This window comes from Sphingobacterium humi (assembly GCF_009768885.1).
GTDB classification, from domain to species: domain Bacteria; phylum Bacteroidota; class Bacteroidia; order Sphingobacteriales; family Sphingobacteriaceae; genus Sphingobacterium; species Sphingobacterium humi.
Genome location: NZ_WSQA01000002.1, coordinates 346030 through 403700 on the forward strand (window position 1 = coordinate 346030; position 57671 = coordinate 403700).

Below are 57671 nucleotides of genomic sequence, written 5' to 3' on the forward strand. Positions count from 1 at the left end.
TACGCTTAAAGTTTAAGTCGATTACAGCAGATAAATATTTATTTACATCGATGTTATTATTTACGCGAGCCGTTAATCTTTCATAATTCCGATGCACATATAAAGCATCCGTATCATCATAACCTAATGAAAACCGTGTTCTCAAATGCTTCCCTGACCCTGAAACCGCTAACTGATGACTCTGTCTATTTGCTCTTTTCTTTAGCAACACATCTTGCCAATCGGTGATTGGATACTGATTCGGATTCTCCTTATTCAGGTTGATATAGTTATCCACTAAATCTTTAGCATAAATAGGATATTCATTGGCGTTGTTATTATTATCGTTCCAACGCAATTCATTCACCAGTTGCAAATAGCGTTGCGCACCTACATACTCAGGAAGCTCTGTTGGAGTTTCAAAACCAAGGTCGGTGTTATACTCCAGGGATAGTTTCCCATCTACGCCTCTTTTGGAAGTGATCAAAATAACCCCTGCTGCCGCTCTGGAACCGTAAATAGAAGCTGATGCGGCATCCTTTAACACTGTAACATTCTCGATGTCGTTCGGATTTACCTGATCCAGCCCACTAATAGGCACCCCATCAAGAATTACCAGCGGATTTAGCCCACCTTCTGTAATGGTGGTAATCCCGCGTACGCGAATGGTAGCTGCAGCACCCGGCGCATTATTCGTACGGGTGGCCATTACCCCAGGCACGGCACCTTGTAAAGCTTGGGAGAGCTGCGTTGTTTTACGCACGGCGATATCCTTCCCGTCGACGGAAGAAACCGCCCCGGTCAGGTCTTTTTTCTGCACTGTACCATAACCAATGACCACCACTTCATCCAGTTCAGTATCATCAGGTTTTAGGCGAATTAAAATACTGTTAGTTTGGTTTACTTTGGCAACAAAATTCATTACTGAATCGCGCTGGAACCCCATATGGTGCACATAAATATTATATACACCATCCACGGTCAGGTTTTCCAGGTTAAACATCCCCTCGGCATTGGAACCTACGGTTTGTTTTTGCTGGGTTTTCACATTTAGAACTTCCACGGTTGCATTTGGGATGGCCCCACCATCCGTCGAGATTACTTTTCCGGTTGCTTTGGTCTGGGATTGTGCCGAAGCTTGTTGGAAAAGAATCAATAGCCCATAGATTAGTAACGGGTAGATTACTTTACTTTTCATGGTCATAAGATTAATTTATAAAAGGTTTTTGGTTACTGAAATTTGTTATTTAATTTTTATTACATGTTCATTTATCGTAAAAGTGCATCCATTCATTTGACAGAAACTCGTTAAGAAGCTTTCCAGGTTTTCATCCTGAAATAACTCACCCGTAAAGTTTCCATTGATAATCTTCGGGTTTTCAATATCGATGGTGACATTGAAGAGGCGCTCCATAATACTGAATAAGTCAGCATTGGAAACCCCATTGAAATTGACCACTTGGTTCGACCAGGCAATGGAGCTTTTGGTATTCTCGCCCACATTGTTCTCCCGCTCCATCTCCCAAGCGCGTTTATAATTGCTTTTCTCCTTCTTCAGGAGTCTATATGTGAAGTCTTTTTTATTGATAACGATGGTCGACTTTTCCGAAAGGTAAACCTGGTTATCCAAGCGTTTTTCTGCCTCTTCCAACACGATTTTTCCTTCCAATAGTTCCACCAATAAATTATCCTGATCATAGCTGCCCACACTAAAAATGGTACCCAAGGCCCTGGTTTGCACCCCTTCATATACAACCCGGAAAGGACGTTCCTTATCAGGATGCACATAATAGGTGGCCTGCCCAGACATCTGTTGCAGTTCCCGATCAAAAGCAAAATTTGGAAGGTAAGCTATCCGCGACTGCGGCTCCAACTTTACGCGGCTACTATCTGGCAACATATACCATTTACTGTCGGTTCCTAAATTGACCAAAGTCACCCGTAGCTCGGCAGTATTCCGCTCCACATCCTGCATCCCTATTTTATAAAAGGAGAACAGCACAAAAAACAGCACGGAAGCAGCCACAAGCCATTGCTTCCAACCGAACTGAATAGATTTAACTTTTAGGATTTCTTTAAGTTGCGCTTCTTTTTCATACACGGGCATGTGCAGCAACTCATCTTCTGCTAGGTGTTCAAATAATTCCAGCTTATCTAAAGCCTCTTCATGTTGCTCCAGATAATCAGCGACAGCATCACACTCTTTATGAGCGCATTTGTTTGCCATGAATTTTTCTATCACCTCTTTGTTCACAGTTTATAATTTAGGTCGTTTTAAAAGTATATACGTCCGAAAACTCAAAACTACGTACGCCTGGGTAAAAAAAAATTACAAATGCAGCATAATAAAAATTAAGGCTAATATTTTCCGCAGCTGTTGAACCGATTTATAGACATGGGTTTCTACGGTTCGGACGGATACATTTAATTTCTCAGCAATTTCCTTATGGCTATAGCCTTCAATATAGGCCAAATTAAACACCTCTTTGCGCATAGGCGATAACTGATCGATCGCTTGGTTTAAGGAATCTTTCAAATCAGCGGATAGCTCTTCAACCGGAATCTTTTCCTGCTGCTGTAAGCTATCGATCATCTGTCTTTCTTTCGATTCTTTGCGCAGCCAATCAATAAAGACAAGCTTGCCCTTTCGGAAAAGTTGAATTTCTACAGATAGTTCCGGATTGTAACTATCACGATAACGCCAAAACTTAATAAAGGTTTGTTGGGTCAGGTCTTGGGCCTGTTCATAAGATCCTGTTTTTTTATAAAATCCCGTATACAACCGATCATAATAAGTATGAAACAGTTCTCGAAATATACGCTCATCAATCTTTAGATACATAAATCTACTATAACTCGGCCACAGGTTTATTACGTGATCATTCCATGATTACCAGGAAATCGATCATCCAATTTACAGAAATATTAACAAGTAATCTATTAATCTACACAAAATTCCTTTCCTCCTTACAAGAGAATAATTTTCCAAGCTTTTTCTACGGCCCCAGCTGCCAAAAATTCCCGCGCTTTTAGGTACTGATGAACCTGACGGCTGCTTTCATCACCGATAAAGGCATTCATCAATTCTTGAATCTCCGGTTCATATTGAAAGGCATCCACCAAGGCAGGCGATGGCAACGCCCCGTAAGATGCTAATTGCTGTAATTCGGCATCCGTAAAAAAGCCTGCCGCAAGCACGAAGGAAGGTATGTTTTGTGTATCCATAAAAAAAGCTGAACGTTTTAAAGTTCAGCTTTTTTATAGGATAATGCAATTATTTACAGCTTTTCGATAATCTTATTAGCGAACTCACTCGTTTTCAATAAGGTGGCATCATCCATTAAGTTGTAAAAATCTACGGTCACTGTTTTTTCTTTGATGGTTTCGGCCACTGCCGCAACAATAGCGTCGGCAGCTTCTGTCCAACCCAAGTATTCAAACATCATTACGCCGCTCAAAATCACCGAGCATGGGTTCATGCTGTCGGTATTGGCAAAGCGCGGTGCGGTTCCATGCGTAGCTTCAAAAATAGCATGCCCCGTTTTATAGTTGATATTGGCACCCGGCGCAATCCCGATCCCTCCTACCATGGCGGCAAGGGCATCAGATATATAATCGCCATTCAGGTTTAGGGTAGCTACGATATCAAAATCCCTAGGAGCCAATAAAATCTGCTGCAAGAAATTGTCAGCAATCATATCTTTTATAATCAGTTTACCTGCTTGTTCAGCGGCCTTTTGCTCGACATTGGCAGCATCCTGACCTAGCTTGGCCTTTGTTTGCTCCCATTGATTCCAGGTGTATACCTGCTCTTTAAATTCCGTTTCAGCCAATTGGTAGCCCCAATTTTTAAAAGCCCCTTCGGTATATTTCATAATATTGCCCTTGTGCACCAAGGTTACCGACTTGCGGTTTTCGGCCAGTGCAAATTCTATGGCCGCACGGATTAGGCGTTTTGAACCCTCTTCGGATACAAATTTTAAACCCACGCCCGTGGTATTGCTGAAATTATAGTCTACAGCAAGGTCATTCTTCAGGAAGTCCTGCATGCGTTTTGCCTCGGCTGTTCCTGCGGCAAACTCAATACCGGCATAAATATCTTCCGTATTCTCACGGAAAACCACCATATCAACCCATTCCGGATGTTTTACAGGCGAAGGCACGCCCTCATACCATTTGGTAGGTCGTTGGCATACATACAGATCCAATTCCTTGCGTAAGGCTACATTTAAGGAACGGATACCCCCACCAATAGGCGTGGTTAAAGGACCTTTTATCCCCACTAAATATTCCCTAAATACAGATAGTGTTTCTTCAGGCAGCCAATCGCCGGTTTCATTAAAAGCTTTTTCACCGGCCAATACTTCCTTCCAATTTACCTTACGCTTGCCTTGATAGGCCTTGGCAATGGCTGCATCGAACACCCGAACGGAGGCATGCCAAATATCGGGGCCAATTCCATCGCCAATAATAAAAGGTAAAGTAACATGGTCAGGCACTTGCAATTGCCCGGCTTCGTTTATACTGATCTTATCGTTATTCATCCCACTTAATTTTTGTCTTTACTAAACATGTTTCCAATTTCACGGCTGATCTTACGGAAGATCGGTGCGGTTTGGATATCTTCGTATTCGTCAATATGCATATCGGCCACGCGCGATGGGAAGATTAAGATTAAGTTCTGATTCTTGTAATACTTCCCTACCCGTTTTGCCAAGCCATCTAAAGAGTCGCGGTAAGAAACCTCGCCAAAACGCGATGAAACGAAAACCAATAAAGAATCGGCATTACTGAAAGTCGCCAAGCCATAGATGTTATCCCAATCTTCATAAATGGAATAACTTACCGGCACGCTAGACTTCAAGGTATTCAGCATCTCTTCAATGGCTTGCTTCGTGCGGTAATTACATACGTACGTAATCGGCAGCGACAGCTCTTGGGCAAACTTGCACATCTTCTCCATCCAATAGGCGAAGCCTACTTCCGACTCAGCCAATGGAGGAACAAAAATAGTGATGGATTTGTTTGTGATAAAAGGTTTATCGAGGCGACACATGAATAAACTGGCGTCGGTACGGTTCAGGATACTCTCCGTTTTCTCCCCTACAATCTTCTCCACAAAACTACTGGCACTCGGCCATCCCAATATCAAACAGTCGGCAAAGGCATCACGTGCTGCCCGGCCAATACCATTGGCAATATTGAAGTCGATGCTGGTAATTAATTCCACGTCTGTTTCAGAACCGGAAGCATATTTAGCCATTTTATCCAGGTTCTGCCGTGCCAGCATCACATTGCGCTCGGCCTGCTCATCGTTGGGCACCACGCTTAAAATATTCAAGGGATGGGGCGATTTCTTAGATTTAATAAGGGTAGCAAAATCAAGAATAGCCTCCATATTATTCAAGTTAGCAATCGGAATCACAATCTGCTCTTCATGTTCCTCTACATGCTCAATGTGTTCCTGATCCTGATGTCCGGCCATAACGATACGTTTCGACGCATTTTCCGTCACAATGGAGGCAATGATACAACTGATCAGAATCAGTACGATCGTACCGTTCAGCACATGTTCATCAATAATCTGATTGTTATAACCCACCATAATAATGGCAAGGGTGGCTGCGGCATGTGCATTACTTAAACCAAAGATCAGGTTTCGCTCATTCTTCGCATATTTAAACACCAATTGGGTTGCTGTGGCCGCTAAAAACTTACCACTTACCCCCACAAGTGTCAATACACCGGCCACATAGAACACCGTCCAGCCTTCCCCTTTAAAGAAGATGGAAACATCCACAATCATCCCTACGGAAATCAGGAAGAAAGGAATAAAGATGGCATTTCCGATAAATTCAACCCGGTTCATAAGGGCTGAAGAATGCGGTATCAGTTTATTTAGCGCTAAACCGGCAACGAAGGCTCCGATAATGGGCTCCAAGTTAGCCATTTCTGCCAGAAAGGCCGCAAAGAACACCACCGTTAATACAAAGATATAGTGGGCTGTTTTTTCACCTTCAATCTTCTCAAAAAACCATTTGGCGATCTTTGGAATAACACCAAACATAATAAACAGGAAAATAGCGAAGGAAACCCCTAGGGTTACCCAAAACTCATTATTGATATCGCCTTGAGAGGCCCCTTTAATTACCGCCAAAATAATAAGTACGGCTGTATCGGTTAGGATGGTTCCCCCGATGGTAATGGCGACCGCTTCATTCTTGGAAATACCATAACGGTTAACAATGGGATAAGACACCAAGGTATGGGTGGCAAACATACTCGCAATCAGAATACTGGAAAGCAAGCTATAGTCTAGCACATAATAACAAACCGGAAAACCAATGGAAATAGGGATAATAAAGGTAAAGAATCCAAACATCACACTCTTATGTTTGGTCTTTTTAAACTCATTCATATCCAACTCTAAACCAGCAATAAACATGATATAGAGCAAACCAATGGTAGAGAATAAGTCGACGGCCGAATTCTTCTCTAACCAGTTTAATCCATGCGGCCCAATAATCATCCCGGAAATAATCAAACCGATAATCCCAGGCACCTTGATAGGTCGGAGCAAAATGGGTGATAACAGGATAATAAAGAGAACGAGGGAAAAAATAAGGACAGGATTGGTTAACGGTGCTTCAAAGGCATGTGCTAAATGATCTAAAACTTTATTCATAGACAGTTCACTAATTACTAAAACACCCACATAGGAGGTATTTAATTCCAAGGGAAAGATAGCGAAATTCTATATTTTTAAGAAATTAATAAGCCTTGGAAGTCAACTTATTTAAACTGGATAGTCTTTATCGGTGATATCCGGCTGATTAACATCGATGGTATAAACAAGGTAAGTAGGGCAATAAAAACCAAGGCTACGTTTAGCCAAACTACTGTTAACCAGGAAATATCCATCGGCACGAAAGATACGTAGTACACCGAAGGATCTAATTTGAAGAAATGCGTATAGCGTTGAAAAAAATAAAGGCAGATAGCAAGAAAGTTACCTAATAACAAGCCATATCCAATCAAATACAAGGAATTATATAAGAAAACGGTTCTGATTTTGCGGTTTTGCATACCCAAAGCTTTCAGCATCCCAATCATGGAAGATCGCTCCAGAATACTGATTAATAAGGCCGATATCATATTGATGACGGCCACTACCACCATCAGCACAAATATGATATTATCGTTCATATCGAGCATATTCAGCCAATTAAAAATATCAGGCATCTGCTCCACCACATTGGTTGCGTAAAGTTCAATCGGCAATTCATCATTCACCCGTTCGGTGGTTATGGCCAATTGATTGAAATCCTTCACCCGCACTTCATAGCCCCCCACCTCATGCTCCGCCAGGTTATTCAGCTTCCGAATCAGCGATAAGGATCCAATGACATATATTTTGTCCAACTCTTCCGAATTCGTGCTAAAAATGCCGCGAATGACGAATTTACGCTTCCGTACAGGCTCTTGAATAAAATACATGATAAAGCTATCTCCAACCTTCAATTGCAGTCGGTTGGCAATCAAGCTGGATATCAGGAGTTGGTTTTCCGCATTCTCGGCTTTAAAATCTATGGTTTCCCCTTCCACAATGGTTTTAGAAAGGAAGTCTTGATCATAATCTTTATCTATTCCCTTTAGCAATACCCCTTCCACTTCCCCTTTCACATTCATTATCCCTGCCTTGGTGGCAAAAGGATAGACATTCATGATATTGGGATCTTGCTCCAGCTTGGCAATCTCTTGGCTATTTAAGGATATTGGCGTGTTCACATAGGAATCATTGCGGTCATTTTTCAGAATAATGACATCGCCAAAGAAGCCCCTTTGCTTGTCTGTAATTTCGCCTTTAAAGCCCCTCAATATCGCCACCGCCAGGATAATAGCCATAATAGCCAAGGTCAATGCCCCGATAGTTACCCGAACGATAAGTTTGGAAAAGGTCCGTTGCCCCGATAAAGTAATGCGCTTTGCAAGGAAAAATGGAAAATTCAAGCTTAAATTAAATTTGTACCTTCGCAAAGTTATAAAAATTCAACGCAGATTGGTAGTTGAAATCAGATAATCAAGATTTATTATGCGCATTATATTCATGGGAACACCAGATTTCGCAGTAGCTTCATTGAAAGCCCTGTTGGACGCTGGTGAAAATGTGGTCGCTGTGGTAACAGCACCGGACAAACCGGCAGGTCGTGGACAGAAGTTGAACCAGTCTGCCGTAAAGCAATTTGCAGTAGCCAACAACCTACCTGTCTTACAACCCGAGAAGCTTCGTAATCCGGAATTTACTGAACAATTAAAATCCTACCAAGCCGACCTGCAAGTTGTTGTTGCCTTTCGGATGTTGCCTGAAATGGTTTGGGATATGCCTGCAATGGGCACCGTGAATGTACATGCCTCCTTACTGCCTAACTACCGCGGGGCGGCTCCCATCAACCATGCCGTTATGAATGGCGAAAAAATATCGGGGGTCAGCACCTTTCTCTTGCAACATGAAATTGACACCGGAAACATCTTGTTCTCCACGGAGGTGCCTATTGCAGAAACGGACGACGCTGGCAGCCTGCATGACAAATTGATGGAAGAAGGCGCAGCATTAATCGTAAAGACCGTGGCAGCCTTAAAAACAGGCCAAGTAAACCCGATTCCACAAGACAGTATCCTGGATGATGCTGAGGTGAAACATGCACCCAAGATATTTAAAGAAGATTGTTTAATCGATTGGCAGCAACCTTTGGATAAGCTGTACAACTTTATCCGTGGCTTAAGCCCTTACCCCACCGCCTATTGCTTTCTTGCCGGTAAGGTGTTAAAAGTATTTAAAACCGAAAAAGAAGAAAACAACACAACCTATGCTGCAGGCACATGGCTAAGTGATGGAAAAACTTATTTAAAAGTTGCCGTACAGGGGGGCTTCTTACAGTTAGTGGAAGTACAGTTGGAAGGCAAGAAAAGAATGCAGGTTAAAGATTTCTTACGTGGCTATAAGCTACCTGAGGAGGTTATAATTCCTTAAACTCCAATAAGTCAGCCGGCTGACAGTCCAAGGCCTTACAGATGGCATCCAAGGTGCTCAAGCGGATAGCTTTTGCTTTTTGGTTTTTAATAATCGATAAATTAGAAAGGGTTATCCCTACCTTGTCACTTAGTTCATTAAGTGACATTTTCTTTTTAGACATGATTTCGTCCAGATGAATCACAATGGGCATAGTCGACTAGTTTTGATCTTATTGCTAAGAAAAACAATATTAACCGAATATTGTTTTATGAATAAGACAATAAAAAGAGATCAAGCGTAGTTTATATTAACAATATTGTAATATTATTAGTGTAATTGGGGTAAAATGCTTGACTTTGGAATGATTTTTGTAGTTAGTTTTACATCAACTCAACCCCGCTAACTTACTCATTATGAGTTAATAATTTACAATTATATTAGAATAAATTGGATTATATTCGCTAAATTTGCGAACATTTCAGATTAGAAAGGTTTATATTATTAAATGAGACAGCTCAAAATTACGCAATCCATCACCAATCGTGAGTCCCAGTCCTTGGATAAATACTTACATGAAATTGGAAAAGTAGATTTAATTTCAGCAGAAGAAGAAGTTATTCTAGCGCAAAGAATTCGCGAAGGTGATCAAGTAGCATTAGAGAAATTAACCAAAACCAATCTTCGCTTCGTTGTATCTGTTGCTAAACAATATCAGAATCAAGGCCTAACCTTAGGCGACTTGATTAACGAGGGCAATTTAGGCTTAATTAAGGCAGCAAAACGCTTCGACGAAACTAAAGGTTTTAAGTTTATCTCTTACGCTGTTTGGTGGATTCGTCAATCCATCTTGCAAGCTATTGCCGAGCAATCTCGTATCGTTCGTTTACCGTTAAACCAGGTGGGGTCTTTAAGCAAAATCAGCAAGGCCTTCTCAAAACTGGAGCAGGAATATGAGCGTGAACCATCACCGGAAGAATTGGCAGACATCCTTGAAACAACCGTTGACAAGGTTTCTGATACCTTAAGTAATTCTGGTCGTCACGTATCTATGGATGCTCCCTTTGTGCAAGGTGAAGAAAACACCCTCTTGGATGTATTAGAAAACAGCGATCCGGATACCGATAGCTCCTTAATTGATGAGTCTCTATCCGAAGAAATCAAACGCTCCTTAGCGACGCTTACCGAGCGCGAGCGTGAAATTATTGTATTATTCTTCGGCTTAGGTTCCAATCATCAATTATCCTTGGAAGAGATTGGCGAGAAATTCAGCTTAACCCGAGAGCGCGTACGTCAAATTAAAGACAAAGCTTTACAAAGACTACGTCATACCTCGAGAAGCAAAATTCTTAAATCATATTTAGGATAGAACATTTTAGGAAAGAAATAGCAATGCGCAAGTTAACACTTGCGCATTTTTTGTTTTTAGGCAGGGGGGGATTCTTCTGTTACTTTTTTTGTCATCATATTGTCATAACCTTGTCATGGTGAGCGGAGTCGAACCACGAACGACTGGTACGTCAATGTAAACCATCATGCACAAGCAGCTTACTAAAAGCGTAATATAAATGCATGTCATTGGTAACAAATGACATTGTTAATTAGCATGTTAGGCGTTATGGATTGCACTGACGTACCAGTCGTTCGTGGTTCGACTCCGCTCACCATGACAAAAAGATGACAAAAAGATAACAAAACGACACTTACTAAAATTCCCCCGCTCTCTCCCCTTTCTCACACTTTTCTCACACCTTGCTCACCCCTTTCTCACCCCTTTCTCACCCGTATCAATCCCCTTTGCAAAGGGCTGTAAAAGGGCTGAGCAAGGCTCAATAAAAAGCAGTAAATAACACTTAAGCAAAGCTTGATTGCCCCAGGGTTACCGGGGAATTAGAAGGAATCCCAGAAAATACGTAACGAATGCGGTGCTTTTCAGGTGGTTGCCTGCTAGAACAGCCTGAGAAAAGGGCATAAAAAAAGGCTGATCCTTTCTTGCAGAATCAGCCTTTTTATGTTTTTCTCTTTGCTTATTTTTTGTGCAATTGCTCGTATAGATCAATCACTTTTTTCTGTAAATCGATTACTTCCGCTTCGCGTGCTTGTAACCGTTTTTGCAGCTCATTCACTTCATTTTGAATTTGCTTATCTTCTTCCGGATCGGACGTAGATAGCAATTGAACTAAGGATAGCCCAAATAACTTAGAGATTTGGTTTAATCTGGAGAGATTAACATCCGTAATACCTGTTTCGATTTTGGAAAATGCCGGGATGGAAATATCCAACCGTTTGGCAACATCCTCTTGACTCCACCCCTTTTGGTGTCTAAGTAATCTAATTTTTTTTCCTAATGCATTCATGGGTAAAATGTAAAATATTTATTTATTAAGTAATTATCAAATTTAAACAAATAAAGTAAATTTCAAAATGTGCGTATTAAATTTTTAGAAAATTTTAATAAATATCTTAAAAATTTCTTAAAAATTTGTCCGCAAAGCTTGACATATTTACCCCATTGTAATTGTTTGAACTCATAAATAGCAAATTGTACCCGTTTGACTTAAAAGTATCTAAAAAGCCTTCTAACTCAGTCAATTGCGTAATTACACGAAAGGATGGATGATTGAAAGCGAGAGTTAAACTTGCTTGTATATTATCCAAAACTACATTTTTTTCCTTTAAAAGAGAAATATTGACAAATACGACTGCAAAATCGGATTCATTCATACTATTTGCATACTCTTGGATAAAATGAGCGTCCAGACTGTCATATGCATTTAATTCAATAATAGTAACTAAAGCTTGGTTGGGGAATTGCTCCTTTACCGCATGGATACTGGCCCTTAACTTAGAAGGGGTATGAGCGAAATCTTGGTACACCACGCTTCCATTTTGGCTAGCTACAAACTCTAAATATCGGATGGAGCTTTTGAAATCTTGAATGGCATGATAAAATTCGTCCCTTTTAACGCCTAACCATTCGCAAACGGTGAATGCACCGGCAATATTAGAGAGGTTATGTTTACCGAAAACCTTCAATGGAATGCGTTCCTCTCCATGATGCAGGTAGGTCACGCCTTTGTTGATGCTGTATTCCGGAAGCTTATAGCCATGTCTATTGATTTTAATGTCCATGGTTTTCTCTACAACGCTTCTGGTGCGCTCGTCGTCCTTATTATAAATAAGGGTACCTTTGGGCACGATGGTGCGAATAAAGTCCTCAAACTGCTTATAATAAGCCTCTTGATCCATTAGGGCTTTGAAGTGATCCCATTCAATACCGGAGATTAACGCAATGTTAGGTTTATATTCCAGGAATTTTGAATGCTTATCTACGCTGGAGGCATAGTATTCATCACCTTCAATGATGATTAGGTTATTCTCAGGGTTCAATTGCAGCAGTTTATCAAAACCCTCCAACTGTGCCCCTACTAAATAGTCGAATGATTTCCCTAATTTCTTAAGCACATGCATCACCATGCTGGTGATGGTTGTTTTGCCATAGGTGCCGGCAATGACAACCCGCGTTTTTTCGACGCTTTGCTCGTATACAAACTCAGGGAAGGAATAGATTTTTAAGCCAAGTTCCTGGGCCTTGAGCAGCTCAGGGTTTTTATCGACGGCATGCATGCCTAAAATAACGGCATCGATGTCCTCGGTAATTTTGTCCGGAAACCAGCCCAACTCTTTCGGCAGTAGTCCGGCCTCTAATAAGTGAGATTTGGACGGCTCGACGATTTGATCGTCAGAACCACTAACCTGATGCCCTTGTTCGGCTAAGTTGATAGCCAAATTATGCATAATGCTTCCGCCTATGGCAATAAAATGAATTCGCATTTATTGAGCTTTAGTAAACTTGGCCGCACACCAATTATCGAGCGTTTTCTTATCGTTATATTGGAAACCCACAGACTCGGCCTTTTGTTTGAGGATTTCTAAATCTTCTCCGTCATAAAATCCGGAAAGATAGAGCTCCCCTCCTGCTGGCAGGCAGTCGGCGTAAGTAGCCAACTGATCTAAAAGGATGTTTCTGTTGATGTTGGCTAATACCGTATCCACCTGAACACCTTCAATAGCCTCTTTAGATCCTAGTTTCTCCTTAATCTGTTCGCAATGGTTCAATTGGGCATTTTCACGCACGCTTTCCACGCAAATGGGGTCATAATCTACCGCAAGCAACTCCGTCGCGCCTCTTTTTGCGGCAAGAATAGCAAGAATGCCCGTTCCACAGCCCATATCCAATACGCGTTTTCCTTCAAAGTTATTGTCTAAAATAAATGACAACATCATGGAAGTGGTTTGGTGATGGCCCGTGCCGAAAGACATTTTCGGATCGATAATAATCTGATACGGATATTGAGGTTTATCTTCGTGGAAAGTAGCCCGCACATAGCAGGTATCATCCACTAAAATAGGGTTAAAATTACTTTCCCAGAGTTTATTCCAGTTTTGCTCTTCGATATCCTTCACCTCATAATTAAGGTCATAGCCCTGCACCTCCTGCAACAATACGGTCTCCAAGGCTTGAATATCTAAATTGGCAGCAGGGATATACGCATCGAACCCAGTCGGGTTATCTTCGAAGGTATCGAATCCTATTTCTGCCAATTCAGCGATAAGCAAATCCTTTTGCCAATCTTCAAGAGATGAAGACGTAAAAGTAACTGCTGTGTATTTCATTTGTTATGCATTAAATACATTAATAATCTGCAAGAAATCACGCGATTTCAAGGAAGCACCACCAATAAGGCCACCATCGATATCAGGTTGCGAGAATAGGCTTTCCGCATTTGAAGGGTTGGCACTACCGCCATACAAAATGGTTGTATCGTTGGCTACTGCTTCGCCATATTGCTCGGCCAAGGTTTTACGAATGAAGGCATGCACCTCTTGTGCTTGTTCTGGAGAAGCTGTTAAGCCTGTTCCAATAGCCCAAACAGGCTCGTATGCAATCACTACGTTTCTGAACTGCTCTTCGTTTAAGTGAAAAAGCCCTTTGTTCAATTGGCCTTTCAATAGGTTGAAGAAATCACCAGCTTCACGCTCTTCCTTGGTTTCACCAATACAGAAGATCGGTTTTAATTGCTGACCTAAAGCCGCATCAACCTTTGCTGCTAGCAGTTCATCCGTTTCGCCGAAGTAAGCACGGCGCTCGGAGTGTCCTAATATTATGTAGGTTGCTCCGGTAGATTTTACCTGACTTGCTGAAATTTCACCTGTATAAGCACCAGAAGCGGCTTGATGACAGTTTTGAGAGCCAATGGATACATTGGTTACACCGGCACTTAACTTTGCTAACGCAGGCAAGTGGATATAAGGGCTACACACGACAACCTCTTGCTCGCCACGCACCTCATCTTTTACCATGTTTACAATTTCGGAAAACAAGCTTAAGCCCTGCTCGTAGTCCATGTTCATCTTCCAGTTTCCTGCAACAATGTTCTTACGCATAAATTGATATATTAAGTGTTGATTATTCTATCTCTAATTTCTTTTGTTTCCGCAAATATATGGTTAAAAATCGCCATATCGTGCAGGTTATCCGCTGCACCGGCTTGTTTTCTTCGGGCCAACATGCCGAAGAATTCTTCTAGGATATAAGCCTCTTTTTGTTGATCGGTAAGCCAACAAAAGTCTGGAACAAATTTGGGAATAAAATTCGATATTGCAATCTGGGCGGCACAGCCAATGACGGTACCCGTGGTAAAGGAAGAGTTGATAGCAGCCATGGCATAATCGCCCATCATCAGGCCGCACTTTAACAGTCCGGTATCTCGCAGATTCTCTTCTTTATAATCGTAAAGCATAACCGCTTTCCAGTTGTTCTTTAAATTAGAATTGCTGGAGCCAGCACCCAGGTTACAGCCCTCGCCAATAACGGCGCAGCCCAAATAGCCTTCATGGCCCTTGGCACTGTTTCCCCACATCACCGTGTTATTCACCTCACCAGCAATGGTGCTCCCCGGCCCGATACTCACATTCTCATACAAACGAGCGCCGGTTTTTACCCTTGCGTTCGCGCCAATGCCTACATAGCCTTTCAGGAAACTACCTTCTTCTAACTGGGCGTTTTTTCCAATATAAATAGGCCCCTTTAAACTGTTTAAGCTAACACCTTCTAGTTGTGCCCCTTCTTCCACAAAGAGCCAATCGCCATACAACGCATTGCTTGATGACAAGCTTGCCGAACTCCTCCCCTTGGTTAAGAGCTTGAAATCGGCCAGTAACTGTTCCTTATTATACCTGAATATGTCTTCCGGAAAGTGAATGCAGGAAGGGGAAAAAGATAGCTGTATCGGTTTTAATTGTCGGAGCTCCTTTTCCAGCTGATCGGGGTATCGATCTACCCGCGCCGCTAGCCATCGAGAACCATCCATCAACACTTCACCTAGCTTAAGACTATCCAAGGCTTGCAATAACATCTCTGAGGGCAGTAAGCGCGCATCCAGGATCAATATATCCGCTGCGGGTGATGGATGTAAAGGAAAGGAAAGTTGCAGGTATTCAGCTGTATGGTAGGAAACGGGGCAATGGAAAAGTTTATTCCACTTTTCGTTCAACGTACAGAGGCCTACCCGTAGGTTTCCCACAGGGCGGCTTGCGGTGAAAGGAAATAAATGCTTACGCCAATCGGCATTGTCATATAATACGATGGAATGCGGCATATGTTAAATAAAAGTACATAAAAAAACCCCGATAAGCACATGTTATCGGGATTTTCTTAAATTTCTTGGTAGAAATAAACTTATTTCTTGTTGTAACGGCTGCGGAATTTATCAATACGTCCTGCAGTATCAACCAATTTCATTTTACCAGTGTAGAATGGGTGTGAAGTGTGAGAGATCTCTAATTTCACTAATGGATATTCATTGCCATCTTCCCAAGTAATAGTCTCTTTCGTGTCAACACAAGATTTAGTCATGAAAGCGTAGTCGTTAGACATGTCTTTAAATACAACTAATCTGTAGTTTGATGGATGCAAATCTTTTTTCATTTTATCTTTATGATTACTATATATTCAACAATCGAGGTGCAAAGATAATTTATTTTTCCATTAAAAACAAAAAAGTAGAAATTTTCATTCCACAGGATGTTAATAAATTTTCATTGCAAATTTCAGCAGATGCTTGATGACTGCAAAAATTGGAAAATGCTTTGATTTTTGCAAATAAAAGGGGATAAATTCGTGCTTTTTTCCGGGGAACAGTCGATTAAGTAGTTCAAATTTCCTACTTTTGCCTTTCAATATAAGTTCGAAGAAAAATGAGTATCGGATTATCAGAACAAGAACAACAACGCAGACTTAACCTACAAGGATTGATCGATTTAGGGATCAACCCTTTTCCTGCAGAGGAATTTGAAGTAAATGCCACTGCAGAAGACATATTAGCAAACTACGAAAGAGATAAACTCAACTATAAGAACATCCAATTTGCCGGCCGTATCATGAGCCGTCGTGTGATGGGAAGTGCCTCTTTCATGGAGTTGCAAGATTCAACAGGCCGTATCCAGGCTTACGTGAAGCGCGACGACATCTGCCCTACTGAAGATAAAACCCTTTATAATACTGTTTTCAAGAAATTATTGGATATCGGTGATATCGTTGGTATCCGTGGCTATGTTTTTACGACGCAAACCGGAGAAATCAGTATCCACGTGGAGGAACTTAAGGTATTAACGAAGTCTTTACGCCCATTACCGGTGGTTAAAGAAGCGGAAGGGAAAACCTTTGATGCTTTCACCGATCCGGAACAAAGATACCGTATGCGTTATGTTGACTTAATTGTGAACTCGCAAAACAAAGATATTTTCTTAAAACGTACGAAGCTTTTCAATGCCATGCGCGAGTATTTTAATAACGCGGGTTACATGGAAGTGGAAACGCCTATTTTGCAAGCCATCCCTGGTGGTGCGGCAGCACGTCCGTTCACGACCCACCATAACGCCTTAGATATTCCTTTATACTTACGTATCGCGAATGAGCTTTACTTAAAAAGATTAATTGTAGGTGGTTTTGACGGGGTGTATGAGTTCTCGAAAAACTTCCGTAACGAAGGAATGGATCGTACGCATAACCCGGAATTTACAGCCATGGAGATCTATGTAGCATACAAAGACTACCACTGGATGATGGACTTCACCGAGAAGTTATTGGAGCACTGTGCGCAATCGGTAAACGGTACTACAAAAGCTACCTTCGGTGAGCATGAGATTGACTTCCGTGCGCCATACCCTCGCATCAGCATGACCGACGCGATTAAACAGTTTACAGGCTTTGACATTACTGGAAAATCTGAAACGGAACTTCGCGAGGCTGCAAAAGGCATGGGCATTGATGTGAATGAGACTATGGGTAAAGGGAAATTAATTGATGAGATTTTCGGCGAGAAATGTGAAGGCAACTTCATTCAGCCTACTTTCATTACCGACTACCCTATTGAGATGTCGCCATTAACAAAGAAACACCGTGACAATCCGGAATTGACCGAGCGTTTCGAATTAATGGTTTGTGGTAAAGAGATTGCGAATGCCTACTCGGAGTTAAATGACCCGATCGATCAGCGCGAGCGCTTCGAGGATCAGTTGAAACTTTCTGAAAAAGGCGATGATGAAGCGATGTTTATCGACCAAGATTTTCTACGTGCCTTGGAATATGGAATGCCTCCTACCTCTGGTTTAGGAATTGGAATGGACCGTTTAATTATGTTCTTAACCAATAATGCATCCATCCAAGAGGTGTTGTTCTTCCCGCAAATGCGCCCTGAAAAAGCAGCTAAGGTTGCTTCTGTTGCTGACTATGTAGCACAAGGAATTGCAGAGGAATGGGTACCGGTATTGCAAAAAATGGGATTCCATACCATTGAAGCATTAAAAGAAGCGAACCCTAACAAGGTATTTAATGACTTGGGCGGCATGCGTAAGAAAATGAAACTAGATATTAGTATGCCTACTAAAGATGAAGTAATGGCTTGGTTTAACTAAAACCTATACATTCTCCATCCAACGATACAGAACAGCAACAAGGATAGTCTTGTTGCTGTTTTTTTATGGCCTGCCTATCCCCTGCCATGCTAAACATCCCCTAGCCAAACAAATCCATCCTTCTTAAGGTTTATTCATAGTATTTAAGGATTATTTGAAAGGAAAGCATCATGAAATATCTTTTTGCACCACTGCTATGCAGCATCCTATTTGCCTGTGGCGCTTCGAATAGCAGTACTAAAAAACCGAAAATCGAAGGCAATTGGCGATGGATTAAATCGACGGGTGGCTTTGTCGGAAGAACAACAACACCGGAAAGCAGCAATCAGGAAGTGCATCTGCAGATTAGCAAGGATAGCATCTTTACCTATGAAAATGGGGAATTTAAGGGCGCAGTTCCCTACAACCTTCAGCTAGGCAAGGTCATTGAATCGCAGAAGATGGAATGGCAATTTGAATTTGAAGGTCGTCGCACCGCGGTTTATCAGCAAGACAGCCTTCTGATTCTTAAAGAACAATGCTACGACTGTTTCAACAGAACTTTTGTGAAAATGAAAGAATAAAAAAGCCGGTTCTAAAGTTAGAACCGGCTATAAATACCCGCTAATAGCGGTTTATGCTGTATTTAATTGTTGTTATTTTTTCTCTGCAGCTTCTGGCAACAAGATGAATTTGTACAAACGATCTTCTTTGATGTATTTGTTCGCAACGTCTTTCACCGATTTCACCGTCACTTTACTTAAATCTTCTAAGTATTTAGTAACACCAGCTAAATCTTCGCCGTTTTGGCTCGCAGATACCAATTGGCTCATCCAGAATCCGTTTTCTTTCAAGCTAAGCTCCAATTGACGCTTCTCTTCGATTACGAATTTGTCTAAGTCGGTTTGTGATGGACCATTCGCTTTGATTTTCTTGAACTCATCTAAGGTAGAAGCAATCAAAGATTTGTATTTGTCTACACTGGTTCCAAAGGATACACTTAAGCTGTAGCGACCTTTCGGATATTTCGAATAGCCTATACTTGCTCTCGTGCCATAGATACCACTTTCTTCTTCACGCAAGCGCTCTAATAAGCGAGTGGATAATACTTTCTCTAAAGCGTCCATATTCACGTTCTCCGTATCATTAAAGGTGTAATCACCATAGATTGCGATACGTACATTTGCTTTCGCTTCTTTTCCTTTGTACACCACTTTCTCTACCCCTTTTGCAGGTTCGTAAAGATTTAAGTCTTTGGCGACTTCCTTACGTCCAGTCGACGGTAAAGCGGCTAAATAGTTCTCCAAGTAAGGCTTAATTTCCTCTTCAGTGAAAGAACCTACAATAACGAAGGTAAAGTCGGAAGCGTCTGCAAAGCGTTCTTTGTAGATTTCCAAAGCACGTTGTTGGCTAACATTATCTAATTCCGGTTTACCGAATGGTAAGCGACGGATACTGTTTCCATACAAGGTGTTTAAGGCTGCTTTAGAGTAAACGAAGTTCGGATCGTTATCTCTGTTCGCCAACATATCGATCTGCTTGCTTAAAATACCTTGGAATACATCAGTTTCAATTCTAGGCGCTGTGAAATAACCGTAGATTAATTCGAAAGCCGTTTTTAAACCTTCTTTATCTGATCTTCCGGAAAGACCTTCTGTACGCTCGCCAATATATGGAGAAACGTTTGCTTCTTTTCCGGTCATGTATTTCTGCAATTCGATGGTATTTAACTGACCAACACCACTGGAGTTGATTAGGTTACCAGCAAATGTAGCTGACATATAATCCGCATCTGAATATAAGGAGGTACCACCTGGACTGAAGGCATTGATTAAGATTTCATCGTTTTTGAAAGTAGTAGGTTTCAATAAAACCTTCACACCATTGCTTAACACCAATTCTTTAGTGCCGATTTTAGCAATTTCCTTCTCCGATTTAATGGTTCCTTTTACCGGTTCTTTGGCAAGTAATGGCAAATCAGACACTTTATCATCGTATGCAGTTAACTGCTCATTATCGATATCTTTAAACCATTTATCGATGGTAGCTTCGTTCGGTAGATTAGCTTTTTCAGTCTCTGGAGCCAAGATTACCACATCGCGGTTGTTATCTACGTAGTATTTCTCACCAATAGCAACAACTTCTTTCAAGGTTAAAGTTGGCAATAACTGCTTGGTAATTTCATACCTATCTTCATCACTCAAGGCAGGGCCATCTTTTAGGAAGTGATTTAAATAAGTACCTACGTAGCTATCAGACTTACGCTTATCGCGTTCCACATAATTCGTTTCATTTCCTTTGTTTAACGCAACGATAGCCCGTTGGAATTCCGTATCGGTAAATCCGAATCTGTCAACACGGTCTAATTCACGAACTAGGGTTTTAAAACCTTCTTCAAATGCGCCAGGTTTAGAAACGAAGTATGCCGACATATTCTCTAAACCTCCAAAGAAGTCTTCGATATCGATGCCACCTTGAATAAATGGCGGAGTTGCCGATTGGCTTAATTCTCCCAAACGATTGTTGATCATTTGGGTATAAACGTTCTGCATTAAGGCCAAACGATAATCTCCAACGGTATTGATTTTTTGTTCCTTATGCTTGATGATAATCTGACCTACAGTATAGGTCATTTCCGGATCGGTTACCGCGATAAATTGATTCTTATTCAATAAGTCAATTTTGTATTCCGTACGTGCCTTTGGTTTCTCATTAACACGCATATCTGAGAATAAGCGTTTGATCTCGCTCTCAATGTAAGCTGGATCTACATCACCTACCACAATAAGGGATTGTAAATCCGGACGATACCAATCTTTATGAAACTGACGGATTAACTCCGGTTTAAAGCCCATCACCACTTCTTCGGTACCAATAGGCATACGATCTGCGTAGCGGGATCCGTTCACTAAAGTTTTCATAAACTGGTCGCGCATGCGTTGCATTGCGCCACGGCCACCGCGCATTTCTTCCATGATAATTCCGCGTTCTTTATCAATCTCGGAAGTCTCTAACATGGCGTCCTGTGCCCAGTCACGCATTACCTGCAAGCCATTCTTCAATAACTCAGGATCGTCGGAAGGAATCGGCAATTGATAAACAGTTTCATCAAATCCGGTGTAAGCGTTTAAATCAGATCCGAAACGAACCCCTGCTTTTTGCAAGTAGTTTACCAATTCGTTTTTCGGGAAATGCTTCAAGCCGTTGAAGTTCATGTGTTCCAAGAAGTGGGCTAATCCAGCTTGCTCATCATTTTCAACGATAGAGCCTACTTTCACCGCTAAATACATGGTTACCCTTTTCTCAGGTTCCGTATTTTTACGGATGTAATATTGAAAGCCATTTTTCAACTTTCCGGTTTTCACTTCTTGGTCGAAAGGCAATTTGCTGTCCCATTTTAGGGAATCCTTATGCAGGATTTCTTTGGCTTCCGGGTTTAAGGCACTTGACTCATAAGCCGTTGCTATCTCTGTTGTAAAAGGTAGCAAAAAGGCCAGGGCCAGTGGTTTTAATATTTTCATAATCTCAAATAATTTATCTGAATGGTTTTAATTATTTTACCGCCGCCAATCTACGATAATTTCTTTAGTATTAAAACAAGATTAAGCCTTTTTGGGATAATTTAATTATATTTAACATATGGATTGGAACAGCCTCAAAAGAGATTTTAAACGGCATTTACTATTCGAGCGTGGACTGGCCGAAAACAGCATTTCTGCCTATTTGAATGATGTACAAAAGCTGCAAAGTTTTGCTGAATTAAGACTACTAAATCCATCGAATATCAGCACTAAAGACCTCCAGGATTTTCTCCTTTGGGTTAATGAATTTTCAATCTCCTCTTATACCCAAGCCCGCCTCTTATCCGGCATCAAAACCTTCTATCACTTTATGCAATTGGAGCATAATTTGGAAAATAATCCAGCAGAATTATTGGAGTCGCCACGGATAACCCGAAAGATTCCCGCTGTCCTCTCGATAGTAGAAATTGATGCGCTGATAGAAGCTATAGATTTATCTACGCCGGAAGGTATGCGCAACAAGGCCATCTTGGAATTACTATACGGCTGTGGACTACGCGTATCGGAATTGTGCATCCTAAAGCGTTCGAATCTCTTTTTAGATGTGGAATTTATTAAAGTAGAAGGCAAGGGTAATAAGGAACGCTTGATACCCATTGGACAACAAGCTATCCATTTCCTTAAAATATACTTGGAGGAAGTGCGGGTTCATCAGCCCATAAAACCCGGAAAAGAAGACTTTGTGTTCTTAAACCGTCGAGGTAATCCCCTATCTCGCGTGATGATCTTTTTGATTATTAAAGACTTGGCAGCCAAAATAGGACTTGAAAAAGAAGTAAGCCCCCATACCTTTCGACATAGCTTTGCCTCTCACCTGGTCGAAGGCGGAGCCGATTTACGTGCCGTACAAGACATGCTGGGCCATGAAAGCATTACGACCACAGAAATATATACCCATATCGATAAAGAATACCTACAAAGCGTAATCACACAGTTTCATCCACGGTCTTAATGCAACTATGTTTATTTTAGCTTGCAACTAAATTGCATTTACACTATCTTTGTACCGTGATCAACAAGATATGTCAGTACAAAAAGATAATAGCCAGCATTTGGATGGCTGTTTTGCTGCTATCTTTTGGTTTTATGCTTAGCCATAAGCATGATCACGAAAACACCAACAGCTGTTCCCATAGCCATTGTGACGAAGACAACAGATCAGATGACAAGCATCCTGCAGAAAATTGTAGCTATTGTTTTTTATACTATAGCCAAGCAATCGATGCCCTGCCTTCCTTTCATTGGGAAAGCCAACCCGGCGGTTTTAACACTAACTTCATATACCCGACGACTAGATCACACAATGTCGTTGTTAAACGTTACTTTTCTAAAGGACTACGGGCGCCGCCCCTTGACTGGATTTCCTAGGTAATTCATCAATTTCCAGTTCATTCATGTTCAACATTCATGTCAAAATATCTATTGACGGTTGTTTTAGGTCTTTGTGCATTAATTAGTTATGCACAGTCCTCTTCAACGGTTAGTTTAAGGGGGATTATTGCCGACGAACAGCATCGTCCCTTAGAAAAAGCTACGATCCTCTTGCCCGATTTGCAGCTGCAGACTGTATCTGCAGCCGATGGTTCTTTTGTAATCAAGAACTTAAAAAAGCGCGGATCCGTAAAAATCAGTATTACAGCCCTAGGTTTCCAAAGCTATCAAGCTCGAATTGATCTAGCTAAGGATAGCATCTTGCATATCCATTTAAAGGAAGCTGTTCAGCAACTGGAAGGCATTGCGGTGCAAGGTCGCCAACAAGAACAGCTTACAGCTGTGCAACATCGATTAAAAGCGGAACTCGTAGAAGAATCGAAAGGAAAGCTGTTGGCCGATGTATTTGCTAAGCTAGCTGGGGTATCGGTATTGAATACCGGACAAACCATTGCTAAGCCTGTCATAAACGGTTTACATAGCAATCGTATATTACTTCTAAACCAAGGTGTTAAGCTGGAAAGCCAGCAATGGGGAGCAGAACATGCACCTGAAATGGACGCTTTTGCTGCCGAGCAGTTTGAAGTGATTAAAGGGGCACAGGCGGTTCGCTACGGTGCAGACGCCTTAGGTGGTGTACTGATTGCAAATTCTTCAAAAATAGATCCTCAGCAGGTCAGTGGCCGCATAGATTTGATTGGCCAGAGCAATGGACGTGGCGGCTCTGCAAACGTTCAGCTCGAAGGTGGCACATCCCTCCTTCCCTCCTTAGCCTGGCGTCTTCAGGCCTCAGGAAAGAAATTAGGCAATAGTAAAACGACCGATTACTACTTAGGTAATACCGGTGTAGAAGAGCTTAATTTCAGTGGTACCCTACAATATGCTACCGAACGAAGTGCTTGGGATGTGTACTACTCCCGTTATGCGACTGAAATAGGGATCTTTTATGGTGCCCATGTCGGCACGGTAGAAGATATTCTTACCAGGATTGAAGATGGAAAGCCTTTGGAGGAATATGATTTCACTTACAACATAGCTGCTCCTCGGCAATTGGTAAACCATCAATTGGCTAAGCTTAATTACCAGTATCAGCTGGCTGACGCTTGGAAACTGGAAGCCCAGTATAGCTGGCAACAGAATCATCGTCGCGAGTTTGATATGCGCCGTGCGGTTGCCGATGAAGTTCCTATGTCGAATATGAAGCTCCATAGTCAACAATTGGATGTATTGTTAAAAACCAAATTCCATACGCTTGGCTTGAGCAGCCATGTACAGGTGAACAACAACATCAACGGAACAGGCACTACGCCTATAATCCCCAACTATGACAGCTATGGGTTTGGCCTATTCGGAATTCACGAATACCACTGGGATAAAATAGGCTTGGAGGCCGGATGGCGCTATGACTTCAAGCATTTTGATGCCGCTGGCTATCGTTATCAGTACGCTTCCGAAAGCGATGAGTTACCTCAGCAATACCTTATGGAAGATCAGCGTAACTTCCATAACGTCTCAGGCTCTTTAGGTATGCGCTACAGCATCGATCCGCAATGGACATTTAAATCGAATGCAGGGCTAGCCTGGCGCGCGCCTACAGCGAATGAATTGTACAGCGACGGTGTACATCACGGAGCCGGCATTTATGAAATCGGCAATTTAGACTTAAACCCTGAACGTGGCATTAAATGGGTAAATTCAATAGCACACGTGCAAGAAAAGCTAAATTTCAGTCTTGATATCTTCGGACAATACATCTACGATTATATCTATGCCAATCCTAATCCGGATTCTGTGCGTCAAACCATCCGCGGCACTTTCCCTGTATTTAGCTACACACAGGATAATGCACTATTCTATGGTGCTGACCTGAATGTAGCATGGAACGTTTGGCAAGAGCTGAACTATCATCTTGCCGCGAGTATCGTACGTGCAAAAAACCAGAGCCTGGACAGCTATTTACCTTATATTCCTGCTGACCGCTTTGCACACTCGCTACAATGGTCTTTTGACAAGCATGATCGTACTTACGTTAAATTGACCCATGAGTTTGTAGCGCGGCAAAAGCGGTACCAGCAAGGATCGGATTATACTGCTCCCCCAGCAGCATACCAGCTATTGCATGCGCATGCGCGTAAAACTATCGACCTCCAGAAGAAGCAACTTAGCTTCAGCCTGGCGGTGGAAAATATATTAAACACATCCTATAAAGACTATATGGATCGGTTCCGCTACTATGCACATCGTCCGGGACGAAACATCAGTCTTTCCATCAGTTTACTTTTTTAATTAAAAACCATCATGAAAAAAAATATTCTACCCCTATTTACTGTTATCAGCCTTCTAGTTTTTGGATCTTGCTCCAAAGATAACCCTGTTCCCGTTACAGACCAGGAAGAACTAGGCACGGCAGAATTGATCTTTACCGAAGTGAAAGTGGAACCTCACGACGATCATTTCCATTATAACGACTTCGAAGGTGCTGAAAAACAAAGCATCAAATTCACGGGTAAAGACCTTAGTGCTCCTGCTAACGCGCATATGCACCTGCACGTTGGTAAAACCTATCGCTTTGAACTGAAAGCAACAGACTTTGCAGGCCGTCCCGCAGAACAAACTTTTATCGATAGCGAAGAGCAACATTTCGCCTTTTGGTTAAACGCGCCGGCTAGCAGCATGAAAGTAATCTTTGCCGACAAGAAAGCCGATAAAACCAGAGTAAAAGTGGGCACTGTAGGCTATATCAGCGTATTAAAAGAAACTAATGCTTTCGAATTACGCTATATAATGCGCCACCTAAACCCAGGCGTAAAAAGCAAAATTGACCTAGTTAATGATATTCAAAACAAAGATTTTACCAAGTTTGGCGGTGCCAATGATTTGGATCTTAAATTCGAAATGCATTTTGTGGGCGAGGAACATAGCCATTAGTATTTATTAAGTAGTTTAAAAATCAATAGGTTGCTAAAATTAGCAGCCTATTGTTGTGTAATACTCAAAAAATATCTTATTTTTGGCCTGCCGCCTGCGTAGTTCAATGGATAGAATATCAGATTCCGGTTCTGCCGATGTGGGTTCGACTCCCGCCGCGGGCACAAAAAAGCTAAAAGCTCGTTTCTTAATTGAAGCGAGCTTTCTTCGTTCATAGCCCGCTATAGCCATTAAGATTTAGCCAAGTCATTGTACAACGATGTATTGCTAATAGCGTTTGGAAGGAAGCTTTGAAATAAAATGGAGGGGAAATAAAAAAGCCATCCGGATGGATGGCTTTATATTTATGCGTTATCTTGTTGCAAACCTTGTTTGTAGATTGCTTTCTTAACTTGGGTACGACGAGTTACAGATTTTTTCTCGTAAGCCTGACGTGAGCGAAGTTCTCTTAATACACCAGTCTTCTCGAATTTCTTCTTGAAACGCTTTAATGCTCTATCTAGAGATTCTCCTTCTTTTACATTTACAATAATCATAGCTTTTTATATACCTCCCTTCGTTGTGAAATTCTTGGACTGCAAAGGTAAAGAAAGCAATACACTTATGCAAACTATTTGTTAAGTAAATTATATTCTTCCACAATGGCTTCTAGGGGGTGTTCTTTGGTACATAAAGCAGTCTGTATACCCAAGGCTTTGGCCCCTTCCAGATGCTGCGGGCTATCGTCTATAAACAAACTTTCAGCAGGATCCAGATCGTTCTCATTCAGTACGCGCTCGAAGATGGCCAAGTCTGGCTTACGCAAGCCCGCCAGGTGCGAATAATAGGTTTTCTCGAAAAACTGCTCGTTATCTTGTACGCCATATACATCCTGAATATGCTTCATGCAATAGGCATAATGCAATTCGTTGTTATTACTCAATAAAAACAATCGATAGTGTTGCTTTAGCTCCTCCAAAATCTCATGCTTACCTTCCGGAACACCAATCAGCAAGGAGTTCCATGCTGTATCGATTTGCTCGTCCGTAAGCTCTGGTTTATTAGCCCGCTGCCGTACACCCTCTCTAAATTGTGCTGCTGAGATTTCCCCTTTGTCGAAATCGTCAAAAAGAGAATCTTGACCATGATGGCCGAAAAAATCATCTACATTTTTGATACCCAATGCCCTAAAGGATTCACGTACTCTAGCAAAGTCGATCATAAAAATTACATTGCCATAATCTAGAATAATATTTTTAACTTTTTGCATACAAAATTTTGTTTTCTCGGTACAAATATCGATAATTGCATCGTCAAAACGGGAATTATCTTGTTTTAATGGACATCAAAAACCGCGCCTATAGCTCAGTCGGTTAGAGTAGAAGACTCATAATCTTTTGGTCCCTGGTTCGAGCCCAGGTGGGCGCACAGAAAAAAGCCAACTTTCAACAAGTTGGCTTTTTTGATTTTAGGGGCACCATTAGGTAATTTACACTTCAATTTGTCTAATAAACCAACATCAGGAAGACTATTATTTAAGGTCATATAATTTTAACCCATTAATAAACTTAAAGTCACGTACATTATAAGTAAATAGATTCAGATCCGTTTCGAGGGAAGTAGCTGCTATCAAGCCGTCAGGAATTGCTAGTCCATGACTTAAATGGTAACTGTTTAATAATTCTATTGTTCGGATCGTTATTTCAGGAGTCAAAAGAATAGTGTCAAATCTTTTTAATTTCTTTGTAAGCTGTTTGCTATGCTCCTTTACCAAAGTACCTTTAATTAGTTCCATTCTGGTGATAGCTGAAATCAAGATATTTTCTATTCCTATACCTTGTATAATAGCATCCGTTCTCGAATGGCGCGTCTTTTTAGCGTCAAAGAGCTCAATTAGAACATCGGTATCACAGATTACTTTTTGCGCTGCCATGCAGATTTTCTTAAGTTTTTTGCGTCTATATCCTTACCAGTGAAGATCGCATTTATGTCTTTTATATCAATCTTGCCATCCCCTTGTAGAATTTGAATACAATTTATATAATACATTTTATCTTTATGTTTTTTATCAGGGATTGCAATGGTAAAGCCCAAAAACTCGCCCAAAACTGCCAAGACCTTCAACGTTTTTCGATTTTTATATTTTATAACAACTTCGTACATAGCATTCTCTTTCTTTATAGTTAAAGATAATAAATTTTTGAGAGATTACTGCTAGCAGTATTGTTTCACTAACAGGCACTTTATTAAATCCTCCTGCTCCAAATGAAGGATTAAAATCAGCATTAGAACATTACAATACCTTAGATAGATGCCCAACCATGTTTCTACCCCCTAAAAACCACCATCGGATTATTTAAAAATTAATCTGCGCGGATAATTTAACCAGCGGCCCAAGAATAAGACAAACAACTTTCAAATCTATTAACTCCATACCCCTCCTTCCGTCTAGATCCCTTTCTCTCCCCTTTCACTCCCCTTTCAAACCCAATGCACAACCCTTTAAGATTGGGTGGGAAAGAGCGCTAAAAGGGAGGAAATTAAAGCTAGAAAAAATACACATCTATAGAAAGGCCCTATCAATCAAAAAACAATCCCTTTAAATAATGCTCAAGGGCTAATGAGGAAAGCCCCCCATCAACCATCTACTTTTTCAATTTCTGCAAGCGGGCTTTAGCGGTAGGAATTACATCATCGTCATTCGTATAATTTTCGATTACACTTTCCAGCGTTTTTCTGGCCTGCAAGGTATCTCCTTTACGGGCATAGGTATCTGCCAGGAGGATGAAGCTTTTCGCTACCCAATAATCATGGGTATCCATGTTTTCAATAACATCAAAGGCAGATTTCTGCGCTTTGTCGTATTGTTTGCTTTCATATTGCAAGAGCCCTACGCGGTACCTTGCCTCCGCACTCACCGCCGCCTTACTTTTCAGCGCGGCCAAGTTCAGTTCTTTGATGGCCGACTCCACATTTTTTTTCTGTAAAAAGGCTTTGGCGCTATACAAATGCGCAGTTGCTATCTCCTCCTCGGTGGCCTTGGCGTAATTTTTAACCAGCTCCACATAATTTTCCATCTGCTCGAAATCGCCGATCTCGTAATAGCATTTCACCAAATTAGTAACTGCGTAACCATAGTTCTCTTTGAAATCTGAGTTAAGCTCCAATTTTTTGAGGTGAACAATAGCCTCGTTGTATTCCTTCAAGTTTAGGTATAGGGCGGCGACAGTCATTAAAGTTCTACCTGTGTATTCGCTAGTCCAATCGTTCAGAATGATATTCAGGTCGTGCAAGGCTTCCTCGGGATGACCGGTATGGTAATAGCTCACGCCCCGGATAAAGCGCGCATGTTTCTCTTGTCTAGGTTTCGGGAATTTATCAAAATAGGCATTGATGGCTTCTACTGCAGGCCCATATTGTCCCCTAGAAAATAAAGTACGGGCAGCCTGGAATGCCAAGTTATCCTGTTCCCCTTCACTCAGGTTGTTTATATTATTGCTGGTAGCATAGTGAATATAGCTGGTTGCATCACCTTGATCCAGGTAAATATTTTCAATGGACAGCATCGCTTGTGCGGCCTCGCTGGTCGTCGAATAATCCTTTACAATCTTCTGGAAAGTAGCCATTGCCGCCTCATTGTCACTTTTATTATATTGAACCAAACCAATGGTCATCAAAGCCCGTGGCACATAGCTGCTTCGCGGATACTGTTTAATCATCTTTTGCAAGCCTTCGATGGCAACATCGTAATCGCCTTCCGTGAAGTAGATATAGGGGATTTCAAAAGCCACATCATCGGCATAGTTGGAATTAGGGAATTTCTCTACCACAGATTTCAGGGTTTCCAACTTGCCCTCATTATTACCTTGCAGCCCTTGAATAATACCTTGCTGAAATAAGGCATAATCTTGATTTGCCGTTTTATCGTTTATCAATTGGTCATAGTATCCTTTTGCACGCTCATAATTGCGTGTAGAAAGATAAGAATCTCCCAAACGCGCAATCACATCATAACGGATATTTTTGTCCAATCTACTGTCCTCAGAGGCCAAAAAGCGTTCAAAATACTGCGCGGCCATACCATATCTATTGATGCGGAAAGCAGCATAGGCTAAGGCGTAGTTCGCATAATTATAGACCGTGCTATTTTTAACCGCCGGCAGGCTAAGAAACTTGCTAAAGTTCTCTACGGCTTCGCCATATTTACGTACCTCGTACATCGCTTCAGCTTTCCAATAAGTTGCCAAGGCGGCCATTTCCGGATCGAACTGTAACTTCTCCGACCGCATAAACATGGAGATGCTGTTTTCAAATGCACGCTCGTTATAAAATTCTAAGCCGCGGAAGTAGGTAATCCTTTGATAGACTTCATCGTCTTTTTGCGACCTATCCTTAAATGATTCCAACAAATACACGCCGGCCTGAAAATTACTGCTGCCCGATAATACCTGCGCCATTCGCATTTCCGTTGTCTCCGTCTTCTTAGCTTCTTCATCGAGTTCTGCATTTCGCTTACTAATATAAGCCTCAAGGGGTTTTAAGGCTGCTTGAACAGAGTCTAATTCAAATAATACCTTCCCATAGTTATACTGCCCATCCGCTTTCAAGTCGGCATCGAAGTCCATTTTTGAGGCTTTATAAAACGCATTGCGAGCTCCCGGCTTATCTCCTGTTTCCAAAGCAATATGCCCCAAGGCTAAGATGGAGCTCTGGTAAAATGGATCGCCAGGCTTCACTTTCTCGAGAATTGAAGTCGCTCTAGGGTACTCCTTCGCACGATAGGCCAAAATACCAATCCTATTATTATCAATATTATCACGCAATGCATTAGGGTATTTTTGCGGCAAGGGACTATGGTAGGGCTCTTTATAAGGGTTTCTTGTAAAATACAATCCTGCAGCCACCTGGCGGAGTTCCTTCTCCAAAGCCAACCGATCAATCTTCATATCCGGACTCCGACGGATCTTGACCGCATCGGCCAATACCGGACGATAATCGCGAACCACCACAATGGAATCCATTACTTTCGGCTGTGCTTGCGCACCCGCTTGCTGCTCTTGTTTTTGCTTTTCATCCTCTTGGGCATATCCGGCAAGCATAAGCAGCGAAAGGAATCCTGTAATGGTGATTTTGAGGCGGCTAGAGTTGACTATAGGTGTAAGTATCATGGTGAATGCGTAAAAATGAACGTATTTAAAAATATGCTACAATCGAAAATATCAATTGTTTCAATGGTTTCAAACTTTATACCAAAGTTGCCATGTGTACATGTAGCTTTCCCTTTTTAAAGGGTTAAGATCGGCATGCCAAACAAAAAGAGTTTAGGACCTAAACCCTAAACTCTTTTTTACAGAAACGGTATTGCTAAACCTTTTGTTTGCTTAGCGCTATATTAAACCAAGTCTTGTGCTGCCCAATAGGTACAATAGCCCTCTTTAAAAACAGGCCCTGTAAACAATTGGCAACCCCCACAATGCTCCCCTTCCTTCGGCGCGATATACAATTTGCAATTATCGCATCTGTTATCCGGGTTTGAGGTTTGCTTCACATAGCCCAGTTGGTTTCTTTTTCGCAGGTTCACCTCATCCACCTGCGAATAGTCGTCACAGGAGCTTACGGCTTTTGCTTGGTCTTTATCAGCTGCGCCTTGTTTACCAGAATTTGTACAGCCTGTTAAGGCGTAGGCAGTACCCAATATTACAGCTAGTGAAGAAGAAACAGTACCTTTAATAAACGCTCTTCTTTCCATCTTCCTTTTGTCCATCATAAGTTAAATTTTAAGTAGTTCCGATAATTTAGATTTTACGCTTTCATCTGTTGAAGTATCCATAATGGTTTTCAAGGAAGACTTAACCGCTTGGTTCTGCACACCTTTATCGCCACTAGCCTTCTGCACCCCTTCAATAGCACCTAATAACCATTTAGATTCTCCTTTGCTTTTGGCAAGGCCTGCAATATCGTTCAATAATTTATCTGCACCTTGATCTTTGCGCGTTAAAATAAAAGCAAGGTCATTGATAAGCTGTCCTTTTTCATCGGCATAGCTAGCAAAGAAAGAAGTCTTGTTCAAGGATTTAAGGAGCTCATAAGACGCGCCGTTATTCGCGCTAAGCACCGCCATTCTAAACCAAGGATCATTCACATTTTTCTCGGCCACTTTAGCCAATTGATCGGTAACAAATAGATCATTGAATTGACCTAAACTCAAGGTCGCCTGAAAGGCCACACGTGGAGCCTGATCATCTAATAGACTTACTAAAAGCTGTTTATTTTCAGGGAATCTTTCCGCAAGAATGGCGGCATGTTCTCTTACACCTTCGTGCTTATCGGCCAATGCTTTTTTAACGATATCGCTAGTCAAAGCGCCTAAGCCTTCCAAGGTATATAAGGCATGTAATCTAAAGCGCGCGTCGGCACTGTTGTTAAACAATTCAGTAACACTTGGAATAACACTTTTATCCTGAGCCTCAACTAACTTACGTTGCGCTTGCAAACGCCACCATTGGCTTTCATGGGCCAATAATTTCACGTAATCAGCCGTTGTTTTATTCTCTTTGTCGGTTAAAGTACGATCCAGGTTCTTTTTGTTTTTAGGAACAATGCGGTAGATCCGTCCCATGTCCATCCCTTGCTTATAATCCATTTCAGCAACTAAGTCTTCCGGAATAGACATCGGTGTTTCAATATGCTGGCGATACATATCCACCATGTATAAATTACCGTCAGGCGACACGGCAAAGCTGGTAGGTCTAAACCATGAATCCGTTGAAGTAATAAATTCAGATTCTTTATCCTCGTTAGCACGTGAGGCAACGTATTTAGGACTTGTTTTATGCGCCGTTAACACATCCCGATGCACGAGATTACCTGCCACCTCACCGGTGAAGATATTACCGTAAAATCCATCAGGGAAAGCATCACCTCCATAAACCGTACCGCCAGAAGCACCCGTAAAATGACCATCTGGATGTTCAATCTGCCCTTTACCTTGTTGATCGTAGGTTTCTTGTCTTCTACGACTACGTTCAGCACGCCAGTAGGGCGCCGGTGTGACCTGATACATGCGTAAATCATGATCAGAAATATTTTCCACGCCACGCGTCGAAGGCAAGAAAGCATGCCTGTACATATATCTTCCCGGGATAACCGCTTGCTGAATATGCACGGTATTCTGCGTCATAAAGCGATGGCCCCAATCATTTAATGTTTGGCCGAACTGCGCTGGCGCTGTTTCCTTTTCATACAATTCTTTATCTAATCGAAAGCGGAAGTCGGCACCACCAACCGATAAGGCTGGCGCATCTGACTGTCGGGTAGAAGTAATCTCACCGGCCTGCCCATGGTTGGATGCGTAAATCCAGTTGTCAATCGCGAACGTAAGGTTGGTAATCTGCGCTTCGGAGTTATTGGTAAAGAAGCCGGTATACAATACCTCTTTATGATCGGCCGTTCCATCGCCATTGGTATCTTCCAGATAGAAAATATCAGGAGCAGCCGTCACCAAGACTCCTTTTTTCCAAGCCATAACACTGGTCATTTCCGAAATACCTTCGATAAAAACAACAGACTCATCAACAACACCGTCTTTATCATTATCCTTTAAATACACAATTCTACCATTGCCTTTCCCCGGCGGGTTTGGTTCCATATCAGAGAATGGATAATCTGCCATTTCTACAACATAAGCATTCCCTTTCTCATCAAAAGTCATGGCTACAGGATCCTTTACAAAGGGTTCTGTAGCATATATTTGCACCTCGAAATCAGGATGCACCGTCATGGCTGCTATCGATTCCTCGGCGGTCTTAGGCCCTGGATATTTGGGTTGTTTACAAGACCAAAACCCAAATAATAAGGAGGTAACCATAAAGGCACGATAGCCAACTACTTGATACTTACTAGTCATTATGTTCATTTCTTTTCAAAAAATTAGATTTAGTATTTTGCTTAATTGCTGCTATGCTTATTGTATTTTATTGATTAGATCATTGATGGTCGATAAGATTTGATTTTCAATGCCTGCTGCCCATTTACTTGGCAAGCCATAGGCTCTTTGGGAGGTATCTCCTTCATAGCCTCCTTCTTCCAACACAAGCTCGGTAGGTATATAGCCCATTACATCGTTGGTATAGCCCATCACAAATATATCCTCGCCATATTGCTCTTTTAATTTAACCGCATAGCCGATGGTAATTTCGCCTCCTAAGCTGATGAGCTTTTGTCCGCCGAAATCCCAAACATGAATAGGGTAATTTGGATAATTGCTTAATAAGGGTTTCCCCTGTTTATACTGGTCTATTAAATTCGAGCTCCATTCATAGATATAGCCCGATCCGGCATCTTGTTTTATCTTTTGGAGCTCTGCTAAAGTCGGCGGAGTTGTTAAAGGCAAGGTAATGCCCGCTGCTGCTGATTTAAAACTGGCAGGAAGGGGTTTCATCTCCTCTTCGATCACCCGTTCAACAGAAGCAGCCAACGACTTGCCATATTGCTTGGCTAGTTGTACGGTTCTTCGCGGTAATGGGTTTTGATCGCCGCCAGCGCCCTGGAAAAAGAGCGCTTTAGTTCCAGGGTATAGTTTTTCTAATTCTATCTGCGCAAAACCAGCATAATCGCCTGACCATTGATAGCCGGATAACACCGTAGGATGACAAGCATAGCCAAAAACAATAGCCTTTAATTTTCCGGAAAGCGTTTGCACTTTAAATACCGGAACGGCAAAGTCATTTGGCCCCTTTAATTCTTTCAGCTTATCAATATCTTTTTCTTGATTGGCCCGACGATTTACTTGTACGCGGGATACCCCGTTTTTAGCAAATAGCTGTACAGGCTCCATATCTTTAACGGCTCGAACGCTCAGTTGAATTAATTGATCAGCCAACCAGGTTCCATAGCTTGCAATAACGGCCTTATTGTCTTTATCTAAGGGATAGATGCTCGTTAATACATGATCTAGTACAGGCCCAGAATGGGTATGCGAGCAATTGATCAGGATATTGGCCATGGGAACGGCTGCTTTTTTACTAATGGCAGTTCGTACCTTCTGGCTAAAGTCTGCCCCTATGCCAACAATATCAAGGGTTAATAGTACCGAGCGATTAGCTTGTGCATCCTCAAACACCAGGCATTTGGCCCATAAGGGATGCATCGCCCCTTCGGAAGGCTTCGTACGGCTGGCATACCCCGCTAACCACATGGGCTTTTGAGGGGTAATATCAGCTGTGGCTAAGCCTACTTTCCAACCCTTAAGGTCTGCAACCTGCGCATTCGCCAAAGGCAGAAAAGTACTGAGGATCATTAAGGATATTAATATGGTTCTCATCTTCATGCTTTTAATTCATTTACTTTTTAATTTCCAGGGCTGCCTTGGCCTCTTGCAGCATGTTATTGGCCACCTCGACCAGCTCTAATCCGGCAAGCTCAGTACCCGATGTCCCCTCCTCTACTTCATAGCCGCCATGCGGTTTCTCATCCGGCATACAGACATAATGCACGCCATTTCCATTGGAATAGCCAAGCACCAGGGTTTGAGGGAAGGGTGATTTTTTCCGAATTTCATCAGCCAAAGAAGTCAGCGGCTCGCCAGGAAGGGCAACAATAGCCAGCGGCCCCAAAGTAATAACCTGCACCTCGGCTTCAATAGTAGAAAGCCCAGTTCTGTTCTTACCCCTATCTGAAGCTGGAAGACTTGTTTTCCGCTGAAAGGTTTGGAGAGGAGCTATAGCGAGTTTAGCACTGTATTTATAGGCTGTGGATCCCAAGTCAGCTAAGCCCGAAGACATCTCTTGCACTGCCTCAGGGCCGCGACGCCATGGGTTGATATCGCCTGCTGCGCCTTGCAAAAAGATGGACTCTCCTCCTATCTTCTGGTTCAACTTGGCAGCAGCAGCGCTTGGCCAATCGCCGGAAACATCATCCAAATACGGATAAATTGCAACGGCATGTACGGCTAAATGGAAAATAGTAGCAATATTATTTCCCTTATTATTTCGAAAGGAAATTAAAGACATGGCTCTGTCCATGGGGCCAAAAGTAGCTCCTCCCATCAATACCTTCGGGTTCCATTCTTCATGCTTATAATTGTATCCCTTCGGCGTATTGGCATCTTCTACGCCCCATTTCGGCGTACGAGGACGTCTGTTGTTCATGTATTCGGAAGCATCAATACGCCCTACCCAAATTGTTGCAGGTTGCAGCGACTTCAACGCATCCTTGGTAGCATCTACCGTTTGGCTCATCAGCTGTTGTTTCCAGGCTGCAAAATGCGGATCATCATTGATGTTTGCTATATACCTGGTGGTCCACCAGGTTTCATTCTCCTTGCCACGAAATCCTTCTTTATAAATTGGTGACCATGGTGCGGAATGGTTATGTGTCGCATTCACCAAAATGTTTTTCATGGGAATGTCTATTAACTCTGAAATCCTTTTCCGAATCTCCTCGGTCGCTGACTCATTCGCATCCACTAAATCCCAGGAAATAATAACCGACGTTTGCCCCAAACTGTCTTTGATAACAAGGGAGCGAACAAAGATGGAATCTTTGATTTTCAGATAAGGTTTCCCCGTCACCCAATTTTTCACTTTTGCACTGGGCGTGATGTTTCTTTTGCCAATGCCCACTTGCAATTGCGCCTGCGCCAGGTCATGAGGCACCCCCTGACTTTCCGTAGGTAGCATCAAGGCGAGGATGCTTAGCAAGGCCAAGCAGATCCTAAAAGTGGGTTTCGTGTTCCTTATGTATAATCTCATAAATCGCGGTTTAGTTCGTTATTTCTCCACAGGTAAAAGGGCTTATTTATTCTTTATTGTCGCCCATGCCATGGCATTTTCTAACAATTTTATAAAATGCGGATTCTTAAAATCTGTAGGATAGCCTAAAGAGGTATAAAAGACCCGGCTATTGCCATACTGACGAGTCCAGGCGATAGGTTCTGTTTTTTGATCGCTTGTTCCTTCCAGAATCAGGTTTGCTTGCTGATCAACTAAAGGGGCAACCAAGTATAAGTTCCCATCACTTTGCCATTGCGGAACAGCGATACCATTTAATAATTCATGATTCAACTGTTCTTCTTTTACTTGCACTGTAGTTTTTGCCGTGGCAGGCCCATAGCCTCTATTCTCGCAACCTAATACCTCCGGTACAAATGCTGGCCATTCCACATAGCCCTCCGCTGGTTTCTCGCCCTTCAACAAGGTAAAACCATGGTTGGCCGTTCGAATGCCAACCAGGTTCCCCCCATTATTCAAGTAGTTTTTTAAGAGATCCATTTGCGCCGCCGGCAAGGCCAAGCGTCGCGCAAAAAGCACCACTAAATCAGCATCCTTAATCAGCTCAAAGTTTGGAAAGCTGGAAGCAGTGCGCTGTCCTTCGCTCTTTAACACCGTCGTTTTATACAGCTTCGATTCTGATAAGGAATCCGCAAATGCAGGAATACTGAGATGCGCCTCATAATTATCCGGATCTTCACTGATTAAAAAGACGATATGCGGTGGCTTATTCGCCTTGCTGGAAACACAAGATTGCGCGAAAGCTCCCAAAACTATCATCACGAATACTAGCAACTGCTTTGCAACTTTGCTGAGGCCTTTCGGGAATCGTTTTATCTTGATTTGCTGATTCATGGTCTTGCGATTTATATTTACTGATCGTATCCTGGGTTTTGTGGGAATTCCGCATCAATATTTAAGTCTATATCTGCTAGCGGAATTGGCCATCGGAAGTTATGCGGTTTAATAAATGCGCCCGGACATAATGGATTATCATTGTACTTCAACACCCGTTCAATGAGTTTCCCAGTTCGCCGCAGCGTAATTAAGCGCCATTCTTCCCCATACAATTCTCTAGCTCGTTCATCTAATATATAATCGATATCAATTTTATCGACCGTTACGGGCTTCGCATTCGATCTTTGGCGAACTTTGTTTACATCCGCGGCAGCTAAGTCCTTCTTCCCAGTGGCTAAATAAGCTTCAGCACGTAATAACAGGGTTTCCGCAAAACGTAAGGCATACCAATCTTTATGCGTAATACCACCACCCGAGCGGTTAGGCTGTAGGAAATAATTCAATGGATCCGTGAACTTGGTATGAATCGGGAAGATGATCTTCAAGGTATCTGCTCTAGGATCTGTCCTTGCCGGTTTATACTGGCTAAAATCAATCTTCTTTTTATGATATGCCGATTGCGGGTTATCATAATAGAAATTCCTTTTCAGGTTATGCTCAGCATTCCGTAAATCATTGTTCCAGTTGTCTTTCCACAAGTAGTAATACACCAAATTCGTTCCTCTACCATTCGCTGTTGGACGGCCTAAGGTATCGGAATAGCCGGTATGTGTGCCATTATAAAGTTCCCCCAATATGGCCTTTTTACCATCTGGTGCTAAGCCGATATCAAAATAGCGCGGTCCAAAGATATAGGCACTGGCAATTTGACCACCCCCTTTAATAAAAGGTTCTACCTGAATGACCCACATGGCTTCCGTATTTTCCGGAAGGTTATGATTGCCATAGCCAAATAAATCAAAGAAAGCATCGCCTGCGCCAAACACATCATTGCCTAATCTACCACCAAAGCGCTTGGTCATTAAGTTATAATTGTAATCATTGATCACCTTACTGGCGGCCTGTACTGCCTTTTCTGGTTCTTTCAGCTCGAGGTATGTTTCCGCAAGGAAATGCCATGCAGGACCTTGTGTTATTCTACCTGGTGCAGCCTCTGCTTTTGGTTTTGGAAGGTTCTCCGCAGCAAACTTGAAGTCTTCGACCATTTGCTCATACACCTTCTTCAGAGGATCTCTTACGAAATCAGCTTTTGCAGTTTGAATAGGTTCGGTTAGTACTGGAATATCACCGTAGGTTGAGGCTAGGTTTCTATACATAAATGCTCTAAAAAATCTAGCTTCAGCAATATAAACATTTTTCCCCTGTTCTCCATTCGTAAAATCAGAAGCATCTGCCTTCCCCACTTTATCGATTAACACATTGGCCCATTGAATAACCTCGAAACCTACGTTCCAAGTATCTACTACATTTCGCCAAATGGGTGTCATATCTTCATACGAGTTCAGATAGACCCCACCGGCAGCAGGCGTTTCACCATTATAGCCAAGGTCAGATCCATGGGTAGCCCAGTTCATCACGCCAAATTCACCAAAAGAATAATAAGCAGAACGCACGCGATCATGAATCGCTGTGACACCTTGTAAGGCTCCTGCTTCGGTTAAGTAGGCATTGTCTGGCGATAAGAAATCCAAGGGTTTTTCATCCAGTAAATCTTTATTACAGGAAGAGAAGACCAACAATAGAGATGACGAGCCTAATAACAGTATGTTGTTTAATATTTTTTTCATCGTATTCATAACTAATAAATTTGAATAGGTAGATCAACTTGCTAAAAAGAAACATTTAACCCCAATACGACATTGCGCATCACTGGATTATCACTGGCACCACTTTCCGGATCCCAGCCTTGCCACTTCGTCCATACATACGGGTTCTTACTCGATACATACACCTGCGCAGTTTGCAGTTTTAGCTTCTGCAATAAGGTATTGGTGAAATTATAGCCCAAAGACACGTCTTGAATGCGCACAAAGCTTCTGCTTTGGTAGATGCCACTCTGACGAAGCGGCACATTATAAATACCCGTGGTATTGGTCGTAGGTGCTAAAGGACTCCAGTATGGATTAACCGCCGAGTTATTGTGACGATCTGGGAAATAATACAATGGATTCACATTCTCTACGTTATTGGCTAAGTAGCGGTTGCTGCCTCCTTGGATTGAGTTGATAAAGACGGAAAGGCTAAAGTTTTTGTAGGTAAATACGTTATTCACACTAAAGCGATAGCTAGGTGAGGTAAAACCGATAATCGCTCTATCATTTGTCGGATCGATGACCCCGTCTTTTTCACCCTGATCTACATACCTAAACTGGCCTGGATACCATCCCTCAAGCACTTGCCCATTAAAGAACTCTTCTTCGGTCCAAACCCCTCCTGCCATTTCATAATCATAAATAGCACCTAATGGCTGCCCAACGAACCAGGAGTTACCGATATCTCTATCATTTCCTCCGCCATACAGTTTGGTCAGCTTATCGCGGTTTAAGGCAAAGGTTAAACTGGTTTCCCAACGGAAAGGGCCTTCAAAATTGACGGATTTAACATCCAATTCGATACCCTTATTTGCTGTGGCACCAATGTTTGTCCATATATCGGCATATCCAGCCATACGTGGCAGCTTGCGTTTTACCAAGATATCTGTGGTTTTCGAGGAATACACATCTAAGGAACCCGTAATACGGTTTTTCAGAAATCCAAAATCAACACCTGCATTCACTGCGGAGGTGGTCTCCCAGCCTAATTCAATATTCCCTAGCGTACTTGGGTAAATACCAATGGCTGTATTTTGACCATAGACATAATCCCTGGTTCCCATTCTAGAAAGACTGGAATAACGCCCAATTCCTTGGTTACCGTTTTTACCATAAGATGTTCTAATCTTTAAGTAAACATCCTCAGGCTTGAAGAAAGGCTCTTCAGAAACTACCCAAGCCACAGATGCCGAAGGGAAATTCGCCCATTTATTGGTAGCTCCGAATCCGGAAAAGCCATCCCTACGGATCGTCGCAGTAAATAGGTAGCGAGACATGTAACTATAGTTCGCACGCGCCATGTATGAAATACTGTTTTCCTTATAGGCGCTGGATCCTACGGTCGCTACTTCACCTAGGCCAACATTGTTATAGCCTAAAACCTCATTGTTAAACCCGGAAGCATTCAAGGTAGAGCCACTGCCGTTACGACCTTCCGTACTCAATAAAAAGGTGGAATTTATTTGATGCTTACCGAAGGTATTGCTATAGCTTAAAATATTATTGATTGCCCAATCTTTGCTCTCCGATGGCGACTTCACTGCCAGTCCCCGATTGGTTACCCCATTTGGTGTATTACTGGAGTTGAAGGTGTTGTTATTCCGGTTGGCATAGATATAGGAATAATTAAAATCGAAAGCTAAGCCTTTAACCCAAGGGGCATCGATGCGGAAGGCACCTAAGCCAAAAAACTCTTTACTGACATCGGAATTATCGATGTATAAGTTTACCAAAGGGTAAGGTTGAAACAACTCACCACCCAGGTAGATATCGTAATCTTCCTGACCGATGTGATTATTTACTAAAGGACTCGCCTTTCTTGCCGTTGCTAAACTTGCTGGAATCCCTGAATTATCAATATTACTAAAGGAAGTGTTCAGGTTAATTTTCAACCAATCATTCACTCTGGATTCCATATTATTCCGAAGGGTAAGCCTGCGCATGCGGTCATTGAGCTGAATACCCTCAATATCCGAGTAAGAACCAGATAGGTAATAATTGGATTTATCAGAGCGACCTTGCAAACTCACGTTATAATATTGCATAGGTGCTGTCTGTAAAACCTCATCCACCCAATCAATCGACTTCCCGGCCAAATAATTCTCCTTCTCTTCCAAGGTTCTTAGGTAGTTAGCCACTACATTTCTATCCGTTACATCGGGCCTTACCGGTCTGTTCGTGGCATCGGTAGGTTTTGTTTTATACCAGTTGTACAGCTTACTTTGCCAATCCCAATCTACTAAACGAATAGCGAATTCCTCTCCATCCATCACACGCATAGGATTATTGGTCATGTCTTGAACCCCAGCATAGCTATTGAAAGAGATAACCGGTTTCTCGGTTTTCCCTTTCTTAGTGGTAATAATCAAGACCCCATTAGCAGCTCTTGAACCATACACCGCCGCAGCACTTGCATCCTTCAACACATCCACGGCCTCCACATCATTCATATTGATGTTATTGATACTACCATTATAGATTACACCATCCAACACGATTAAAGGGCGATCAGAAGCCGATAAGGACGTTTGCCCACGAATGGATAAGGAAGGCTCACTGCTTGCCCCTCCTTTAGACTCCAGGTTCACCCCTGAGGTTGCACCGATAAGGGATTGCAGCAAGTTGGTATTGGCCTGCAAGGCTTTATCTTCCATGTTAATCCGAACGACAGCCCCTGTCAGGTCAGACTTCTTTGCCGTACCATAACCAATCACCACGACATCATCTAATGCTTCAGATACTTCATTCATTAATATCTCCAGCGATAGTTGGCTTGCCAGCTTTATGCTTACATCCTCATAGCCCAGTAACGTGGCCGTAAGGTTATCGCCTACTGCGGCTTGAATAGCAAACTTCCCTTGTTCATCGGTCTGAACGGAGGCATTCTTAACTTTAACAGAAACGCCAGCAAGCGGTTCTCGCGTGCTAGCATTTAGAATAGTACCTTCATATTTACGCGCTTCCTGACCATATGCCAGTATAGTCGAGCACATAAAAAATAAGGTAAATAGCAATAGTTTTGAATTTTTCATCATAATTTGATTCTATCTTATTGGTTATCCTTCAATTCACTAATCTTACTATGTAAGGATCCTAATATGTCCATTGTTCGCCATCAAGATTATAAACCTGAAAGCTGAAACAGCGGATGGAGCCCCCTGCATTTGTACAGCTAGGAGGAATCGAGCTTGTGTAGAAACAAGGCTAATGCATTTGATAAATTACTCATCGATGGTTGTTAAAGGTTCTTCATTTCTATCTGCACCTACATATCCCTTATTCTGATTTATCCTTCCCATTGTATTGGAATTAATGATCTTATCATCAATGGGCCATTGGAAGTTATGCGGCTCAATATGGTAGGTATTGGAAATTATTAAAGAGCTGTTGTAGTAGATGTTGTTCAACTTCGAAACCCGATCATAAAACCAGTTCTTTTCATGCAGATTTGCTAAGGAATAGCCATGGAGACCAAGTTTTGCCATAATGTAAGACACGCGGTTTAACTCATTCTGTCTCGGTTCCTCACCGAAAAGCTCGCGCGCACGCTCATCGAAAATAAAATCAATGGTCACATCGGCAGCATCGATTAAAGATGCCTTGGCTCTTCCTCTAACCTTATTGATGTCTTCAGCTGCGGCAGCAAGACTTCCCTTCCAAAAGAGTGCCTCAGCACGCAACAAGTAAGTCTCGGCCAAACGGAAGATATACCAATCGCCGTTGCTACCCATTGGTGGGCTGGTTTGGCCCGGATGATTCGGCACGTAAGTTTTATAGAATGGAATAGGGTAAATCCGGATAAAATGTTCTGCCGGATGAGGTAAATTCTGTGGATCAAATGGTTTCCCAAACTGCGAAGACGCAGGATTATTATAGATGAACTCATGCCTATCAAACCAGTTGATATTAGCTCTTCTTAAATCCGGCGTATTCTGCCAGGTATGTTGTTGCTTGTCCTTCCAGATATCATAGGCATGCCAATCATTTAATAAACAATCTGGGTTCCCTCTCCCTAAACTATCATAAAGTGGACCTTTATCAATAAAGCCCAATCCGCCATCTTTATCCCTAGCATTTTCCGCTGAATGCCACCAGGTAGGATGATATACCCGTGCTGTAAACAAACCTGCCGACCTTGCACCATCCGGTGCTTCATAGCGGTCGATAAAGGCAAGAATGGTCTCTTTGTTTTGGGCAATATTCTTATTCTGCGGGCGATGTAAATCCCAGATATAGTTCTTCTTCGGATCTCCTGCATCGGCACCAAAGCGATCCGCCATTAAGGCGTATGGCCCATTAATAACATTTGTTGCCGCTGTAATGGCATTATCCCATTCCAGATTGGCTAGGTAAATCTTTGCCAATAAATGGTAGCCCGCCCCTCTTGTCGGTACACCTGAAGCTGCAGTTTGAGGCATCCGCGTTACTGCCCATTCCATATCCTTTTTAATCTTGGCCAAAATGGCCCAGCGGGAATGGGTTTTATAGTCTAGTTTGGCTCCCTTTGCTTCTTCTTGCACAAAAGGTAAATCGCCATAATTGCCGATTAAACGGTAGTACCAATAGGATCGGTGCCAAAGGGCTTCCGCCAAGATGGTGTTCTTATCTTCTTCTTTTTCCCATTCGATATTATCAATACGCGAAATAATGGTATTGGCATTCTTAACGATAATAAACATATCGTTGATTTGGGAAACAAATTTTTGGTGGCCTTCAACGGTAGGCGTTAATAAACGCCAGTCGGTACTACCGGGTAAATAAGGCGCACCAGCTTCGGAGGCCATCCACTGATGGGCTAAAAAATTCTTCTGTCCGGTTTGTTCCAGGCTTAAGTTCTTCCGTAAAGTGATCATGGCCGCATCGTAGCCTTGTTTGTTGACAAAGACGTTTTGACCGGTAAAGAAGGATTTAGGTTCAGGTTTCAAAAACGAATCCGAGCAACCAGCGAATAGCAGCTGCACGACCAGTAATCCCAGGAAAATATGCGAATGCTTGTTAGGATATGTTCTCATGGTTATCGACTGTTTAAAGGTTATAAAACAAGGTTTAGGCCTAATGAAAATGTTCTTGGCATAGGTGCGAATCCAGATTCAGGATCAGCTCCTGGCCACTTATCGAATGTCAACAAGTTCCGTGCAGAGGCAAATACCCGAAGGCTGGTGAATTTCAAGGCCCGAAGGTGCTCAGCACTTACATTATAGCCCAGAGTCACATCTTGTACCCGTAGAAAAGACGTTGTTTTATACGGCATAATTCCACCACCATAGGCTGTTCTACGGAAGCCCAATCGCGGCCAATCATTACTTTGGTTATCCGGCGACCAATATGGGAAGTTGGACGTACTCAAGCGGTCTAAGGCCGTTACATCCACTAAGGAAGGCGAGAATGCACGCTTATGCCCCAAGTCTGCTCTTAAGAAAACGGAAGCCGAGAAGTTACGTAGGAAATTCACTTCATTTCTGAAGCCAATATTAAAACGAGGCACCGTATAGCCAATGAAACGTTTATCCTGCAGAGCTTCTAACTTGCCATTTCCGTCCAAGTCTTCCACCTTATAATCACCCGGATATAAGGTATATTTCAAGGCTTCAGCGGCATCTTCTTTTTGATAAACCCCAAGAATACTATAATCCCAAATGGCATCTAACGATTTGCCCGGGAACCATTTATTCCCATATTCAGGCAACTCGCCATAGTATTCTTTACCTTCCAACACATATTTTCCCTGATCTCCGAAAAGGGTTTTGATTTTATTTCTGTTTAGGGAGAAATTAAGGCTGGAAGTCCAATCTAAATTCTCTTTACGTATATTCTTGGTTGATAAGGTAATTTCTAACCCTTTGTTATCTAATTGACCGATATTGGTCATGACGTTGGTGAATCCGGTAATCGTTGGTAAAGACCTTTCCACGAGAAGATTCGTCGTTTTCATTTGGTAAACATCGGCTGTTAGGTTTACTCGATAATCGAACATCGATAGATCTAAACCTAGGTTTAACGCTTCAGTTTCTTCCCATCTAAGTCCAGCATTCGGCAAGGTTGAGGTTATGACCCCTTGCTGCGTGCCACTGCCATTATAATAGAGGTTGGATGCAATTTTATCCAAGGCCGAATAAACACCGATGTCTCTATTTCCATTAACACCCCAGGAGAGTCTTAACTTCAGCTCATTGATGGATTTCACCTTAAAGAACTCTTCGTTATGAATCTGCCAGGCAAATGCTGCTGCCGGAAAGGAAGCTTTCGGGTTTTCCTGCCCAAAAGCCGAATATCCATCGCGACGAATAGAGAGGGTCAATAAGTATTTTTTTAATAGGCTATAGTTCAAGCGAGCCATAAATGCATTCCCCGTTCTTTTTTCATCCTCCGCTATGATTGCTGGCTTATCACCGAACTGTATACCGCCATAGCCTAAAATAGAACTAGGTAGGAAGTTTTGATTTCTCGCTAGTGACAGCCAGGAATTACGCTCTTCAGCAGAATACAACAGGGTCACATCGAAGGTATGTATACCAACTTCTCGATTCCATTTCAACAAGTTATCGATCATCCATTCCGACAGGGTAAAATCATCTCTTGTCGCATAGCCCCCAGAATAGGTATGTCCTCCCGTTTGGGTATCGGGCGACCAGTAATTATAGTTTCTATAGGTCTCAACCAGCGGCTGAAAGGAAGCTCTATACTGTATTCCAAACGGAAGAGCAACCTCCGCAAATACAGATCCGAATAGGTTGTAGGTGATGTAATCTTTTTCCTGACCATAATAATCAAGTAGCGGGTTAGTGGGGCCGCCCATATAGCCATGCGGATACCAGTTTAATTTGCCTTTATCATCATATAGATTCGCAAATGGACTCATAACCTGTAGTCTATCCAGTACGGCCGGTACGGCACTTTCATCCTGTCTGGAGAATTGCAAATTCGTCCCTACTTTTAACCAGGAGCTCAGGTCGAAATCTAAGTTCACGCGCGAGCGGATCGTTTTGTAGGAATCGCCCAGCAGGATGCCTTGATTATTGACATAGCCTAGGGAAAAATATTGCTTCGACTTGGCTGAGCCCGCCGAGATACCAACATTATAGTCTTGGCGTAATCCCGTCCTGAAGCCTTCATCAACCCAATCTACATAACTATTATTCTTATAATTTTCTATTTCTGTTGGAAAGAAACCTAATCGGCGCAGCCATTCTTTTTCATCGTCCGCATCTGCATTATTTACGGTTTTCCGCCATTCCTCTAAGGTCACGCCAGCAGGAAGATCATGCGGAGAGAACCAATGATAGTCGGGTAATTTATTAGATTCTCTGCTCCGCAAAAAATCCCGACGCATGTGGATGTAATTTTGAGGATCTCGAGAAAAATAACCTGGATTTCTTAACTGAGATACACCGATGGAGGAGGAAACATTGATGGAGGGTTCGCCGGAATGGCCTTTTTCTGTCGTGATGAGCACGACGCCTGATGCTGCGCGAGAACCGTATACTGCTGCTGAACTCGCGTCTTTTAGAATATCTATGGTTTTGATATCGTTGGGGTTGATGTCTTCGATGGAGCCGTTAAAAATTACACCATCTAACACAATCATGGGGGTACTTCCCGCTTTTATAGAGTTTGGACCCCGAATTTGCATGGAACCTTTCCCTGCTGCACCGGTAGACTGATTGGATGAAAAACCCGCTACAGTACCCGATAGCATATCGGTAAACTGCGTCATCGGTTGATTTTTAAAGGTTTCACTGTTGACACGCGTAACGGATCCTGTTAAATCTGATTTTTTGACAGTACCATATCCTACCACAACCACTTCATCGATATCTGCTAGATCTCGAATTAATAAAACTTCCAAAAAAGTCTTATCGGCGGTAATTTCTGCGGCTTGGTAGCCGATCGAGGTAAATTTCAGCCTAGTACCGGTCGGTATGGCGAAAGCAAAATTACCCGACGCATCTGTTTGCCAGCTATTGCTTCCTGCATTGATAGTTACATTCGCGATAGCTTCCATGGTTTCACTGTCTTTTACTACTCCCCTGATACTCAATTCCTGAGCATTTAATTGGAATAATATGGAAAATAAAAAGACAAAGATTGGAGTAAAAATTTTGTTTTTTATCATCATAATTTAGTTAGTATGTTTTTCGTTCACGTGCCCGGTTTAGTAGGGCAATTAGGTAGAGCAATTATAATGTTTATAATTTTATTCTGGCAAACATCTGGGAAATGGATTGTCATCAAATTGTCATTTTGAGATTTATGGCTTAATTATACTTGTACTTTTAAAACAAACACTTTGGAAAATTTAAGCTAGGCTATCTTGTTAAATTACAAGGCTATAGACTGCATAAAACAGAACCCCTATTGGCAGAAAAACTTGAATTTTACCGGTTTTTGAGGATTAATCCGCGTTTTTAGGGTAAAAATAGATTTTAAAAACTGTCTGGCTAATTCCGTAAATCGACCTAATTCAGACTCCCTTTTTTCCATTAAGAAGTGTCGTTCAAGGCTTCAACTATATTCTTTGTATCCATCCATCAGATTCATATTTTCAGAAATAAAAATAAAATAACCGGTATAGTTTACTGACTTGACTAGACAAATTCACAGTGTATACGATCTACCGGTAAAACTATTCTTGGAATAAGCGGTTATTCTACTATGGAACTCAACAGAACATTTACGCATATGCATCAGGATCGGGAGATTCGATTCAGTGTAACATACGACATCAACACACATTCTTTTAATGTTGTGGAAGATGACAGTATAAATTATATGTTAACCTTTAATTCGGCGACCCGAGAATGGACGACTACAGAAGATCCGAAACCATCTATACCTGTAGCTGAATTAGCCCAATTGGTACAGCAGCATTTTGGCGTCTTTGTATAGGTTATAAACCTATTCTCCAAATTGCCGATCTTTTCTTATGGAAGCCTTAGATCACTGTACGCATTCAGGTACCAAGGGGGCGGGATTTTATCCTATTGAAGCAAAACTAACGTGAAGCTTCAAATAGCACTTGTTCCTGTTACAGCTGTCCAAAATTTTGGGCTACATTTTTATCGTATTTAAGTAAAAAATATAAGCTAATAACCCGATTAACCTAGTATTTACCGAAGTTTCATAAACTAAAAGGAGCTGTTAAATGTTCTGCCTTGAAAGCAAAAAGAAGCCCGATAGTGGTAAGGCGGTGCCTACTCCCCTTTTATTGAAGTCGGATTGCGTGCTATTCCACACCTAGCTGATCAGTCATGGGAACGAACAGTATTCATTAATAAAAGGTATATTAGACCAGTGATCAGTACATATAACCCCTTAAAGAATAAAAAGATCCGGTATGTAGACTGTAATTCAGCAGGCTATCGCCGCCTTGCGAAAGGCAAAGGATTTAGCTATAAAGACCAGGAAAACAAAACCATTCGTGATGCGAAAATAATCGCGCGCATCAAAGCTCTGGTTATCCCCCCAAATTGGGAGCAGGTATGGATATGCCCAATTGCGACCGGGCATATTCAAGCGACTGGCATCGATGCGAAAGGCCGCAAACAATATATCTATCATCTCTCTTGGGTACTCTCCCAGGATAAAGATAAATTTGCTTTCTTAGCCGACTTTGGCGAAAAGCTTCCGGAGCTCCGTAAAAAAATCAACCGCGATTTAAATCGAAAATCCTTTGATCTAAAAAAGGTGACAGCATTGGCCCTACGTGTCATCGATTTAACGTCCATGCGCCCCGGAAATCAGGCCTATTTAAAACAGAATGGTTCCTATGGCTTAACGACTTTAGAGAAAAAACACCTGAAAATAGAGAAGGAGGCCATTCAATTTAACTACATCGGCAAAAAGGGAGTCCCCCAAGAAAAGCTCCTTAAAAACAAAAAAATAGCGAAGGAGTTAAAGGCATTGAAATCGCTGCCGGGCTCGCCCTTATTCAAATATTACGATAAGAATCAGGAGCTTCATGGCATAGATTCGGCTCACCTGAATTTATACTTGCAGTCTTTTTACAAAAAGCACCTTAGCTGCAAAACATTCAGAACCTGGAATGCCTGCTTCAACAGTTTGGCATTCTTACTGGATCAACCGATGGCAGATTCACCCAAAGAACGCCAAAAAACTGTGCGAGAACTGGTTAAAACTGTAGCGGAAAGCCTTGGAAATACAGCCGCTGTAGCCAAAAAGAACTACATCTTACCTGCCATCCTTACGCAATACGAGGCTGGGCACTTAGACAGCTGGTTGAAAGCGAATGCACAGAAAACTAAAACCCAACGCAAAAGGATAATCCAGCAAAAATTACTCAAACTCATCAAAGAATACCGTTAAAAAACCTTGAACAATGATACCAAGTTTTGCTGATAAGGTGGTTGATTTCAACCGAAACTTACATTGTAATATCACCCTACCCGATGGCTTTGATAGCTTAAACCCCTTTCTTAGCAATCCGGAAACCATGAAGGTGATGCATGCCTTTTATCAGAAATATTATGCGGATAATCGTCCGCGCCATTTTATCATAGGCATCAATCCCAGTCGGCATGGTGCAGGTGTAACAGGCGTGCCTTTTACCGATACAAAACGCTTGAAATCTGTATGCGATATCGAAATGTTAACCGCCCATACCCATGAAATTTCATCGCTATTTCTTTACGATGCCATCGAGGCCTTCGGCGGAGCCGATCTTTTTTATAAAAACTTCTATATCAACTCCCCTTTCCCCTTAGCCATCGTAAAACATGTGGGCCAGGGAAAAATGGTGAACGCCAATTATTACGATGATCCTAAATTGTTTGAAGCCCTAAAACCTTTCATGATTTCCTCCATGGAGAAGCATATTTCATTAGGCCTGAAAACTGATAAGGTGATTATTCTGGGAAAGAAAAATGCAGATTACTTGCGAAAACTTAATAAGGAAGCGAAGCTATTTGAGGAAGCGATTGTTTTAGAACATCCGCGTTATATTCAGCAGTATAAATCGAAAGATCGGATGGGATATATTGATAAGTATATTCAAACTTTTATGGAGGTTGCGGGGTTGGGGTAGGTGGATTTTTGGGTCTTAGAGGAAATCATCAGCTTAATCCGAACGATTTCCAAGGTCATACCATCCAGAGAGCTGTAACCAGCATTTTGGCTGCTCTTCATCGTTAAATGTTTTCCATCTTGCCAAGGACACCCTTAACAATGTTCCTGCTGGAATAACTGGAACAGATTCTTCAATTCCCTTATATTTTATATTTCTCCAACCAATACGGGAATTGTATTGATATCTTACCCCTTTATAATCGTAACGTTTTAAATCTTTATCACTTATCCAAAAACCAACACTATGACTTGGAACTCCACCGTTTTCATCAATATACCCTTTACCTGTGGGAGTCCATTGTATTAATTTATCGAAAAGTTCATCAGGATGCCCTCGCCAAATTGAAATATTTTTACTTTCTAAAAATTCTTTAACGGAAATTTTATCTTCAAGACTTTCCCGCTGACCTATATTAAGAACTAAAATATCTTCTACATGGGGTAGTTTATTATTTTTTCGCTCTATAAATTCAATTTCCAAAATTTGTCTGGGAGCTAAATCTACACTTCTTGGTAGGTAATTTTCTTGCTTATCAAATAACCTAATATGCCGACCGGACCAGGTTAATCCGCCCATACAAACTTGGCCATTATTCATTTGAGTTTTTGAAAGGATTAACGCCAATTCTTTCATAAATGTGTAATTTTATGACCAAGTTGTTCAAGATTATTTATAAAATAATCAAAATTGAATTTGCTTAAAATGATTTCTTTATAGGCATTTATAAATACCTTTTCTAATTTAACTCTATCTCGGTTTGACTTTTTTTGCTGTTCATCAGCCTTTTTTTGAATTTGACGAACTTCAGTGCTGGGTGCTAAATTAATTAGGTGTCCATATTTTATGCCAGTACATTAAGTTTTTCGTGCAGGCGCCTACTATTTACATATGCATATTTTGAGCCTTTTATTCCTCTTTTTTGCCTAATATCACAAAAAGAGTCTATATGGTTTGCAGTTAGCATATTAAAGAATGCTGATTCGATTAAATTGAATACGCCATTACTAAAGAACTCCATTTAATAGATTTTTCTTGAGGTAAAATCCATAGTATTACCAAAAAGATCAACTGTTCCTTTCCCTTTGGTTAATTCATTCATAACCATCTGCTGAGATTTAATTTTATTTGCGGCCACAATATGCTTAATAGCAATGTTGTTTTTCAACAATTCTTGTCCAATAAGCTTACTCCTATGACAGTTTTCCGGTTTAGTTTCACTACACATTATAGCAAGACGAACCTGCTTGTCATTTGCTCTTGTTAGTCGGTTTAAACCTTCTTTGAAAAAATCCTTCTCTTTTATGTAATCATAAACTACTTTCCCTTCCAAATCATAACACGTTCTATCTTCTGGAAGTCCACCAAGTGTATCGCCGACAAATACATATACCATTCCATTCGTCTTCAATTCAAATTCAAGTACATCTTGATTGAATTGCGGATTCCACTTTGAAAATGGTTTTGAACGAATATCAAGAAGATATTCAATATTAAAAGACTTTAATTCGAAAATAAAGTCTTCAATACGTTTATTCCCGTGTCCTATTGAATATATTGTTGAATGATTCATCATGTGCAATTTACGAAATTATGATCATATAGTTTATTTCAAGCGACTTTGATTTTTATGAATATAAACTTGTTTACCTTTACTATTTTGTAGCCTTGAACTAACTTCTCTGCATCCAGAATTTAAATCCAATTTCCTACCCATCTAAATAATTTAGGGTAACAATGAATACTAACAATAAGCTGTAAATAACCTGATCTCAAATTGCTTCTTATTCACCCTAAACCAATAACAAAACACCCCCCTTTCACACCCCTACCTTCAGCCTTTGCAAAGGGGATTGATACGGGTGTGAAAAGGGTTTGAAAGGGAAGTGAAAAGGGAGTTGACAGAAGGAGTCCTTGCATATTTATAAACAATTTCACCTTTTGCCTACTTTGAATCTTTCCATTATCCCAATTGATTTTTCCAAAAAGGGCCAGTAAATTCAATTAAACAATTCTTCAGAAAGAGTTTTATTTTTAGCGATATTAATTATTTGTTAAAGAAATAATTTGATTTATTATAGCTTTGACCGCGCACTCTTCAAACAGAGAAGGATCAATGCATATTTTTTGTTATTATTTATTTATTTACTCTCGACCTAAATGGCTGTTAGTCATCGCATCTATATGTATAGCAATAGCGTGTCAAAGCCAAACGCCTCAGCGAACAATAAAACCAATTCAAATACTTGTCGTGGATTCCTTGGGCCAGCAACCTTTACCTGCCTCAACTATAAAAGATCAATACAATACTACTGCAATTACTTCCCCAAACGGAATGGCTACGTTATTTCCGAGTACCAAGCAAGTAAAACTTACGATATCCTTATTAGGGTATGCTGTCTATACCAAAAGTATTTTCACGGATACGATTAAAAGCCTAATCAAAATAAATTTACAGACGAACCAGCAAATTTTACAAGAGGTCTATATCACAGGGCAAGAAAAGAACGGAATAACCAGTGCAACCCTTATCCGAAAAGAAGCTATGGAGGTATTGCAACCTAGCAGTTTTGCCGACTTACTAGAATTATTACCGGGCAAGCGTTTTCAAAAGCCTCAACTTACCAGTGCAAACCCCATGGCTTTACGCGAAACGGGGGTAAATGACAAAAACTATCAGATGGCAATATATGGCGGAATATCGTTTGTAATTGATGGGCAGGCTAAAAGTGTACAAAGTAATTTGCAAAGCACAGGGTTATCCGATATGCTTATAGATCCACAATCAGGATATGCGAATGCAAGTAGAAACATACTTGGATTAGGCGTCGACATGCGAACCCTAGCTACCGATCATATTCAGGAAATAGAAGTTATACGAGGCATCCCCTCGGTTCAATATGGCAATTTAACGAGTGGCCTAGTGACGGTAAAACGAAAAGCAGGCGCCAGCCCATTAAGCCTCCGTTTTAAATCGGATGGCTTAAGCAAATTATTTTATATCGGAAAGGGTCTTGAAATAAATGAAAATAAAAACATTTATGTAGGCATAGACTTTTTACAGGCATTCGAAGAACCAACTAACCCTTATGAAAATTTCAATAGACTGGGTAGTATTATTAAATATGAAAAATCTTGGCATTCAAATACGCATAGTAAGTGGATTTGGCAGTCGTCCCTCGATTTGCATTCAACTTTGGATAGGGAAAAAACAGATGTAGATCAAGGGAACAGCAAGATCAATAAATACACTTCCAAGCAAAGCGGATTTACTATTAGCGAATACCTGAAAAGAGAACAGTTGGGTCAACAACGGCTAACAAATTTAGAATTATGGTTATCCCTAGACTTACAGCAGCAAACCATCGAGCAAACAAAATGGATTCAGCTAACAAATCCAGTAGCTATTCCCCATAGCTTAAATGAAGGCGAGCACGATGGCATCTACCTCCCGGGACAATACACTTCCAATTTATTAATTAAAGGACTACCCATTGCCTTAAATTCCAAAATATTAGTGAGCAAAAGTTTGGATAAACTTTGGATGAAACATAAGCTAAATTTAGGGTCTGAATGGACTTACGACAAGAATTTAGGTCAAGGGCAGGTTTACAATACTCTCCTTCCGCCCTTCTATGGTTCTGGGAACAGACCGAAAGTCTTTAAAAGCATTCTAGCAAATCAAGAGCTTTCCTTTTTTATGGAAGACCAAATCTCTTGGCTTGTCCATAAGCATCACCTTCAATTTATTATTGGAATACGAAATATGCATATGCTCGGCATCCCTTCGAATTTTGAAAATTTAAAGCGTTGGAAATGGGATCCAAGAATTCAATTTGCATGGGGTTTTCCTACCTTCCAACTCTTTAATAAACCAATTCAAGTAAACATGGATATGGGTTGGGGAACCGCCAGTAGAAAACCATATATGACGCAATTATCGCCTGAGCTGTTATATTGGGATTTTATTCAACTCAATTTTTTTCATGAAAATCCCGCATATAGACGAGTTAACTTTCAAACGTATCATCAACTCCCCTATAACCCTAGAATCAATTACGCGGTGAATTCTAAGAAAGAAATCCGGCTATCCATTAGGTATGCCAATAGTTATTTCACCATAAGTTCTTTTGAAGAATTGATGAAGAATGGTTTTCGTATTAATCAACACTATCGATCTTTTCCCTTTAAACGTTATCAGATCGATTCTGGGTATGTGAATCAGTTGCAAGGCCCTCCAGAACTCGAAAAACTAAACTATATACAAGAAAAACAACTACGCACATATTCCGTGATAGAAAATGGCACGCAGGTAAGAAAAAAAGGGATAGAATTTCAAATAACAAGCCCACGATTTTCATTCTTAAACAGTAGAATCACCGCTGATGGCGCCTGGTATTTAAGCAATTACCAAAATAGCATCCCCGTATATAAAGAACCGAAAAGCCCAATCCTATTCAATGGAGTTCGAATGCAATATTTAGGACTTTACCAAATGGATGAAGGCTATATTAATGAAGTTTTCAGTAATAAAATCTCCATTGATCATTACCTTAAACATATAGGCTTTACCTTTTTTAGTTCTTATCAGTTCCGGTGGTTTGAAACACGGAAAAGTGCATGGAATGATGGCCTTCCTTTCCGCTATGTGGATATTAATGGAAGCGAAAGAGACTTTAGTCCTTCGGAATTAGCTAATCCCCAATTACGTCAGCTTGTCATCCTTTATGGTAAGGATGCATTCAATAAAAGGCGATATCCTTTGCAAACAACCATCAACATGAAGGCGAGTAAAGAAATAGGCAAACTGATTAAACTTTCCATGTATGTAAATAGCTTATTCTCCTATACCAAAAGTTCCAAAGGCTCAGCAAATCAAAAGAAAGCAAAGGGTATAAATAGCCCATATTTTGGCATGGAACTTAATTTTCAACTATAACATAAATAAATATAATAACTCATGAGAATACCAAACATTAGCATTTTTTTACTAGCCCTTTCCATATTGTTTTTACTTGGATGTAAAAAAGATGCCCCTGTAGACAGTGCATTAACGGTACAGTTTCAGGCTGAATTCCCGAATGACTTGACCGATTTTAAACTGAAAGAGATTAATGTTGTCGCTAAGGAAATAAATACCGGATTGGAAACAAAAACAAGCAGTAACCAAGCTAATTTTACGATGAAGCTCCCCTCGGGTTTATACGATATTCAAATTAATGGCTCTGCCAGTTATAATTTAGATGGAGAGCAAAAGGAAAGCCCCATTACGGCCTATGTTGAGCGCCGACAAATTGTTGAAGGTAAGCTTAATGTGGTCTTTTCCCTATTTCTTTCCAGAACGGACGGCGGATTTGTAATTGAGGAGTTATTTTTTGCGGGGAATAATACGCCAGAGAATGAACTATATCTAGGCGACCGCTACATAAAAATATACAACAACAGCGAAAACGTGCTGTATGCTGATGGATTAGCGATTGCGGGCACCACTTTTTCCACAGTAGAACGTTACGATTATCAGCCGAACATCATGCCTGAGGCTGTAGCTGTAAATGCTATCATTATGATTCCTGGCAGCGGAAAAGAATATCCAGTACAACCAGGAGGCTCCATTATCATAGCTGAAACGGCCATTAATCATAAAGAATATAATAATAAAGCTATTAATCTGTCGAATGCGGATTTTGAAATGCTCGATCCGGATGATGACGAGGATGTTGATAATCCTAAAGTGACAAACATGATTAACTTCTTGGATAAACTCGTTATTCACAATCGTGGTTACCAAACTTTTGTATTGGCGAAAATACCATTAAATCAACAAGCTTTTGCGCAAAACCATGCCTACAACTATAGTTATAAGTTTGAGTTTGAAGGGTTCAACATGGATATGGAAGAATCAACCTTTAAAATTCCTAATACATGGATCGTTGATGCTGTAAATCTGAGTGTACAATCTGAATTTAAATGGATTGTAACCGCTCCTAGCTTAGATAAAGGATGGACATATTGCGGAAAATACGATGGCGATAAAAGTCGATTTGGAAGATCAGTAAAAAGAAAAGTCTTAAGCCGCAGCGCTAAAGGTTATTCCATCTTGAAAGATACGAACAACTCATCTGTTGACTTTGAAGCGGAGGCAAGCCCTTCCTTAATAAACTAAGCAATAGCGAAGCAAAATGACTGCATCATGCATTAGAAGTCATATCAACACAGGTATATTCGGGCTAATTTTCCTATTATCAGCCCGAATTACCTATGCTCAGGAATCAAAGCCAATAGCTATAGACCTTTGGCGGGAAATGCTTCAGCATCGTCTAGAACACTATTTATTGAAAAGAGAAGCGGCAGAAAGGAACCCTGTTCTTTTTCAAACAGATAGTTTAGAGCAATTCACCTTAATTCAGGCATTTACAAAAACAACAAGGCAACAGGTTTTTGATCCGCAACTTGGCAATGGTAAACAAATAAATGGAATCCAATCTCAAGGGTTTAAACGCTTGGGAACTCAGCAATCTATTTGGGGTAGGGCCAAATATGCTCAAGAAAACCATAAAAACATTTCTTGGAATGAAAACAAGGATATAGAATGGATATATCCCTACCTGACAGCAGACAGTGTTGGTGGGCATTTAACATCTGAGACTTATTCCATCGCAGGAGGTTATAACCGGGTGATTAGAAGACAGATTATTGGGATTTCTGCTTCCTATTTAGCAAGTACGCAATTCCGTCAAACCGATCCTAGACCTGCTAATAACAGTGCAGAACTCAGCTTACAACTCGGAGCGAGCCGGCAAATCAATGCTTATCGAACAGCAATAGGTCTGGTTTATCAAAACTATAGTCAATTAAGTTCCATAACCATTAAAAACCCACATCAAAGTCCTAGTTTTTACCAGCTTATCGGCATGGGGATGGATCAAAAGGTTTTATGGGGTAAAAATACAACAAGTTATTTTTCGGGTCATTCGCATGGCATCAATTTTCAAATGCTCCCAAAAAAGCAAGAGGGGGTTTATTGCATACTGGATTTAAAACGATTTTATATCGAAAAGTCAATAAATAACATAGGTTCCATAATAAGTGCATTTGCTAAAAGTGAGAGGAAGGAAGTTGCATTAGCCTATCGCAAGGAAAGAAGCAATCAAGCTTTAACAGCAAGGATAAAGTATATTGAATATGAACGGAAAGGCACGAGTTTTCTTTTTGACCAGCAATATTCAGGCACTTTCATAAAAATCGGTGAAAGACAGGATTTCAATCATCGCGTGCAAACACTTAATACAGCAATAACCTTCCTACATAATTTTATAGACAACAGCCTAGTTGCATCCATCACACCCA

General features: G+C 41.3%; 44 protein-coding genes and 2 tRNA genes (2 of these 46 only partly in view). 15 read left to right on the plus strand and 31 right to left on the minus strand.

Features of this window, described 5'->3' with window-relative positions; all coding sequences use genetic code 11:
• The 7 genes from GQF63_RS03820 to GQF63_RS03850 form a co-directional block, all read right to left on the minus strand.
• Positions 1 to 1177, minus strand: partial view of a SusC/RagA family TonB-linked outer membrane protein gene (locus GQF63_RS03820; RefSeq protein WP_246163271.1) — the beginning only. 1964 nt of this gene lie to the left of the window's left edge; 1177 of the gene's 3141 nt are visible here — the first part of the coding sequence; it begins with the start codon at positions 1175 to 1177; its stop codon lies off the left edge, out of view.
• Positions 1178 to 1222: 45 nt separating this feature from the next.
• Positions 1223 to 2206 carry a FecR family protein gene (locus tag GQF63_RS03825; RefSeq protein ID WP_160367785.1) on the minus strand — a complete coding sequence of 328 codons (984 nt, stop codon included), beginning with the start codon at positions 2204 to 2206 and terminating at the stop codon, positions 1223 to 1225.
• Positions 2207 to 2308: 102 nt separating this feature from the next.
• Entirely contained in the window at positions 2309 to 2821 is a 513-nt protein-coding gene (locus tag GQF63_RS03830; protein ID WP_160367786.1) for an RNA polymerase sigma factor, read from the minus strand.
• A 125-nt stretch (positions 2822 to 2946) separates the two neighbouring features.
• Positions 2947 to 3204 carry a hypothetical protein gene (locus GQF63_RS03835; protein ID WP_160367787.1) on the minus strand — a complete coding sequence of 86 codons (258 nt, stop codon included), beginning with the start codon at positions 3202 to 3204 and terminating at the stop codon, positions 2947 to 2949.
• 53 nt (positions 3205 to 3257) lie between these two features.
• Positions 3258 to 4523 carry an NADP-dependent isocitrate dehydrogenase gene (gene icd, locus GQF63_RS03840; protein ID WP_160367788.1) on the minus strand — a complete coding sequence of 422 codons (1266 nt, stop codon included), beginning with the start codon at positions 4521 to 4523 and terminating at the stop codon, positions 3258 to 3260.
• A 5-nt stretch (positions 4524 to 4528) separates the two neighbouring features.
• Positions 4529 to 6664 carry a cation:proton antiporter gene (locus GQF63_RS03845; RefSeq protein WP_160367789.1) on the minus strand — a complete coding sequence of 712 codons (2136 nt, stop codon included), beginning with the start codon at positions 6662 to 6664 and terminating at the stop codon, positions 4529 to 4531.
• Positions 6665 to 6771: 107 nt separating this feature from the next.
• Positions 6772 to 7989 carry an ABC transporter permease gene (locus GQF63_RS03850; protein ID WP_160367790.1) on the minus strand — a complete coding sequence of 406 codons (1218 nt, stop codon included), beginning with the start codon at positions 7987 to 7989 and terminating at the stop codon, positions 6772 to 6774.
• Positions 7990 to 8071: 82 nt separating this feature from the next.
• Between GQF63_RS03850 and fmt the strand changes: the two genes are divergently transcribed.
• On the plus strand, positions 8072 to 9010 hold the full coding sequence (gene fmt, locus GQF63_RS03855) for a methionyl-tRNA formyltransferase (protein ID WP_160367791.1): 939 nt from the start codon (positions 8072 to 8074) through the stop codon (positions 9008 to 9010).
• Here the strand turns inward: fmt and GQF63_RS03860 are convergent.
• Positions 8997 to 9203, minus strand: a complete 207-nt coding sequence (locus GQF63_RS03860; protein ID WP_160367792.1) for a helix-turn-helix domain-containing protein — start codon at positions 9201 to 9203, stop codon at positions 8997 to 8999. The two genes, fmt and GQF63_RS03860, sit on opposite strands and share 14 nt — an antisense overlap.
• A gap of 294 nt (positions 9204 to 9497) precedes the next feature.
• On the opposite strand from GQF63_RS03860, the gene GQF63_RS03865 reads away from it, so the two are divergent.
• Positions 9498 to 10358, plus strand: coding sequence for a sigma-70 family RNA polymerase sigma factor (locus GQF63_RS03865; protein WP_093096797.1), 861 nt, complete (start codon positions 9498 to 9500; stop codon positions 10356 to 10358).
• Between the two features lie 658 nt (positions 10359 to 11016).
• Here GQF63_RS03865 and GQF63_RS03870 read toward each other — a convergent pair.
• The 6 genes from GQF63_RS03870 to GQF63_RS03895 all read right to left on the minus strand — a co-directional run bounded on the left by GQF63_RS03870 (position 11017) and on the right by GQF63_RS03895 (position 15980).
• Entirely contained in the window at positions 11017 to 11346 is a 330-nt protein-coding gene (locus GQF63_RS03870) for a helix-turn-helix domain-containing protein (RefSeq protein WP_149526016.1), read from the minus strand.
• A 106-nt stretch (positions 11347 to 11452) separates the two neighbouring features.
• The gene (locus GQF63_RS03875) at positions 11453 to 12823 is read right to left on the minus strand and encodes a UDP-N-acetylmuramate--L-alanine ligase (protein WP_160367793.1); all 1371 of its coding nucleotides are present in this window, start codon (positions 12821 to 12823) and stop codon (positions 11453 to 11455) included.
• Positions 12824 to 13666, minus strand: coding sequence for a 50S ribosomal protein L11 methyltransferase (prmA, locus tag GQF63_RS03880; protein ID WP_160367794.1), 843 nt, complete (start codon positions 13664 to 13666; stop codon positions 12824 to 12826). It abuts the gene before it with no gap.
• 3 nt (positions 13667 to 13669) lie between these two features.
• On the minus strand, positions 13670 to 14437 hold the full coding sequence (gene tpiA, locus GQF63_RS03885; protein WP_160367795.1) for a triose-phosphate isomerase: 768 nt from the start codon (positions 14435 to 14437) through the stop codon (positions 13670 to 13672).
• Positions 14438 to 14448: 11 nt separating this feature from the next.
• Positions 14449 to 15651, minus strand: coding sequence for a putative sugar nucleotidyl transferase (locus GQF63_RS03890; protein ID WP_160367796.1), 1203 nt, complete (start codon positions 15649 to 15651; stop codon positions 14449 to 14451).
• 80 nt (positions 15652 to 15731) lie between these two features.
• Entirely contained in the window at positions 15732 to 15980 is a 249-nt protein-coding gene (locus GQF63_RS03895; protein ID WP_160367797.1) for a type B 50S ribosomal protein L31, read from the minus strand.
• Positions 15981 to 16249: 269 nt separating this feature from the next.
• Between GQF63_RS03895 and lysS the strand changes: the two genes are divergently transcribed.
• Both lysS and GQF63_RS03905 read left to right on the plus strand, forming a co-directional pair.
• Positions 16250 to 17968 (plus strand): lysine--tRNA ligase, encoded by a 1719-nt coding sequence (gene lysS / locus GQF63_RS03900; protein WP_160367798.1) that lies wholly within the window; start codon positions 16250 to 16252, stop codon positions 17966 to 17968.
• 170 nt (positions 17969 to 18138) lie between these two features.
• Positions 18139 to 18531, plus strand: coding sequence for a hypothetical protein (locus GQF63_RS03905; protein ID WP_160367799.1), 393 nt, complete (start codon positions 18139 to 18141; stop codon positions 18529 to 18531).
• Between the two features lie 72 nt (positions 18532 to 18603).
• Here GQF63_RS03905 and GQF63_RS03910 read toward each other — a convergent pair whose 3' ends face one another.
• Positions 18604 to 21468 (minus strand): M16 family metallopeptidase, encoded by a 2865-nt coding sequence (locus GQF63_RS03910; protein WP_160367800.1) that lies wholly within the window; start codon positions 21466 to 21468, stop codon positions 18604 to 18606.
• Positions 21469 to 21586: 118 nt separating this feature from the next.
• Here GQF63_RS03910 and xerD point away from each other — a divergent pair, with 118 nt between their 5' ends.
• From xerD to GQF63_RS03930, 4 genes are all read left to right on the plus strand, one after another.
• A complete protein-coding gene (gene xerD / locus GQF63_RS03915) occupies positions 21587 to 22480 on the plus strand; it encodes a site-specific tyrosine recombinase XerD (protein ID WP_160367801.1) in 894 nt (297 codons plus the stop codon).
• A 455-nt stretch (positions 22481 to 22935) separates the two neighbouring features.
• Positions 22936 to 25245, plus strand: a complete 2310-nt coding sequence (locus tag GQF63_RS03920) for a TonB-dependent receptor (protein ID WP_160367802.1) — start codon at positions 22936 to 22938, stop codon at positions 25243 to 25245.
• A 12-nt stretch (positions 25246 to 25257) separates the two neighbouring features.
• Positions 25258 to 25887, plus strand: a complete 630-nt coding sequence (locus GQF63_RS03925; protein ID WP_160367803.1) for a hypothetical protein — start codon at positions 25258 to 25260, stop codon at positions 25885 to 25887.
• A 92-nt stretch (positions 25888 to 25979) separates the two neighbouring features.
• Positions 25980 to 26051, plus strand: a tRNA-Arg gene (locus GQF63_RS03930).
• Between the two features lie 180 nt (positions 26052 to 26231).
• Here GQF63_RS03930 and rpsU read toward each other — a convergent pair.
• Both rpsU and GQF63_RS03940 read right to left on the minus strand, forming a co-directional pair.
• Positions 26232 to 26423, minus strand: coding sequence for a 30S ribosomal protein S21 (rpsU, locus tag GQF63_RS03935; RefSeq protein ID WP_160367804.1), 192 nt, complete (start codon positions 26421 to 26423; stop codon positions 26232 to 26234).
• A gap of 74 nt (positions 26424 to 26497) precedes the next feature.
• Positions 26498 to 27136 (minus strand): HAD family hydrolase, encoded by a 639-nt coding sequence (locus GQF63_RS03940; RefSeq protein WP_160367805.1) that lies wholly within the window; start codon positions 27134 to 27136, stop codon positions 26498 to 26500.
• 84 nt (positions 27137 to 27220) lie between these two features.
• Between GQF63_RS03940 and GQF63_RS03945 the strand changes: the two genes are divergently transcribed.
• Positions 27221 to 27294 (plus strand) — tRNA-Ile (locus GQF63_RS03945).
• Between the two features lie 103 nt (positions 27295 to 27397).
• Here GQF63_RS03945 and GQF63_RS03950 read toward each other — a convergent pair.
• The 12 genes from GQF63_RS03950 to GQF63_RS04005 all read right to left on the minus strand — a co-directional run bounded on the left by GQF63_RS03950 (position 27398) and on the right by GQF63_RS04005 (position 47360).
• Positions 27398 to 27799, minus strand: coding sequence for a type II toxin-antitoxin system VapC family toxin (locus GQF63_RS03950; protein ID WP_160367806.1), 402 nt, complete (start codon positions 27797 to 27799; stop codon positions 27398 to 27400).
• Complete coding sequence (locus tag GQF63_RS03955) at positions 27781 to 28029, minus strand: hypothetical protein (protein ID WP_160367807.1); 249 nt, start codon at positions 28027 to 28029, stop codon at positions 27781 to 27783. Before GQF63_RS03955 ends, GQF63_RS03950 begins: the two co-directional genes overlap by 19 nt.
• A gap of 482 nt (positions 28030 to 28511) precedes the next feature.
• The gene (locus GQF63_RS03960) at positions 28512 to 31034 is read right to left on the minus strand and encodes a tetratricopeptide repeat protein (protein ID WP_160367808.1); all 2523 of its coding nucleotides are present in this window, start codon (positions 31032 to 31034) and stop codon (positions 28512 to 28514) included.
• Between the two features lie 224 nt (positions 31035 to 31258).
• A complete protein-coding gene (locus tag GQF63_RS03965) occupies positions 31259 to 31633 on the minus strand; it encodes a high-potential iron-sulfur protein (RefSeq protein ID WP_212592457.1) in 375 nt (124 codons plus the stop codon).
• A gap of 3 nt (positions 31634 to 31636) precedes the next feature.
• On the minus strand, positions 31637 to 33772 hold the full coding sequence (locus tag GQF63_RS03970; protein WP_212592458.1) for a PVC-type heme-binding CxxCH protein: 2136 nt from the start codon (positions 33770 to 33772) through the stop codon (positions 31637 to 31639).
• A 57-nt stretch (positions 33773 to 33829) separates the two neighbouring features.
• A complete protein-coding gene (locus GQF63_RS03975; protein WP_160367811.1) occupies positions 33830 to 35188 on the minus strand; it encodes a neutral/alkaline non-lysosomal ceramidase N-terminal domain-containing protein in 1359 nt (452 codons plus the stop codon).
• 19 nt (positions 35189 to 35207) lie between these two features.
• On the minus strand, positions 35208 to 36617 hold the full coding sequence (locus GQF63_RS03980; RefSeq protein ID WP_160367812.1) for a neutral/alkaline non-lysosomal ceramidase N-terminal domain-containing protein: 1410 nt from the start codon (positions 36615 to 36617) through the stop codon (positions 35208 to 35210).
• Positions 36618 to 36659: 42 nt separating this feature from the next.
• On the minus strand, positions 36660 to 37490 hold the full coding sequence (locus GQF63_RS03985; protein ID WP_160367813.1) for a ThuA domain-containing protein: 831 nt from the start codon (positions 37488 to 37490) through the stop codon (positions 36660 to 36662).
• A gap of 17 nt (positions 37491 to 37507) precedes the next feature.
• Positions 37508 to 39220 (minus strand): RagB/SusD family nutrient uptake outer membrane protein, encoded by a 1713-nt coding sequence (locus GQF63_RS03990; RefSeq protein ID WP_160367814.1) that lies wholly within the window; start codon positions 39218 to 39220, stop codon positions 37508 to 37510.
• Between the two features lie 41 nt (positions 39221 to 39261).
• Complete coding sequence (locus tag GQF63_RS03995) at positions 39262 to 42279, minus strand: SusC/RagA family TonB-linked outer membrane protein (protein ID WP_160367815.1); 3018 nt, start codon at positions 42277 to 42279, stop codon at positions 39262 to 39264.
• Positions 42280 to 42465: 186 nt separating this feature from the next.
• A complete protein-coding gene (locus tag GQF63_RS04000; protein WP_160367816.1) occupies positions 42466 to 44256 on the minus strand; it encodes a RagB/SusD family nutrient uptake outer membrane protein in 1791 nt (596 codons plus the stop codon).
• A 20-nt stretch (positions 44257 to 44276) separates the two neighbouring features.
• The gene (locus tag GQF63_RS04005) at positions 44277 to 47360 is read right to left on the minus strand and encodes a SusC/RagA family TonB-linked outer membrane protein (RefSeq protein WP_160367817.1); all 3084 of its coding nucleotides are present in this window, start codon (positions 47358 to 47360) and stop codon (positions 44277 to 44279) included.
• Between the two features lie 536 nt (positions 47361 to 47896).
• Between GQF63_RS04005 and GQF63_RS04010 the strand changes: the two genes are divergently transcribed.
• The 3 genes from GQF63_RS04010 to GQF63_RS04020 all read left to right on the plus strand — a co-directional run bounded on the left by GQF63_RS04010 (position 47897) and on the right by GQF63_RS04020 (position 50285).
• Complete coding sequence (locus tag GQF63_RS04010) at positions 47897 to 48130, plus strand: hypothetical protein (protein WP_160367818.1); 234 nt, start codon at positions 47897 to 47899, stop codon at positions 48128 to 48130.
• Between the two features lie 405 nt (positions 48131 to 48535).
• Positions 48536 to 49567 (plus strand): DNA topoisomerase IB, encoded by a 1032-nt coding sequence (locus GQF63_RS04015; RefSeq protein WP_160367819.1) that lies wholly within the window; start codon positions 48536 to 48538, stop codon positions 49565 to 49567.
• Positions 49568 to 49580: 13 nt separating this feature from the next.
• Entirely contained in the window at positions 49581 to 50285 is a 705-nt protein-coding gene (locus tag GQF63_RS04020; RefSeq protein ID WP_212592459.1) for an SMUG2 DNA glycosylase family protein, read from the plus strand.
• Between the two features lie 33 nt (positions 50286 to 50318).
• Here the strand turns inward: GQF63_RS04020 and GQF63_RS04025 are convergent, their stop codons facing one another.
• Complete coding sequence (locus GQF63_RS04025; RefSeq protein WP_160367820.1) at positions 50319 to 50960, minus strand: dual OB domain-containing protein; 642 nt, start codon at positions 50958 to 50960, stop codon at positions 50319 to 50321.
• A 385-nt stretch (positions 50961 to 51345) separates the two neighbouring features.
• Entirely contained in the window at positions 51346 to 51900 is a 555-nt protein-coding gene (locus GQF63_RS04030; protein WP_160367821.1) for a DUF488 domain-containing protein, read from the minus strand.
• A gap of 759 nt (positions 51901 to 52659) precedes the next feature.
• On the opposite strand from GQF63_RS04030, the gene GQF63_RS04035 reads away from it, so the two are divergent.
• The 3 genes in view from GQF63_RS04035 to GQF63_RS04045 are tightly spaced (at most 21 nt apart) and all read left to right on the plus strand, a layout consistent with a single transcriptional unit that may run on beyond the window.
• A complete protein-coding gene (locus tag GQF63_RS04035; RefSeq protein WP_160367822.1) occupies positions 52660 to 55263 on the plus strand; it encodes a TonB-dependent receptor in 2604 nt (867 codons plus the stop codon).
• A gap of 21 nt (positions 55264 to 55284) precedes the next feature.
• Complete coding sequence (locus tag GQF63_RS04040; protein WP_160367823.1) at positions 55285 to 56487, plus strand: DUF4876 domain-containing protein; 1203 nt, start codon at positions 55285 to 55287, stop codon at positions 56485 to 56487.
• Between the two features lie 16 nt (positions 56488 to 56503).
• On the plus strand, positions 56504 to 57671 hold the 5' portion of the coding sequence (locus GQF63_RS04045) for a DUF6850 family outer membrane beta-barrel protein (protein ID WP_212592460.1). 392 nt of this gene lie beyond the right edge of the window; the window shows 1168 of its 1560 coding nt (coding positions 1–1168); the start codon lies at positions 56504 to 56506; its stop codon lies beyond the right edge, outside the window.

Excerpts from the sequence above, each read along its gene's own strand:
- GQF63_RS03825 (WP_160367785.1), bottom strand. The coding sequence starts at position 2,206 with ATGGCAAACAAATGCGCTCATAAAGAGTGTGATGCTGTCGCTGATTAT.
- GQF63_RS03830 (WP_160367786.1), bottom strand. The coding sequence starts at position 2,821 with ATGTATCTAAAGATTGATGAGCGTATATTTCGAGAACTGTTTCATACT.
- GQF63_RS03835 (WP_160367787.1), bottom strand. The coding sequence starts at position 3,204 with ATGGATACACAAAACATACCTTCCTTCGTGCTTGCGGCAGGCTTTTTT.
- icd (WP_160367788.1), bottom strand. The coding sequence starts at position 4,523 with ATGAATAACGATAAGATCAGTATAAACGAAGCCGGGCAATTGCAAGTG.
- GQF63_RS03845 (WP_160367789.1), bottom strand. The coding sequence starts at position 6,664 with ATGAATAAAGTTTTAGATCATTTAGCACATGCCTTTGAAGCACCGTTA.
- fmt (WP_160367791.1), top strand. The coding sequence starts at position 8,072 with ATGCGCATTATATTCATGGGAACACCAGATTTCGCAGTAGCTTCATTG.
- GQF63_RS03860 (WP_160367792.1), bottom strand. The coding sequence starts at position 9,203 with ATGCCCATTGTGATTCATCTGGACGAAATCATGTCTAAAAAGAAAATG.
- GQF63_RS03865 (WP_093096797.1), top strand. The coding sequence starts at position 9,498 with ATGAGACAGCTCAAAATTACGCAATCCATCACCAATCGTGAGTCCCAG.
- GQF63_RS03870 (WP_149526016.1), bottom strand. The coding sequence starts at position 11,346 with ATGAATGCATTAGGAAAAAAAATTAGATTACTTAGACACCAAAAGGGG.
- GQF63_RS03875 (WP_160367793.1), bottom strand. The coding sequence starts at position 12,823 with ATGCGAATTCATTTTATTGCCATAGGCGGAAGCATTATGCATAATTTG.
- prmA (WP_160367794.1), bottom strand. The coding sequence starts at position 13,666 with ATGAAATACACAGCAGTTACTTTTACGTCTTCATCTCTTGAAGATTGG.
- tpiA (WP_160367795.1), bottom strand. The coding sequence starts at position 14,437 with ATGCGTAAGAACATTGTTGCAGGAAACTGGAAGATGAACATGGACTAC.
- GQF63_RS03890 (WP_160367796.1), bottom strand. The coding sequence starts at position 15,651 with ATGCCGCATTCCATCGTATTATATGACAATGCCGATTGGCGTAAGCAT.
- GQF63_RS03895 (WP_160367797.1), bottom strand. The coding sequence starts at position 15,980 with ATGAAAAAAGATTTGCATCCATCAAACTACAGATTAGTTGTATTTAAA.
- lysS (WP_160367798.1), top strand. The coding sequence starts at position 16,250 with ATGAGTATCGGATTATCAGAACAAGAACAACAACGCAGACTTAACCTA.
- GQF63_RS03905 (WP_160367799.1), top strand. The coding sequence starts at position 18,139 with ATGAAATATCTTTTTGCACCACTGCTATGCAGCATCCTATTTGCCTGT.
- GQF63_RS03910 (WP_160367800.1), bottom strand. The coding sequence starts at position 21,468 with ATGAAAATATTAAAACCACTGGCCCTGGCCTTTTTGCTACCTTTTACA.
- xerD (WP_160367801.1), top strand. The coding sequence starts at position 21,587 with ATGGATTGGAACAGCCTCAAAAGAGATTTTAAACGGCATTTACTATTC.
- GQF63_RS03920 (WP_160367802.1), top strand. The coding sequence starts at position 22,936 with ATGTCAAAATATCTATTGACGGTTGTTTTAGGTCTTTGTGCATTAATT.
- GQF63_RS03925 (WP_160367803.1), top strand. The coding sequence starts at position 25,258 with ATGAAAAAAAATATTCTACCCCTATTTACTGTTATCAGCCTTCTAGTT.
- rpsU (WP_160367804.1), bottom strand. The coding sequence starts at position 26,423 with ATGATTATTGTAAATGTAAAAGAAGGAGAATCTCTAGATAGAGCATTA.
- GQF63_RS03940 (WP_160367805.1), bottom strand. The coding sequence starts at position 27,136 with ATGCAAAAAGTTAAAAATATTATTCTAGATTATGGCAATGTAATTTTT.
- GQF63_RS03950 (WP_160367806.1), bottom strand. The coding sequence starts at position 27,799 with ATGGCAGCGCAAAAAGTAATCTGTGATACCGATGTTCTAATTGAGCTC.
- GQF63_RS03955 (WP_160367807.1), bottom strand. The coding sequence starts at position 28,029 with ATGTACGAAGTTGTTATAAAATATAAAAATCGAAAAACGTTGAAGGTC.
- GQF63_RS03960 (WP_160367808.1), bottom strand. The coding sequence starts at position 31,034 with ATGATACTTACACCTATAGTCAACTCTAGCCGCCTCAAAATCACCATT.
- GQF63_RS03965 (WP_212592457.1), bottom strand. The coding sequence starts at position 31,633 with ATGATGGACAAAAGGAAGATGGAAAGAAGAGCGTTTATTAAAGGTACT.
- GQF63_RS03970 (WP_212592458.1), bottom strand. The coding sequence starts at position 33,772 with ATGACTAGTAAGTATCAAGTAGTTGGCTATCGTGCCTTTATGGTTACC.
- GQF63_RS03975 (WP_160367811.1), bottom strand. The coding sequence starts at position 35,188 with ATGAGAACCATATTAATATCCTTAATGATCCTCAGTACTTTTCTGCCT.
- GQF63_RS03980 (WP_160367812.1), bottom strand. The coding sequence starts at position 36,617 with ATGAGATTATACATAAGGAACACGAAACCCACTTTTAGGATCTGCTTG.
- GQF63_RS03985 (WP_160367813.1), bottom strand. The coding sequence starts at position 37,490 with ATGAATCAGCAAATCAAGATAAAACGATTCCCGAAAGGCCTCAGCAAA.
- GQF63_RS03990 (WP_160367814.1), bottom strand. The coding sequence starts at position 39,220 with ATGAAAAAAATATTAAACAACATACTGTTATTAGGCTCGTCATCTCTA.
- GQF63_RS03995 (WP_160367815.1), bottom strand. The coding sequence starts at position 42,279 with ATGATGAAAAATTCAAAACTATTGCTATTTACCTTATTTTTTATGTGC.
- GQF63_RS04000 (WP_160367816.1), bottom strand. The coding sequence starts at position 44,256 with ATGAGAACATATCCTAACAAGCATTCGCATATTTTCCTGGGATTACTG.
- GQF63_RS04005 (WP_160367817.1), bottom strand. The coding sequence starts at position 47,360 with ATGATGATAAAAAACAAAATTTTTACTCCAATCTTTGTCTTTTTATTT.
- GQF63_RS04010 (WP_160367818.1), top strand. The coding sequence starts at position 47,897 with ATGGAACTCAACAGAACATTTACGCATATGCATCAGGATCGGGAGATT.
- GQF63_RS04020 (WP_212592459.1), top strand. The coding sequence starts at position 49,581 with ATGATACCAAGTTTTGCTGATAAGGTGGTTGATTTCAACCGAAACTTA.
- GQF63_RS04025 (WP_160367820.1), bottom strand. The coding sequence starts at position 50,960 with ATGAAAGAATTGGCGTTAATCCTTTCAAAAACTCAAATGAATAATGGC.
- GQF63_RS04030 (WP_160367821.1), bottom strand. The coding sequence starts at position 51,900 with ATGATGAATCATTCAACAATATATTCAATAGGACACGGGAATAAACGT.
- GQF63_RS04035 (WP_160367822.1), top strand. The coding sequence starts at position 52,660 with ATGGCTACGTTATTTCCGAGTACCAAGCAAGTAAAACTTACGATATCC.
- GQF63_RS04040 (WP_160367823.1), top strand. The coding sequence starts at position 55,285 with ATGAGAATACCAAACATTAGCATTTTTTTACTAGCCCTTTCCATATTG.